This window comes from Neorhizobium populisoli, from assembly GCF_019430945.1.
In the GTDB taxonomy this organism is placed as follows: domain Bacteria; phylum Pseudomonadota; class Alphaproteobacteria; order Rhizobiales; family Rhizobiaceae; genus Neorhizobium; species Neorhizobium populisoli.
On record NZ_JAHYCB010000005.1, the window covers coordinates 571558 to 628272 of the forward strand.

Consider the following 56715-nt stretch of genomic DNA (forward strand, 5'->3'; position numbering starts at 1 on the left):
ACGTGTCCGGAAATGGCATGAAGCCGAAACACGCAAGCATGTAGCAACAACAAACCACACGCAGCGCGATATGCTTTCGGGCTTTAAAATTAGCAAATATCAAAAACGGAAAATCTGACGTTTAAGCCACTATAAACTATAAACAATTAGATTGCCCCTGACGGAAACAACGGCGGCCATGACGGCGCAACGCCTCCGTTATCCATTCACTTCCTTGGCCGAACCCTCCGCAAACTGACACGATGCCGCCAACGCAACCACTCCCGGTCGCGGGCTGCGCACCCTCAGCGCCGCCGGGTTCGCATCCGGCTATTTTGAAATCGTGAGGGGACGATGTCGTTTCTTAAGAATGCCAGCATTCGCACTAAAATTCTTTCGGTGATCATTCCGCTCTGCGTCGTCGGCCTCGGGGCAGCCGGCTTCCTGGCAGAGAGCTACAAGACGGCGGACACCGCCTATACCACCTTCATCACGACGGATACGGTCACAGCGGTTGAAATCGCCCGTGCCAACCGCAGCGTTTCGGCTTTGGGCTATAGCGCCTATCAGGTCATGGCTTATGACCAGGACGATCCGCAACTGAAGACGGCGACCGAGTCCTACAAACGCAGCGTGACGAGCCTCATGACCCGGTTCGCCACGATCAAGGCAGCCGTGCCGTCCAAGGGTTCTGAGATCGATGCGCTGATCAAGCGGATAACCGATGTCACCGCCCTGACCGACAAGGCAGTCCAGCTCGGACAGACGAACGAGACCAGCAAGGAAGCGAAGACCACCCTGGTCAAGGCAGACGTGCTGATCAGCTCCCTGACCACCGACATCGCTGCCTTCCTCGACAAGTACAACACTGATCTGGCCAATACCGGCAAAAAGCTGACGGCGCAGACGGATTCGACGATCTTCAAGTCGCTCGCGACACTCGCCGTGGTCTTTGCCGTTGGCATCATCGCCGCTCTGCTGATCGCCGCCAAGGGCATCACCACCCCGATCGCCCGCCTGCGTGAGCGCATGACTTCGCTTGCCGCTGGCCAGAGCCAAGCGCCGGTGGAAGGTCAGGACCGTCGCGACGAACTCGGCCAGATGGCCGCCGCCGTCGCGATCTTCCGCGACAACGCCATTGAGCGTGCCCGCCTCGAGCAGGAAGCCAACAGCAACCGCTCGCTTTCGGAGCGTGAACGTCAGGACCGCCAAGCGCAGAAGGCACGCGAGGCAGCCGATACGCAGTTCGCCGTCGAACAGCTCGCCACCGGCCTCGGCAAACTCGCCAATGGCGACGTTGCCTACCGCCTCAACAGCCCGTTCGTCGCGCATCTCGACTCGCTGCGCGCCAACTTCAACGACTCCGTTGCCAACCTGCAGGAAACGCTGAGCGCCGTCGGCGACAATGCCCGCGGCATCGATGCCGGCGCCAACGAAATCCGCACCGCTGCCGACAACCTCTCCAAGCGCACCGAGCAGCAGGCGGCTTCAGTCGAAGAGACCGCCGCCGCACTGGAACAGATCACTACGACGGTGAAGGACTCCAGCCGCCGTGCCGAAGAAGTCGGCAAACTGGTGGGCAAGGCGCGTGATGGCGCCGAAAAGTCTGGTCAGGTCGTCGACAAGGCCGTGACCGCAATGAACGAGATCGAACGCTCGTCCTCGGAGATCACCAACATTATCAGCGTGATCGACGATATCGCCTTCCAGACCAACCTGCTCGCCTTGAATGCCGGTGTCGAAGCGGCCCGTGCAGGCGAGGCCGGCAAGGGCTTTGCGGTCGTCGCGCAGGAGGTTCGCGAACTCGCACAGCGTTCCGCCAAGGCCGCCAAGGAGATCAAGGACCTGATCAACACCTCCGGCCAGCATGTGCGCACCGGCGTGAGCCTGGTCGGCGAAACCGGCGAAGCGCTGCAGGTGATCGTCGCGGAAGTTCAGGAGATCAACCGGCACGTAACGGCTATCGTCGAATCCTCGCGCGAACAGTCGACCGGTCTTCAGGAGATCAATACGGCCGTCAACACGATGGACCAGGGCACCCAGCAGAATGCAGCGATGGTGGAAGAATCCACCGCCGCCAGCCACGGCCTTGCCCGCGAGGCGGCAGCCCTCAACCAGCTGCTTTCCCGCTTCAACCTCGGCCAGGGCGGCAGCGTCCGCGCAGCCTCCTACACTCCTGCTCCCGCGGCACCCCGCACGCCGGCACATGCCCCGGCAAAGACGACGGCTGCACCGGTTCGATCCGCATCGCCTGTCACCCGGCCGGTCGCCTCGCCGGCCCGCGCGCTCGGCAACAAGCTCGCCAGCGCTTTCGGCGGCGGCTCTTCCGCCTCGGCAGCAGCCGCGGACCAGTCCTGGGAAGAGTTCTGAGCCTCGGGCTTGGATTGAAACAACAGGCGGGCGGCTTCAGCCGCCCGCTTTCGTTTTAAGTCTTCAGACAGTCGGCACGGTGCCGCCGTCGATCGTATATTCCGCCCCATGGATCGCGGCGGCACGATCCGACGCCAGGAAGGCGACGAGCTCCGCCACCTCTTCCGGCCACGCGGGACGACCGATCGGAATGCCGCCGAGTGCATCCATGATGCTCCGTTTCGCCGCTTCCGCATCAATATTGCCTGCCTCGGAAATACGCGACACCAGCCGGTCGGAAGCCTCCGTCATGATCCAGCCCGGCGCGACTGCCGTCACCCGGACACCCTTCGGGCCGAGCTCCTTCGACAACGCCTTGCTGTAGGTGGTGAGCGCCGCCTTGGCTGCCGCATAAGCAATCGTCGCATCGTGCAGCGGCAACCGGCGCTGGATCGACGAGACATGGATGACGACGCCCCGGCCTTGAGCGATCATCGGTGGCAATAGAAGCCGGTCGAGCCGCACTGCCGCCATCAGGTTGACATTCAGCTCTGCCTGCCAGTCGTGCTCCGTCAGCGCTGCAAATCCGCCGCCCGGCGACGACGAACCGCCGACCACATGCACGAGGACATCCACCCCGCCAAGCTTTTCCAGCACGGCGGACGCGAGGTCTTCGACACCTGCCGGCGTCGATAGATCGGCATTGACGAACACGTCAGGCTTGAGCCCGTCCGGCAGACCGGAGCGGGCACTCGTAGCGGTCATCGCCCCCGCTGCCGCAAACCGGCGCAGGATCGCGGCGCCGGCACCCTTGGTGCCGCCGGTGACGACGACGCGCTTTCCGGAAAACTCATCCGGGATGATCGGGAAATCTCGAGCCGCGATCATCAGCCGATCTCCAGATCGGTAATGCGGTCGTCGGTCAGTCCGAACTTGTAGTGCAAAATGGCCGGGCTGCCGGGAAAACTGCCGCTGACGAGCGCGGCGACTTGATAGGTCTCGCCGTTCCAGTCGAGATCCTTCATTTCGGCAGTCGCCCGGTATTTCCGTGTGGTCTTTTCCATCCACGCACGGATTTCCGCCGTTCCACGCATCTCTTCGCCTTCATCGCGAACGGTAGCTGCATCTGAAAATGGCAAAAGCATGCCTTCGATATCATGTCGATTGTTGGCAGCAAAATAGGCTGCCAAAGCCTCTGGCAATGGCTGTGTCATGTCTGTCCTCATTGATATGGAGGACGGGGCGCCACCGTCCGGAAGCAATCGCATTGCTTGAGCGGCAAGATGGCGTTACCCTCAAAAAATGACAAGTACGCACGAAAAAGTAGGGTACTTACCCGGAAGTAAGGCCGCCGAAAACATGACGCCCTCTTCCGCGGCCGAAGGCGTGGAAAACGTCCTGCGTATGCTGGAGGGCCGCTGGAAACTCGTCATCCTTTTCCACCTCTTCGGCGGCAAGGTGCTGCGATTCTCCGATCTGGAACGGGCAATCCCGGCAATCTCGCAGAAAATGCTGATCCAGCAATTGCGCCAGATGGAGACGGACGGCATCGTCAGGCGCATCGTCCATCATCAGGTTCCGCCCAAGGTGGAATACTGCCTCACCGACTGGGGACAATCGCTTTGCCCGGCGCTAGACGCCCTTCTCAAATGGGCGGCGATGAAGCCTGTAACGCCGGAAGATGTATCGTAAAAACGCTGCATACACTGGACGAATCCGCTGGCGGTGCGCGCCGGATATGGTAGTTCTCCGAGAGCATCCCGGAGGAAGATGAAGACATGTCCAAGCCGCTGACCATTGCCGACCTGAAGAACCTTGCCCGCCGCCGCGTGCCGCGCATGTTCTTCGATTATGCCGACAGCGGCGCATGGACCGAAGGCACCTACCGGGCAAACGAAGAAGATTACGCCAAGGTGAAGCTGCGCCAGCGCGTGCTGGTCGATATGACCAACCGGACGCTTGAAACCACGATGATCGGCGAAAAGGCTTCGATGCCGGTAGCGCTCGCTCCGACCGGCATGACCGGCATGCAGCATGCCAACGGCGAAATGCTGGCCGCAAAGGCTGCGGAGGAATTCGGCGTGCCCTTCACGCTGTCCACCATGAGCATCTGCTCGATCGAAGACGTCGCCTCGGTCACCACAAAGCCTTTCTGGTTCCAGCTCTACGTCATGAAGGACCGCGGCTTCGTGGAACGGCTGATCGGCCGCGCCAAGGCGGCGAAGTGCTCCGCACTCGTCGTCACCGCCGACCTGCAGATCCTCGGCCAGCGCCACAAGGATTTGCGCAACGGCCTCGCCGCCCCGCCAAAACCCTCGCTCAACACCGCCCTGCAGCTGATGACGCGCCCACGCTGGTGCATGGAAATGCTCGGCACCAAGCGTCGCGGTTTCGGCAATATCGTCGGCCATGCCAGCAACGTTTCCGACCTCTCCTCGCTCGGCGCCTGGACGGCGGAACAGTTCGACCCGCGGCTTTCCTGGGACGACATCCGCTGGATCAAGGACCTCTGGGGCGGCAAGATGATCATCAAAGGCATATTGGACGAAGAGGACGCCCGCGCCGCAGCCGATACCGGCGCCGACGCGATCATCGTCTCCAACCATGGCGGCCGCCAGCTCGACGGCGCCCCCTCCTCGATCAGCATGCTGCCGAAGATCGTTGAAGCGGTCGGCGACCGGATCGAAGTGCATGTGGACGGCGGCATCCGGTCCGGCCAGGATGTGCTGAAGGCCGTCGCACTCGGCGCCCGCGGCACCCATATCGGCCGCCCTTTCCTCTACGGTCTCGGCGCCATGGGCAAGGAAGGCGTCACCACCACGCTCGAGATCATCCGCAAGGAACTCGACATCACCATGGCGCTCTGCGGCAAACGTGATATCCAGCAGATCGACCGCAACGTGCTGGCAAGCGTCGGTTTCTGACAAAACAAAGGCCGCTGGAAAAACCGGCGGCCAATTTTTATACGACGATCGTTGCGCCAGAACTCAGCACCAGCCCTTGCCCCGGCCCGGTCGCTTCGCAAGGCCTTCCTTCACCAGGATATCGGCAAGCGACATGCCGTTGCGTGTCACCTGACGAAGCTTGTGACCGTCGATTTCGGCATCGTTGCCATGCCATGTAACGAGTTCGAACGGGCCGGAATCGAGAAAGGCGCGGACGCGAAGTTCCGCATCGCTTGCCTTGATCCGCTCATCCTCGCAACGGGGCTTCTTGATATCCGGCACTTCGATGCCGACAAGACGGATCTTCTGGCCGTGGAAAACGAAGCGATCGGCCGAGACGACGCAGTCATCCTGCTTGGCCGTGCCGCAGAGAAAGAATTTCGCCTCATAGGCACCAGCCAGCTTTTCATCGGTCCTGACCGGTTCGGCGGGTTTGGCAGCTTCGTCCTGCGCCGGCCTGCCGATCGGCGCAGGCGGGATGATGCCTGCCGTATGGCTGTTATCCGGCGGCGTGGCGGATCTGGGCGACACCTGCCGCGTCGGACCAGCGATAACCGGCTTCGGCGGCACCGGTTTGTCGGTGCCTGACGTCGTCTTGGCCGCGATCTGAACCGGTGGCTTATCGCTCTTCAGATCGGCAACAAAGCGTCGCATGGCAGCGGAATTCTCGTAGAGAGCCACCCCGCCGCCAACCACGACAAGCGCGGCCATCCATGGCCAGAGCGAGCCGCCAGACGCCGTCTGCCTGCTGCCTTTACGTTTTGAACCGGATTTTGCGCGCGCCTGTGCCATCAGAATCTCTCCTGCCGAATCGAGGAGAAGTATCGTGCGGAACGATTTCGGAATGGTTTCAGAAAGGCCGCGTCATTGGTAGAAACGGCATCGCAGCATTACGACTTAAGGTTGACACCCACACCTTCGACCCGGCAAACCAGGTGGTGCCCAGGTGTGAGCCGGCGGGATCATTGGCCTTTTTCAAGAGCATGTACGTTCAATAATACATACCTCTTCGGAGATCGGCATTAGGCAATCTGTCTTAGACCCGCCCCGTAGAAAGACCGTTCGCCCATTCAGGCCGGCCGTTCCGTGCGGCCAGCCGTGACATGGCCATGTTGTCGTAAGGCACGTTGCGGAACTCTGGTACCCAGCCTTTATCCGTTTTTTCCAGCACGGCGTAAGAGGCCATCGCATGGCCGTTCTCGACCTTGTGGAAGACCGGTAGATCGTCGTCATAAGCCGGGCAACCGACGCTACCGGGATTGACGATCAATCGTCCGTCCGAGAGTTGAATGGCGCGCGGAATATGACTGTGACCGCAAAGGATCAGCGGCTGCTCGATGCCTTCGGCGTCGGTCTCCACCTCGGCGAGCGGCCTCAGCACCACATGGCCTTCCGGCGTGACCTTCTCCAGCCAGTATGCATCGTCGCTCTTCGGCGTCGCGTGACAGATAAAAACCTCATCACGAAAGACGAGGCTGGTCGGCAGCTTGCGCAGCCAATCGAAATGTCGAGGTTGTAATTGCTGATGGGCGTGGATGTCCGAAGAGCCCAGCTCCGCCACCGGGGTTTCCAGCAGATAGCGGTCGTGATTGCCACGCACCGTGTATTTTGCATGCATATCGACCAGCAGCATCAGATCGGCAGTACGTGCCGCCTCCAGAAGCCCGCTGAACACATCGCCGAGGTTTACAATGTCTCGGATACCCAGCGTCGCGATGTCGGCCAGAACAGCTTCCAGCGCTGCGCAATTCCCATGGATGTCAGCAATCACCGCAAACCGCATCAGCTGCCCCGATAGGTCGAATAGCCGTAAGGAGAAAGCAGCAGCGGCACGTGATAATGCGCCGTCGTGTCCGAGATGCCGAAGCGGATCGGGATAACGTCGAGAAAAGCGGGTTCGGTAAGATTGATCCCGCGGGCGCGCAGATAGTCACCGGCGTGGAAGACCAGTTCGTATTCCCCGGCGAGAAAGCTCTCCGCGATGAGCATCGGTCCGCCGTCGACACGCCCGTCGGAATTGGTGACCACCTGCTTGATCCTCTCCCGCGCCTCGCCCTTCAGTCGATAGAGATCGATCTTCAGGCCCTCGGCCGGGGCGCCGCTCGCCGTGTCGAGCACATGGGTGGTGAGGCCGGTCATAAGCTGGGCTCCGAGATGACATAGGGATTTTCGAAGAAGAATTCCTCGTAGTTCTCCGCCGTATTGTCCCGGTCCACGACGAGAAAATCGCTGACCGCCCCAACCGCCATCAGCGGATGGTGCCAGACATTCGGGAGATAGTTGACGCCTTGTTGCGCCGTTGCCGAAAACACCTTCGGCTTGCCCGGCCGGCCACCTTCGTCATCTGAGACGGCGAGCAGGAAAGTCCTGCCCGACAGGGGCGAAAAGCTCTGGCTTGCGAAAGGGTGCCGCTCCATCATGTCGAGCGCGTAGGGAAACTGGCGTGGCTGGCCGCGAAAGATGTTGAAGATCAGCCGCACCGGCTCGCCGATCACCACCGGCTGGCCGACGGCATGAAACCGCTCCGTCGTCCCTCCGTTGATCAGCCGCATGGTCGAGGGATCGGCTTCGAGGACATCGCCATAAGGCGCGAAGGCCTCTTTCGTCAGCGGAAGGATTTCCAGGATTTCGGTCAATTCATTGGCCTTGATTTACGGCTCATTCGCCTTGGGCACGCCAGTTGCGGAGAGCCTGCAATTGATCGAGAAAATCCGGCAAGGATTTGCTCACGGTTTCCCAGACAATGCTCAGGTCGATATCGAAATAGCCATGTGCAATACGATTCCGCAGGCCCTGAATATTCTGCCAGGGAATGTCCGGATGTTCGATCAGAAATTCCGGATTGTCCCTTGCCAGCCTGACCACTGCCTCGCCCAGCATGAGAATACTCATGCCTACGGCCCGCTGCACGACCAGATTGCTCAGAAAGGTGTTTTTATCCATGCCCTTGATGAAGTCACAAGCATCGGATGCCGCCACCTCCATCTGGTGAAGATAAAGCTGGAGCCTGTCCGTCATAGAGGCTTGGCCGCTGCGAGTACGCGAGCGCGGATCATTTGCGGCAGGTCTCCCGGCGTGAGCAGATCGACCTTGATACCCTGGAACATCTGCTCGAGTTCAAATTGCAAGCCGCCCAGATCGAACAATGTCGTCCCCGGCAGCGCATCGACCAGAATGTCGATATCGCTCTCCGGCCCATCCTCGCCGCGCGCCACGGAGCCGAACACACGCGGGTTCGCCGCGTTGAAGCGCTTTGTCGCTTCGCGGATCGCGTCCCTGTTCTTCTCCAAGATTTCCGACGGTCTCATGACGGCATCACTCCTGATGCGGCCACTATAAGCGACGGATTTGGCGGAGGAAAGAACATGCTCACGCCTCCGGCAGAAGTGCGGTGAGGCGCAGGAGCGCAATCCGCTCCACCTGGGTCGCGGCAGTGGCAAATTCCTCCTCGGTACCGTTGTGAATACGCTTTTCGAAGGCGGCGAGAATATCGTCCTTGTTCAGCCCCTTGACCGCGATGATGAAGGGGAAACCGAATTTCTCCATATAGGCGTCGTTTAACTCGGTAAAACGCGCATGCTCCGTCGGGCTGAGGCGATCAAGGCCGGCGCCCGCCTGTTCTTGTCTGCTGTCCTCGGTCAGCCCGCCCGCGATTGCCAGCTTGCCGGCAAGATCCGGATGGGCGCGCAGGACGCCCAGCCGCTCTTCCTGGCTTGCCTTGCGGAAAACAGACACCATCGCATCGTGCAGGCCCTTGGCCCTGAGCGGCACGAAGATCAGGCCTGCATCATAGGCCCGCTCGGCAACAAATGGCGAATGTTCAAAAACGCCGCCGAACTTATCGATGAAGTCTCCGCGCGCCGTCATAGGTCACCTGCAGGCTTGTGATGTTCATGCCAGTGTTTTGCGATCTCGATGCGCTGCGGCACCCAGACCTTGTCATGCGACAGCACGTATTCGATGAAACGACGCAAGGCAGCCGCGCGGCCCGGACGCCCGACGAGGCGGCAATGCAGGCCGACCGACATCATCTTCGGACTGCCCTCCTGGCCTTCCCGATAAAGCGTGTCGAACGCATCCTTGAGATAGGTGAAGAACTGATCGCCGGAATTGAAACCCTGCGGGGTGGCAAACCGCATGTCGTTGGTTTCCAGCGTGTAGGGAATGATCAGGAAAGGCTTGCGGTCGATACCCGGCACCCAATAGGGCAGATCGTCGGCATAGCTGTCGGACGAATAGAGAAAACCGCCCTCCTCCATCACCAGCCGCAGCGTGTTGTCGGAAGGCTTGCCCTGGTACATGCCATAGGGTCGCTCGCCGACCAGTTCGGTATGCAGCCGCACCGCCTCACGGATATGCTCGCGTTCCTTCGCCTCGGAAAAATCCTTGTATTCCAGCCAGCGGAAACCATGGCTGGCGATCTCCCAGCCCGCCTCCTTCATCGCTTCTACCGCTTCCGGGTTGCGCGCCATGGCAAGTGTCACGCCATAGACCGTCGCCTGCACCTTGAGTTCGGTAAACATACGCCACAGGCGCCAGAAGCCGGCACGCGACCCGTATTCGTAGATCGATTCCATGTTGAGGTTGCGCTGGCCGGGCCAGGCTGCCGCCCCGACGATTTCCGACAGCAGGTTTTCCGACGCCGGATCGCAGTCGAGGATGGAGCTTTCGCCGCCTTCCTCGTAATTGATCACGAACTGCACGGCGACATGCGCGCCGCCGGGCCATTTCGGGTCGGGAGTGTTGCGGCCGTAGCCGACGAGGTCGCGCGGATAATCTGTTGCCTGCATGGACATTCACTCTGCATCTCGGATGCGCAAACGGTAGCGCACCCTTTCCGCGAATGTCGAGATGGAAACGTCGTTAGAGGCCAAGCGCCCTTAGGATCGCCACCGAGACGACGCCAAGTGCTACAGAAACAAGCATCGGCAGCCGCAATGCGGCGAAAGCAGTCACCGCACAGGCAATTGTTTCGGCAACACCGGTGGCGAAGGCTGTCGGCGCCACGACGGCCATCAGCACGGCCGGCGGAATCGATTCGATTGCCTTGCGGCGGCTGCCTTCGAGCGAGACATGCCGGATCAGGAAGAGCCCGCTGATACGGGTCAGGACCGTTGCGGCTGTCATCGCCAGAATGGCGAGAAGCGTTGCGAGATCGACGCTCACGAGGCAACCTCCTGTTTTTCGCGGCTGCCCGCTACCAGTGCGGTCAAAAGCCCGGCAATCGCACCGGCTGCGATATACCAGACACCCGGCACGAAATGCTGCGTTGCGACTGCGGCAGCGCCGCTGACGAGCAGGACCGCACCGGTTTCCGGACCTTTCCAGAAGCCCATGACGAGAACGATGAAGACGGCTGGGAAGGCAAAATCGAGCCCGAGCACGACCGGATCACCCAGAAATGCACCGGCGGCGGCACCTGCGATACCGGAAACCACCCAGGCAAGATAAAACGGCGCGACCAGCCCAGCGAACCAGGCGGGCGTCAGCGTCGCAACCCTTGCCCTGAACTCCGCCATCGCCCAGATTTCGTCGGCGAGGAAGAGCATGGATGCGAAACGCGATCGAGGCGAAAATCCATCCATCTTCGTGGCCAGCGACGCGCTCATCAGCACGTGACGGATGTTGACCAGCAGCGCGGCAAAACCGACACCGGCCCAGGAGGTCGGATGCGTCCAGATATCCATGGCGACGAATTGCGAGCCGCCGGCAAAAACCAGCGCGCTCATGAGGCCTGTCTCGGCAGGTGAAAGCCCCTTGGTGGCCGCAACCGCACCGAAGACGAGGCCGATCGGGATGACGGCGGCGATGAGTGGGGCGATGGATCGGATGCCACCGAGGAAGTCCTGGAGTCTTGTATTTTCAGTCACTTGGAAGGCCCATTTGTTGGAAGTTGGAGCAAGCCGCCCCCTCACCCGGCCTCCGCTACGCTCGGCCATTCTCTCCCGCTGGGGAGAAGAGAGAATAGCAACGGCACGGCAACTTCCCTTCTCCCTATTGGGGAGAAGGTGCCCGAAGGGCGGATGAGGCGGCCACGATTAAAGCCGCTCAATTCTTCCGTCTTGAACAAAAGTGATCATCCTGTAGCGTCACCGCGCCCGATACTGCCCCGGCGTGACGCCCGTCCTTGCCTTGAAATGCCGCGTGAGATGCGCCTGATCCGCGAAGCCGCATTCCAGCGCGATTTCCGCCGGCTGACCGCCTTCCTGCAGACGTCTCCTGGCTTGCCGGATGCGAACATCCGTCAGGAAGGAATGCGGGGTGATGTGAAACTCCCGTCGGAAAGCCCGGATCAGATGTGCCCGGCTGAGCCCGGCTACGGCCGCAAGCTCTTCCAATCCGACATCATCCACATAGTTCTCGACGAGATAATCCCGCGCCCGCCTAACGCCCGAGCGCTCTGCCGTATCGACCGGTATGATTATCGCACTGCCGTGCCGACTGAACATCGCGTCCAGCACCTGGAACATCGCCTGGCTGCTTTCCAGCGCTCCGCTACCTTGTTCCAGGGTGAGATGAGCCGCCTGGAAGGCATCGGCCAGAGTCTGGTCCTGCAGGAGCTGAGTGCCGAAAGACGGCGTGCCCCGCACCGGCTTTCCGGTCACGTCCTCGAGGATTTCGCACATCAAGGCGATATCCGGATAGATCATCCGGTAGCGATAGCCTCCCCCGCGCGGCGCGCCGTCATGGGTCTCGCCGGGATTGATGAGATAAAGTCCGCCCGGCCCGGCACTCTCACGGCTACCCTTGATGGTACAAACCTGCATGCCTTGTTCGATGGCACCGATGCTGAACGTATCGTGCGCATGCGGCGCAAACTCATGGGTGAGAAAGGTGGCACTGAGGCATTCCATGCCGTCGAAGCGCGGATCGCGCCAGAAACGGGTGACCTCGGACCGCGTCAGCGGCATCTGTACGGTTGCCTGTTCCTGGGAGACATTCTGCATGGGCGAAGCATATCAGCAATCGCCACCCGCTTCTTGAACAAAAGTGACCCGCGCCCGAAGCGTCTCCTCAGGCGATCTTGCGTGCTGCGACCCGTCCCATCGGGTGAAGCGAGTGAACATGAAATGGCGCGCCGGGCTCGTCTTCGACGAAGAGCGCCAGGTTGGCGACATCGATGGTCTTGCGCAGATAGGGATCGAAATAGTCCCGCAGCGCCAGTTCGAAACGCGGCATCTCAATCGGCGACAGCGGACCAGTCAGCGTCATGTGAAAGCGGAATTCGTCCATCACGTAAGGATGCCCCCAACGGTGAAGGTTGGCGAACTGCGGCGCCGAAAGATCGCCCGGATCGCAACGCTCGATCTCCGCTTCACTCAGCGGGGTCCGGAAGGCGTCAAATTCCTGCACGACCGAGGCCGCCAGAAACTGCATCCGCTCACAGGGGAAGACTGGCGCCAGGCCGAAGAAATTACCGAGCCGCACCACTTCCAGTTTCGGCATTTCGAAACGATCATGCGCGCCGGCGAACCGCATCAGATGCCGCAAAAGGGCCTGCTCGGTCACCCCAGGCGCAAGGCGGAAAGGCGCCTTGAGCGTCGCATGGAAACCGTAGCGGCGCGGAAGCGCGGTATTGAAGGCGACGTCGTGAAGGCCAAGGCTGCGGATCGCCGGCGGCTCCATCGCATCGCCGGAAAAAGCATTGCGGCCGAGCCACTGGGCCGCAGCGAGCGTCAGCGTATCATGAGCCGGTGGCGTGAAATAAATGGCATAGCGCATGCGTCACCTTCTCATCGTCCCTTCGCTGCTCGTGTTTTACGCATCGCTCAACAATCCCTGACGAGGGGGTTAAGTGATTTGCGTAACAGATTAACGACGAATCGGATGAAAGGTTCGCGTTTAACGCGAGGCGACTTCGAGATGATTTTCCAGCGTAAATGACGCTGGAATCCGCATTTCACGGCCAAAGGAAGCGTCCAGGGCCGCATCAGCCAACCTGTGCGCGACTCCGAAACTCACCTTGAAGCCGCCGGTCAGGGCGATCACTTGCCGGTGATCCGGATGTGGGCCAACCATCGGATCGCGATCGATGGCTTTCGGCCGAAGTCCGGCCCAGCGCTCGATGACCTGAGCCCTTTCGAGGGCCGGCACCACGGCCCGCGCTCTGGCGACGAGATCATCGAGCTGGGAATCGGTCGAGTATGGATCCGCGAAAGCGTCCTCGCTGGTACTGCCCACCGCGACATGCCCGCCCTCATGCGCCACGACGTAGAGCCCGTTCAGGAAGATCACCGGCAGTGCCGGATCGACATCCGCTTTCAACAGCGCGGCCTGCCCTTTAACCGGCTGCCCAATCGCTTTCGGCATGGGCCGGGAAAGCGCCTCGATCAACGGAAACGAACGATGCCCGGCCGCGACGATGCAGCGGCCGAAGACAGTGCTCTCACCGCCTGCAAAAACTACCCTGTTGGTCGCGATATCGACCCGTTCCGCATCCAGCCCTTCGGCAAGCCGGACGTGCCGTGCCGAACGCAGGAATGCCACAAGCGCCGCGATCAGCCCGCGCGGGGAAACGCGGGCGGCAAATGTGTCATGCACCAGCCCTGCCTCGCAGAAAGACGCAGCCGGCCAGCCGGCCGATGCGGGCTCTTCCAGCACATGCCAGTGAAACTGGCGGCCCTGCTGTTTCCAGCTCGCACCCGCATCCTGCGAATGGCGAAGCGCGATGGAGCGCAGATGCGGCTTCGGCAACGGAATCAACCTGCCGGAGCGGCGATAACCGCAGGCCATGCCCGTCGCCGCCTCGAGAGAGGCGATTTCGTCCTCGAGCGACAATAGCGCGTCGAACTGGAACTGCTTCTTTTCGTTCCACTTGTCCGGCATATGCGGCATCAGCGCGCCGAGCAGGCCACCGCTGGCGCCCTGCCCGAACATCTGCCTGTCCACGAGCAGTGTCTCGAGGCCGAGCTGCTCCGCTTTGACTGCAGCCCAGAGGCCCATGATTCCGCCGCCGAGGATGACAAGTTCGACAGATGCGGGAACGGCACCGGATTGACCCCTGGGGCCGGCAGGATTATCCGCATGTACCATGAACGATCACGATCCCGATATTTCTTCAAGCGCAGGGCGAACCAACAGCCCCGAACGCCAGACTCCTGTTACCCAGACATTGGACTGGAACGACGGCGATATGCCGTATTCCCGGGAATTTGGCGACCATTTTTATTGCCAGACGGATGGGCGGCTGGAATGCGGCCACACGTTTCTCACCGGCAACGGCCTTCCGGAACGCTGGTCGCAACCCGTTTCACCGGAGAGTGACTTCCTCATCGGCGAGCTCGGTTTCGGTACTGGCCTGAACTTCTGCGAGACTTGGCGCCAGTGGAAACTTTTCCGCCAGCCCGGCGCCCGCCTGCATTTCATGTCCTTCGAACTCTTCCCGATGCAGCGCGACGAGATCGACCGCGCCCTCGCCCGCTGGCCGGAAATCGACGCGGAACGCAAGGCGTTTGCCGCTATATGGCCGGACCAGCCTACCGGTCACGTCGTGCTCGAACTGGACGACCAGACAAAACTCACCGTCGTCTGCGACCCTGCGCTGGACGGTGTGACGGCTGCGAAAGCTGGTTTCGACGCATGGTTTCTCGATGGCTTTGCCCCTTCCCGCAATCCGGCCATGTGGTCGCCGGAACTGATGCAGGCGCTCTACGACAAGACATCCCCTGGCGGCACCTTCGGCACATACGCCGCCGCCGGCTTCGTTCGCCGCAACCTGCAGGCTGCCGGCTTTACGGTGGAGCGGAGACCGGGGTTTGCGGGCAAGAGGGAAATGCTGTGCGGCAAGAGGGGCTGACCGGCGATAAGCGCCGGCCCTCGGTCACTCCGTAGCCGAAGCCACCACGGCGCCGCCGATCCAGTTGCGGATCTTGTCCTCCAGCGCTTCCGGGCTGATCGGCTTGGAGAGGTAATCGTCCATGCCTGCCTGGAAGCAGAGTTCGCGGTCGCTTTCGAGCGCGTGTGCGGTGACACCGATGATCGGCGTATGCGTGCCGGTTTCCTGTTCGATCTCGCGGATTTTTCGTGTCGCCTGATGGCCGTTCATGATCGGCATCGAGACGTCCATCAGGATGACCGCCGGATCGTGCCTTTTCCATGCGTCGACGGCTTCGGCACCGTTGTTGACGATCTGGAACAGCCAGCCGGTCGATTGCAGGATCTGCGTGAAGACGATCTGGTTGACCTCGTTGTCCTCGGCCACCAGAACGTCAAGCGTCGGCGTGGCGCGCATCGGCGGGGTCGAGATGGCAGGCTCGACAATTACCGGCGTCGAAGACACGACAGCAAGTGCCGGAGCAGCGGCGGGCGCTGCTGCCATTGCCGGCGGCATCTGTACCGCGGGCGGAATGGCGGCGGCGCGCTGCAGCTGGGTCAGTGCGTGCTGGTTCTCGTTAGCACGGCGCCTTGTACGGATGGTCCGCACCACGTCGATGATCGTGCTGCGCAACAGGTTGGCGCGCGCCGGCTTCATCAGATGCGCCTGGATGTTGAGCGAGGCGAACATGCTGTCGTCGCCGGCCATGTCCATCGAAGTGAGGAAGACGACGCCGGTGCTGTCGAAGCGGTTGTCGGCCCGCAGAAGCTTGGCGAAATCGAGGCCGTTCATTTCCGGCATATGATAGTCGAGCACGATCGCATCCACGGCGACGCCGATCCGCGCGCATTCACGCATGATGGCAAGCCCCTCCTCGCCGCTTTCGGACGCGACGGTGTCGAAGCCCCACATCGAAAGCTGTTCGGAGAGAATGCGGCGGTTGACCGCGTTGTCGTCGACCACGAGGATGCGCGCGCCGCTCGTATTGACCGGCAGCTGGGTCTGGACGTTGCGGGCGCTGACGATGTCGAACGGCAGATGCACGGTGAACACCGAGCCGCGGCCAAGTTCGCTGGTCACCTCGATATGGCCGCCGAAAAGCTCGGTCAGACCGGCGGTGATCGCCAGGCCGAGGCCGGTGCCCTCGTGCCGCCGGGTCGAGGACGTATCGACCTGCGAGAACTTCTCGAAGACGGATCGCAGCTTCTCGTCGGGAATGCCGAGACCGGTATCCTCGATGCGGATGCTCAGCATCATCTGGCCTTCGGCGACCGGCTTGGAGGCGAGGTCGATGAAGACATGCCCCTTCTCGGTAAACTTCACCGCATTGCCGACGAGATTGGTGATGATCTGTCGGAAGCGACCGGCATCGCCCATTACCGTTTCGCGGATCGATGCATCGCCGCGCACGATGAGCTCGATATCCTTTTCCGCAGCAGACGACGAAAGCAGCGTCGCCACGTCCTCGATCGCTTCGACGGGATCGAACGGCGCCTTGCGCAGCTTCATCTGGCCGGCATCGATCTTCGAGAAATCGAGGATGTCGTTGATGATCGTCAACAGCGCGTTGCCCGACTTGACGATGATGTCGATGAAGGTCTTCTGGCGAGTGTCGAGATTGGACTTGGCAAGCAGTTCCGCCATGCCGAGAACGCCGTTCATCGGGGTGCGGATTTCGTGGCTCATATTGGCCAGGAATTCGGATTTCGCCCGGTCTGCCGCCTCGGCGCGCTGCAGGAGGCGCGTCAGCTCCTCCTCGCGGTCCTTCATGTCGGTCACGTCGGTGAAGACCGCGAGCCAATGGTCGCTGCCGGTCTGGTTCGCCTCGACCTGAATCCATTTGGTGCCATGCACGCGGAAGGATGCATGCACCGGCCGGCCGATCGCGACATTCTCTTCCCAGGTACGCAGCGTCACGCCGGCTTCTTCCGGCGTGCCGAGATCGCCGCGCTCGACGCAGAAACGGAAGATATCCCGCCACAACCCGCCCGGCATCACCATCTCGGCCGGCATGTCGAGCATTGCCGACAAGGCGTCGTTGGAGAAGATGATCTCGCCGTCATGCAGGATGAGCAGGCCTTGCGACATGGCGCTGGTGGCATCGCGCATCAGCGCGCCGTGCTGCTCCAGTGCGATCCGCGCTTCCTGGATTTCCTGCTCGCGCTTGCGCACAGCCGTGATGTCCATGTAGCTCAGAAGGATCTTGCCGCCGGAAAGCTGCGTTCCCGAAATGACGATGCTGCGGCCGTTGCGGCTTTTCACCTCGATCGGCGGACGCTCGACGCCGTCGGTCAGGGCGGCGATGCGATCCTGGTAGATCTGATCGAAGGTCTGGGTCGAACCGGCATAGATGCCATGGTCGAAATTGACCTTCAGGAAATCACGATAGGAGCGGCCCGGCAGTTCGAACTGCTCGCCGGCATCCCAGAAGCCATAGAATGCCGGGTTGGCGTATTCGAACAGAAATTCCGAATCGAGGATGGCGATGCCGACCGGAACCGAATGCAGGATGGTCTGCAGGTCCTTGCCGATCTTCTCGGCCTTGCTCTGGGCTTCCTTGATCAGCGAGACGTCCATGCGCGAGCCGACCATATGGCGCGCGCCGTCTTCGGTGGTAACGCGACGCAGGCGCGTGATGACAGGCACGACCGAACCGTCCGGGAAGGTTATTTCCTCGGACTTCTCGATCTCTTCGCCGGCCAGCACCCGCTCGTTCTCCAGACGGAACTTTTCCGCTGCATTGGGGAACATTTCGGTCTCGGTCTTGCCGAGATAGCGGTCGCGCGGGCCACCGAGCATCGCGCCATAAGCGGCATTGGCATAGCTCAGCTGGCGGTCGCTGTTGCGCACGAAGACCGGCACCGGCAGGTCTTCCAGCACGGCACGGAACAGGTTGGTCTCGGACACGTGGTTACGAAGGAGCATTTCCTGCTCCTTGAACTCCGTCACGTCGTGACGGATTGCGATCATCAGGCCGTTTTCCAGCCGCTTGTTGAGGCTGCGCAGCCAGCGCCCATCGGAAAGCTGGTCGATGCTTTCCGAATAGGGCAGTTCGAAGGGCTGCAGCCGCTCGGCAACCCAGGCCTCCCTGCCCGCTGGATTGGGGCCGAGGCTCTGCGGATAGAGCCGCTGGCGCCTGTCATAGGCAAAGCCCAGGATTTCGCGCAGCGTGATGCCCGGATGGATGTCGATCTCGATCGAGGCGAAATGGTCGATCAGCTGCGAATTGCAGTAAAGCAGCGCATTGTTCTTGTCGTATATGCCGATGCCCATTTCGAGCATGTCGAGCGCATCGTCGAGCAGAGCGTTGTTGAAGACGGAGATCGGTCCGACCGGCCGGCGCGGCGGACTATCCTGGTGAGCATTGTCCTGCTGCAGCAGCAGGCTTGTGGATGTATTGGGCTTAACGGCGACGAACGAGCCGTAGAGATAGGTATGGTCGTCTTCAGTGAGGAAACGCTCGATGCGGATTTCGTGGGTGACCACGCCGCTGCGGTCGAAACAGCGGGCAGTCTCATCGGTGCCGAAAACGATTGCCCGGCATTCCTTTTCCTTGCGGTCGGCATCCTCGTCGAGACCGCCCAAAGCGACGCTCGTCCGGCCGAGAAGCGCAGCCGGCGGCAACCCGAAAAGGCGCGCATAGGCGGCATTGACCGCCACATAGGCCAAGGCGCTGTCCTTAATGAAGGCGGGCTCCGGCAGATCCTCGATCCGCTCGCAGGCCGTTTTCAGCAATTCGCTTTTCGTTTCCACCGTCCCCCGCTCCGTCAGCCGTCAAGCGGCCGATTCGATTGGTTGGTCCTCCAAGCAAAGGATAGAATCACGAAGACGGTTAACAACGTCTTGTTGCCGAGGGGCGAGCATTTACAATCCTGGCGTAATTACATGTGTTCGGATGCGCTGATTTTCGGAAAGCTAAAACTTGTTCTACAGGGGCGAAACCGATAACCGATCATTTTCAAGCACTTCCGGAAAAGGCCTGGTTATTGCCGCCATTTCGACACAGTATCGGAGGTTCAGCGGAAAAATTTGATGAAATACAACTTTTCATCGAAACTAGCTGAACAGGCGTTCAGACTATCGCACGAAGACTTCCTTTAAACCGCCGCGTTTGAGGGCGACCATTTTCCTACCCTTCAAACTAAAGGGAAAGGAACAAGACAATGCTCGTGATGAAGAAAACCATTACCGCAAGCCTCGCCGCCCTCACCGTTGCAGGCGCCCTGGCCGCAGCCGCTCCGGCAGCCGAAGCCCGCGATCATCACCGCAACCTTTGGCCCGGCGTTGCCGCCGGCGTGGCTGGCGGCCTGATCGGCGGAGCGATCATCGCCGGGTCTCAGGCCCCGGTCTATGCCGAACCGCAGTATGAATATGCGCCGCCGCCGCCGCCGCCGGTCTATTACCGTGCCCAGTACGCGCCGCGCTGCCATTACGAATGGGTCGAGAACCAGTGGGGCGAACAGTACCGCGCCAAGGTCTGCGCCCGTTACTGATCTCGACATGAACTGATCCAGAAAGCCCGCGCAATTTAACGCGCGGGCTTTTTGATTCCATGGGCTTCCGAAGGCAGGTTCATTTCGCAGTTGCGAAACATTCTCTTGACTTTTGCCCGGAAAAATACCAAATGCCCTTCATGCTTTCACCTTCCGGCCGCCGCGTGAGCTGGCCCGCATCCTGAACAAGCTATTTCGGGAAACAATCGCGAAGAAGGAACAAGGCGCACAGATAGATCGCTCCGACAATCGGGGTTCAAGCGCTGGGAAGCAATTTCCAACTTACAAGTTCCCACTTCACGCGGGGTTCTTGACGCCAAAGAGCAGATCGGACGGCTATGGACAGCCTGCCCGGCGAAACGCTTTTGGCGCCCCGAAAGGTATTCGACTTGACGAATTTTGAATCGCTTGGCGTGTCCAAGCAGATTGTCGCGACGCTGACCCAGCTTGGCATCGAGACGCCGACGCCGATCCAGGCACAGGCGATCCCGCTGCTGCTCGAAGGCCGCGACCTGATCGGTCTCGCACAGACCGGCACCGGCAAGACCGCTGCATTCGGCCTGCCGCTGATCGAGCGGCTGCTGGCCGAAAACATCCGCCCCGACAACCGCACCACCCGTTCGCTGATCCTCGCTCCCACCCGCGAGCTGGTCAACCAGATCGCCGCGAGCCTCAAGACCTTCATCAAGGGTCGCCCGCTGAAGATCAACCTCGTCGTCGGCGGCGTCTCCATCAACAAGCAGCAGCTGCAGCTCGAAAAGGGCACCGACATCCTTGTCGCCACCCCGGGCCGCCTGCTCGATCTCGTCAGCCGTCGCGCCATCGGCCTGACGACGGTACGCTTCCTCGTGCTCGACGAAGCCGACCAGATGCTCGATCTCGGCTTCGTGCATGACTTGCGCAAGATTGCCAAGATGGTGCCGAAGCGCCGCCAGACCATGCTATTTTCGGCCACCATGCCGAAGACGATCGCCGAGCTTGCCGGCGAATATCTGGTCGATCCGGTTAAGGTCGAAGTCACGCCTCCGGGCAAGGCTGCCGACAAGGTTGAGCAGTATGTGCATTTCATTGGCGGCAAGAACGACAAGACCTCGCTTCTGAAGGAAACCCTGCGCGCCAACCCCGAGGGTCGCGCCATCGTCTTCCTGCGTACCAAGCATGGCGCCGAAAAGCTCGCCAAGCATCTCGAGCAGGTCGAGTTCAAGGTTGCCTCCATTCACGGCAACAAGAGCCAGGGCCAGCGCGAGCGGGCACTCAAGGCCTTCCGCGATAACGATATCAACGTACTGGTCGCGACCGACGTCGCTGCCCGCGGCATCGATATCCCGGCCGTCAGCCACGTCTACAACTACGATCTGCCGGAAGTGCCGGACGCCTATGTCCACCGCATCGGCCGTACCGCCCGCGCTGGCCGTGACGGCATCGCGATCGCCTTCTGCGGCCCGGATGAAACCGGCCTGCTGCGCGATATCGAAAAGCTGATGGGCATCGAGATCGCCACCGCTTCCGGCGAACGCCCGGAATCGATGAACCGCCCCTCGCGTGGCGGCAACAACAACCGCGGCGGCAACAAGGCCAATAGCGGTAACCGCGGCAACGGTCAGGGCCGTGGCCAGGGCGGACCGCGTGCGGAAGGCGAAGGCCGTCCGCAGCGTCGCGAACGCCCGGCCCGCAAGCCGTTCTTCGCAGCCGAAGGTTCTGAAGGCGCAGCCTCCGAAGCCCGTGGCGAGCGTCGCCCGACTGGACGTCCACAAGGCGACCGCCCGCAACGTGACAATCGCCGCAACGAAGACTTCCGTGGCCAGCGCCGCGGCAAAGATTCTCCGCGCAGCGAAGGCGGCAATGATCAAGCCGCCAATTCGGACTTCCGTCCGAAGAAGCAGTTCGGCGCTCCGAATGGCGCTAACAACGGCGAAAGCCGTCCGAACCGCAATGGTGGAAACCGTCACGCTCCGGCAGGCGCTCAGGCCAAGGCTGCGCATGGCGCTCACGAAGCCGGCGCGCCGCGCAAGCCGAACCCGAATGGCGGCGCTGGCCGTCCGGCCCAGAGCCAGGGTGAAGCCCGTCAGGGCGACAACCGCGGTCCGGTCCGCTTCGGCAACGACAACCGTACCGAAAACCGCGGCGGCGGCATGCAGGGCCGCAAGCGCAGCCGCGCATAAAGCCTTCCGACATCATTTACGCTTCTCAAGCCCCCGCGACGAACAGGTCGCGGGGGCTTTGTTTTTGCGCCAGCCGATCTACATCCTCAGTCAAATGGTCCGACCACGGGGATGCACTTGATCCGATACAGCCTGACGGAAGCCGACATCATCGCCGGCAACGATATGTGGCGGCGCCACCAGTTGAAGCCGCACAAGCTGATCATTTTCATGCTTGTCGCCTGGGCCATTGCCGGCATCTATTTCCATGCCCTGTTTGAACAGCCGGCATGGCTCGCCGCAATCTCGGGTCTTGCCGTCATCCTCGCCATCGTGCTGGCGCTGATGTGGATGACGAAACGCCTCTCCCGCGGCAAGACGCTTCAATACTTCCGGGAAGCAGCCAATTCCCGCCAGGAAATCTCGGCGGACTGGGATGAAACCCATATCTGGCTGAAGCAGGAAGACGGATACGTGAAAATGCCGTGGTCCGACATCAAGGCGTGGACGGAGGACGAAACCGTGCTGACGCTTCTGCGTAACAGCCCGATCTTCTACGCCATTCCCAAACGCGCCCTCGATGCGCAGGCTTTGAACAACCTGCGCATCTGCCTGACGAAAGCCGGCGTGCCGGCCGCGAGATACCATCCATTCTGATGGCGTTGACCGTCGTCCCTACTTCACAGCCGCATTGCCGCCATCGGCGTAAAGCGCCGAACCGGCGACAAAGCTTGCCATCGGGCTGGCGAGAAATAGTGCCGCCCGGGCGATTTCCTCCGGATCGGCGATGCGCTTCAGCGCATGCAGACCGGCCGCCCATTCCTTCTGCGCCGCATCGCCCGCCGCCGGCGTATCGGTGCCGCCCGGCAGGAGCGCATTCGCACGGATGCCTTGGGCGCCGTAATCGGCGGTGATGCCCTTCACCAGCCCCATCAGCCCTGCCTTCGACGCCGCATAGGCTCCCATGCCGGGAATGCCGACACTGGTTCCGACAAAGGTGGAGGTGAAAATGATCGACCCGCCGCCACGCTCCAGCATGACCGGAATCTGAGCGGCCGCACCGAGAAAGGCGCTGGTGAGATTGGTGTCGATGGTCCGCTGCCATTCGGAGAGCGCGACATCGGCCAGCGGCTTGTAGGGACCGACGGCACCCGCATTGTTGAAGGCCACATCCAGGCCTCCGAACCGGCTCACGGCCGCGTCGACCATCCGGCGATGTGTCTCCTCTTCCGAAACATCCCCTGCCACCGCGACTGCCTTGCCGCCCTTGGCCTCGATTTCCACGGCAAGCATTTGCAGCGCTTCCTCGCCGCGAGCATTGAGGACGACGGCGGCCCCTTCCTCCGCAAACAGCAGGGCGGTGGCGCGACCGATGCCGCTGGATGCACCAGTGATGATGGCGACTTTGTCTTTCAGCATGGGGTATCTCCTTTGAGAGTTGCCCATGCTGGTTAAGTCCCCGCCGCGCGGGCCGACACCCGTTTCGTGACCCGAAACTTGCCAACTCATCCAAGCTCGCGGAGCGCTTCAAGAACTTGGCCGCAACCTTTCAGACCATGCATGACCGGGGTGAAGCCGGTCGAGGCTATCCTGCAGCCAGGCGCGTTCCGGCGCCGTCAGCTTTTCCATCGCATTGTCGAAATCGACTTCGTCCTTCGGCCGCTGATATTTCGCCTTGAACAGCAGGATCGCTGCAGGCTTGAGATAGGGAATGCCGTCGGCGGTCTTCGCCACCATCTCGGCGCGCGGCGCTGTTATGCGCGGGTCGCGTTTATAGACCCAGATATCCGGCTCTCCCGGCTCGATCATCATATCGACGCGCCAGCAACGCGCAGCAATGTCCTCGCACCAGATCTGGAAAATGCCCTCCGGCGGCATCTCATCCGCCGGCAGATAAGTCACGATACCACTGCCGACCGTATGAAAGCGCATGCCTGTCAGGCGTTCACGAAAGATCGGCACATCGCGACGGAGAACCGTGAATTCGAGATCTTCGTGCTCGCGCAGCTGGCGTCCATGCCAGAGATCGAGCGCCCAGCCGCCAACGACGCACCACGGCTTGCCGATTCCCTCCAACCGTTCCGCCAGCTCCTGCGGGTGCCATGCGGACCACGCATCGTGATCCGGCGATGGGTAAGATTGCATTCCTGCCCCCGCCTCAGCCAGCCGTTTCCGCCTTGCCCTTCCGGTTGACCATATACACCCCCGCCACGACGATCACCGTACCGATGATCATCGGCCAGGTCAGCGGTTCGCCGAACAAGATCGCCGCCTCGATCGCCACGACCGGCGGCATCAGGTAGATCAGCGAAGCGGCACGCGACACCTGTCCGCGGCGGATGAGATAAAGCAGCAGCCCGACAGCGCCCATGGAAAGGCCGAACACCGACCAGCCCATCGCCAGCACCGCCTCATGTGTCCAGTCGAAGCGCAGGTTTTCAAGCATCAGCGCCAGCGGAATGGTGACGATCAGCGCGCCGACGAATTGCAGCGTCGCGATCGACAACAGGTCGCCTTCCTGCAGATGACGCTTCTGGTGGAGTGTGCCGTAGGTGACCGACGACATCGCGATCAGATTGATGATGACTGGGAAACCGAGACCGCCAAGCCCGCGCTCAAACACATCGAGAAGCTGCGGCGAAATCGCGATCAGGATGCCGGCAAAACCAAGGGCGAGTCCAACCTTCTGCAAAGGCTTCAACCGCTCTCCGAGGAACAGCGGCGCAACCATCGCCGTTAGTAGCGGCTGCAGGCCGGCGATGATGCCGGAAAGTCCCGCCGGCACGCCCTGCCCGATCGCATACCAGACGCCGGCCAGATAAAACCCATGCAGGAAGATGCCCGAGAGGATCGCATGGCCGAGCTGGGCGCGGCTTTTCGGCCATTTTGCCCTGACGATGAGACAGACTGTCAGGACGGCGCAGGCCGCCAGCGCATGACGCGCGACCAGAAAGGTCAGCGGATCGGCATGTTTCGCCGCATATTTCGCAACGATCCAGCCGGTGGACCAGAGAAAAACGAAAAGGGCCGGAGCCAGGCGATCAAGCATGATGGAATTTCCGGCCGCGAGGCTCTTTGGCAGACGCACCTCAATATTCGCTGCCCACCCGGCGGTCAAAGCAGAAAAACTGAACGTTGCATTGAACCCTGCTCGACGAGCCTTGAATAGGACTTGGGCAACTGATGTTTTTCGAGGCAACGGCCTTCATCACACCCTCCTAAAGTAGGGAGCTTGCCTGCGCACGAAATCGGCACATTTATCTCTGTGGGAGGCTGCAGAATTGCGATTTTCACACAATTGGAAATCTCTGAGCGGAACTGTGCATGGTTCTTGCATTGCAATCTGCGTTGTATTCAAATGAATCAAAAACCGGGGAACAAGCCTTTGGCATTTGATGAAATGTTAGCCGCGGAAAACCTTCCGCGAGAGCCTTATAAGACATACCATGAGTGGTACACCAGCCAGGATGCCGCCCACCTCATTCGCAAGACCCAGGATGCGGAAAACATCTTCCGGAAAACCGGCATCACCTTCGCCGTCTATGGCCATGCGGACAGTTCCGAAAAGCTCATCCCCTTCGATATCATCCCCCGCATCATCTCCGCCCGCGAATGGCGAAAACTCGCCCAGGGCATCGAACAGCGCGTTCTGGCGTTGAACGCCTTTCTCGACGACATCTACCACAAGCAGGAGATCATCAAGGCCGGCCGCATTCCGCGCGCTTTGATCGAGAAGAACGTCACATTCCTGCCGGAGATGATCGGCTTCAAGCCGCCGGGCGGCGTCTACACGCACATCGTCGGCACCGATATCGTCCGCACCGGCGAGGACCAGTTCTTCGTTCTCGAGGATAACGCCCGCACGCCGTCCGGTGTCAGCTACATGCTGGAAAACCGGGAAACCATGATGCAGATGTTCCCGGAACTCTTCACGCTGAACAAGGTGCAGCGCGTCGAGGATTATCCGCGCCTGCTGCGCCAGTCGCTCGCCACCTGCGCACCGCCCGGCTGCAAGGGCCGTCCGCGCGTTGCGGTGCTCACGCCCGGCATTTACAATTCCGCCTATTACGAACACTCGTTCCTGGCCGACCAGATGGGCGTCGAACTGGTCGAAGGCTCCGACCTGCGTGTCATCGACGGTCGCGTGAAGATGCGAACGACCAAGGGCTACGAGGCAATCGACGTCCTTTACCGCCGCGTCGACGACGACTTTCTTGACCCGATGACCTTCCGGGCCGATTCCGCCCTCGGCATTCCCGGCATCATGGATGTCTATCGCGCCGGCAACATCACCATCGCCAACGCTCCCGGCACCGGCATCTGCGACGACAAGGCGATCTATTCCTACATGCCTGAGATCGTCGAGTTCTATACCGGCCGCAAGGCCATTCTCGAAAACGTGCCGACCTGGCGCTGTTCGGAGCCCGATAGCCTCAAATACGTGCTGGAGCACATCGAGGAACTGGTCATCAAGGAGGTCCACGGTTCCGGCGGTTACGGCATGCTGGTCGGCCCGACGGCGACCAAGAAGGAACGCGCCGACTTCGCCGAGAAGCTCGCCTCCAAGCCGGACAACTACATCGCCCAGCCGACGCTGGCGCTGTCCACCGTGCCGATCTTCGTCAACAAGGGCATCGCGCCGCGGCATGTGGACCTGCGCCCTTACGTGCTGGTGTCCGACAAGGTGAAGATCATCCCCGGCGGCCTGACCCGCGTGGCGCTGAAGCAGGGCTCGCTGGTGGTCAATTCCAGCCAGGGCGGCGGCACCAAGGACACCTGGGTTCTGGAAGATTGAGGCGACAGTAATGCTTGGAAGAACTGCAAACGGCCTCTACTGGATGTTCCGTTATATCGAGCGGGCCGAAAATATCGCCCGCCTCGTCGATGCCGGCCTGCGCGTCTCGCTGACCCGCGCCGGCTCCTCCGACCAGGACTGGCATGGCGTGCTGGAAAGTGCGGGCGTGCGCGAGGCCTATTCGGAAGTGCATCCCGAACTGACCTCGGCCGACGCAATCGATTACCTTCTGCGCGATACGTCGAACCCGTCGAGTGTCTTGTCCTGCATCGACTCGGGCCGCAACAATGCCCGCATGGTGCGCACCGCCTTGACCCGCGAGACCTGGGAAGCGACCAACGAAGCCTGGATCGACCTGAAAGCCCGGCTGGCGCGCAAGCTGAAGCCCGCCGACATGCCGGAACTGATCGACGTCATCAAGCACCGCTGCGGCCTCATCCGCGGTGCCTTCCATGGTTCGATGCTGAGGAACGACCTATACAACTTCTCGCGCATCGGCACCTTCATCGAGCGGGCGGACAATACGAGCCGCATCCTCGACGTAAAATATTACGTGCTCCTGCCGGCCGTCAGCCAGGTCGGCTCGACGCTCGACAACATGCAATGGGAATCGATCCTGCGCTCCGTCTCGGCGCACCGGTCCTATGGATGGGTCTATGACGGCGACTACCAGTCGGCCAATATCGCCGATTTCCTGATCCTCAAGGTGCAGATGCCGCGCTCGCTCGCCTATTGTTACGAGAAGATCGTCAGCAATCTCGATTATCTCGCCGAAACCTATGGCGAACGACTGCAGGCGCATGAGACGGCCGCGGCGATCCGAACGATGCTTAAGCGCGGCTCGATCGCCGACGTCATGGATCACGGCCTGCACGAATTCCTGGAGGATTTCGTCAGCCGCAACAACCAGCTCAGCGCCGAGATCACCACCGGCTACCGCTTCTATCAGTAGGATTTGGCCCAAAGGACCTGCTCATGCGGCTCAATATTGCCCATACGACCGAATATACCTACGACGAACCGGTGCCTTATTCGCTGCAGCGGCTGCGGTTGAACCCGTTGACCGGCCCGGCGCAAAAGGTCCTGAACTGGGCCATCACCGTCGATGGCGCCAAGGTCGAGGCCGGTTACGCAGATCAGTACGGCAACCGCACCGAACTCGTCTCGGTGGAAGGCACCGACCACACGATCCGCATCATCGCGTCCGGCGAAGTGGAAACCCAGGACCGCGCCGGCGTCTTCGGCACCCATCAGGGCTTCTGCCCGCTCTGGCTTTTCCTGCGCGAAACGCCCCGCACCAAGCCCGGCAAGCTTGTGAAAGAACTGGCGAGGGGCGTGACGGGCGATAGCGAACTGGCCCAGATGCATGCGCTGATGGAGGCGATCCACGAAGCAGTCGCCTATACGCCCGGCTCGACCAACACGGAAACCACCGCCGAAGAAGCGCTCGAAGCAAAGACCGGCGTCTGCCAGGACCACGCCCATATCTTCATCTCGGCCGCCCGGCTGATCGGCATGCCGGCTCGCTACATCTCCGGTTACCTCCTGATGGAAGGCCAGACGGACCAGGTCGCCACCCATGCATGGGCGGAAGTCCATCTCCCGGGCCTTGGCTGGGTTGGCTTCGACGCCGCCAACAAGCTCTGCCCCAATGATAGCTACGTGCGGATCGCCTCCGGCCTCTGCTATCGCGACTGCGCCCCTGTCTCCGGCCTGCGCATCGGCCCGAGCGGCGGAAGTTTTGGTGAAAACCTCAAGGTATCGCTGACGGTATCGGCAGGGCAGACGCAGAGCCAGAACGGACAAAGCCAGAGCCAATCTTAAATCGCAAGCCCGGCTCCATCTTCGGATGTTTGAATTCCGCCTCTGAATCGAGGTGGAGCATGCTGTTCGGACAATCGGTCTTCCAGTCGGTGTTGACGCGACTGAAAGAAGAGCGAGTTGAAGACGAGGAAGAAGAGACCGGCGCGAGTTTCCGCATCAAGGGGCTCGGGCTGGGTTTTGTCGCGCCGACGGATGACAAGCCGAATGCGGCGACCGCCACCGAAGCCTATTTCGCCTTCCTGCCGGACCTTGCCGAAATCGTTCCGGCTGCACTGGTCGAGCCAGACGAACCGCCGCTTCCTCCGCCGATCCCTTTGCATCTCACTCGCCTGACGCTGGAAGAGATCGCCGCAGAACTGGCGATCGGCCCCAAGGACACGGAAGAGACGCTCGGCGAAAAGCGCCGCCACTTCGCCAAAGCGAACCACCCGGACGGCGTGGCGCCTGAATTCCGCGAGAATGCCAATATCCGCATGAAGACCGCCAATCTGCTGATCGACACGGCGATCAAGGACCTGTTCTGGCGGTAGTTTTCTGGCGCGATCCTGGACGCAAATCCGCTTCACACTGGTGCTGAAATTGCGTCCGGTTATTCCTGCGGCTCGTCCGCAGGCCTTTCGACCGGTGGCTTGCGCTTTTCGATGAACAGTTTGTAGGTGGCGTAGATCCCGACGCCGCCGACGATGACAGCCCACATGACCTCACCGGCATAAAGCTCGAAACAGACCCAGGCAAGGCAGACAATCGGAATGAGCAGACGGCGCCACAGGGCATCGTAGAACGGGTGGTTCGGGTCGATCATCGGCTCATTCTCACTGTTTCATTCTCGTGGTTTCATTCTCACGGCGTCATTCGCCTGCGGCCTGCATGTGATGTGGTCTCGACAGAATGATATCCTGGTCCACGATCGAAAATGCAAGATTAAGATGCCCTTCGAACACCAGGGAGGGTTCGTCCGCCACGACGGCCAGCATCGGCATGCCGCCGAGCCGCACAACTTGAGTCTGCGCCAGCCCCTCTTCGATACCCGCCTGCAGAAGGTCCTGATGACGCGTGCCCGGCCCGGTGATGAAGACCGGCATGTGCCCGTGCAAGCTCAGAAGCCGCGACAGGCCGCTGCCGAGCGCGACACCCGCCTGGCGGAAGGCGAGCTGCGCCATCCGGTTGCCCTGCCGGGCGCGCGTGGCGATCTTGTCGATTTCCGCCAGCGGCACGAACTTGGCCGGAATCGTATCCATCGGCACCTCGAACGCGGTGCGCAGGATCGCATAAAAGCCCGCATAGGCCTCGATACAGCCCTTCGCGCCGCACCGACAAAGACCGCCATTCGGCATATGCAGCATATGCCCGAAATTCGGCGCCGAGATTTCCGGCGGTCCGGCCGGGTTGGCGCGGGCAATGCCGAGGCCGATACTGTGCCCCAGCGACAGCGCGGCAAGCGTCGTCTCGCTGCGGCCCGGCTTTTTAGCTTCCCGCTCCAGAAGCGCGCCGGCCACCAGCAGTGTCTCGTTGTTGAGAATGACCTTGGGTGACCAGCCATCTCCCAATGCATGGGTGAAATCCACTGGCTGCGAACCGAAGACGGGAGACCAGACGAGTACCGGCTCGGTCGCATGCGCCAGCCCCTTGCTGCTGACGGAAACCAGCAGCACGCTGCCGGGATCGATCCGTGAACGGCCGACCACCCGCTCCAGCGCCGCCGAAATCGCCGTGATGAAAGCAGCCGTACCGCCCTCGCCGCGCGGCTCGGTGAAACGATCGAGCAGCGTCCCGGCATAGTCCACCAGCGAATATTGAATCGAGTCCGAGGAAATGATGACGGTGATCAGATAGCCGCAATTGCGCCGCTGGCTGAACAGCACGCGCGGACGCCCGCGCCCGGTCGTCGCCTGCTGCTCGCTCTTTTCGATGATCCGCGCACGCTCGAGATCGGCGGTGATGGCCGAGACGGTTGCGGAAGCAAGCCCCGTCGCGTCCGATATTTCAGTATGCGCAAGCCGGCCGTGGCGACGCAATGCAGACAGCACCAGCGCGCTGTTCTGCTGCCGGACCAGTTCCGTGCTCGATTTCGCCAACATTGATTAAGCCGCCTCTCCTCACCTACTGTCGATAAGGCACCGCTCTCTCCTCCACAAGTGCCGATTGACAGGCTTTCAAAACTCTGACATCTAATTTCTCGACTGTCGAGAAAAAGCTTTTTGCGTTCTCGGGCAGGCTATCTGGCGGAGGGGGAGCACGGAGGCTTTAGGCCCGTCCGCCGTCACTCGGGAGGACATTATGAAGTCATTCGTTAAGCTGATGGCCGGCGCGGCCATCCTCGTTTCTATGCATTCTGCAGCCATGGCTGCCAATCTCGTGGTCGGCGTTTCCTGGTCGAACTTCCAGGAAGAGCGTTGGAAGACCGACGAAGCCGCCATCAAGAAGGCACTCGATGCCGCCGGCGCCAAGTATATTTCTGCTGACGCCCAGTCGTCCGCCGCAAAGCAGCTCACCGACGTCGAGTCGCTGATCTCGCAGGGCGCCAATGCGCTGATCATTCTCGCCCAGGATTCCAGCGCCATCGGCCCGGCCGTCGAAAAGGCTGCCGCTGAAGGCATTCCGGTCGTCGGTTACGACCGCCTGATCGAAAATCCGGCTGCCTTCTACATCACCTTCGACAACAAGGAAGTCGGCCGCCTGCAGGCACAGGGCGTCTTCAAGGTAAAGCCGGAAGGCAATTACGTCTTCATCAAGGGCTCTTCGTCCGATCCGAACGCAGACTTCCTGTTCTCGGGCCAGATGGAAGTCCTCAAAGCTGCCATCGACGCCGGCAAGGTCAAGAATGTCGGCGAAGCCTATACGGACGGCTGGAAGCCTGAAAATGCCCAGAAGAACATGGAACAGATTCTGACCAAGAACAACAACAAGGTCGATGCTGTCGTGGCTTCCAATGACGGCACCGCCGGCGGCGCCATCGCTGCCCTCGATGCCCAGGGCCTCGCCGGTTCCGTTCCGGTCTCCGGCCAGGATGCCGACAAGGCAGCGCTGAACCGCGTCGCACTCGGCACCCAGACCGTTTCCGTCTGGAAGGATAGCCGCGAACTCGGCAAGAACGCCGCTGAAATCGCGCTGTTCCTCGCCGGCGGCAAGAAGCTGACCGAGGTCAAGGGCGTCCAGGTGTTCGAAGGCGGCCCGAAGAAGGCCAAGATGCAGTCGGTCTTCCTGAAGCCGCAGGCCATCACCAAGGACAACCTGAACCTCGTCATCGAGGCAGGCTGGATCAGCAAGGCTGAAGCCTGCCAGGGCGTCAAGGCCGGCGCGGTCGCTGCCTGCAAGTAACGCCTGACACGTCAGGTTAAAACATCCCGACGCCGCAGCATCTCTGCCGCGGCGTCGGTTTTCGGCGTAAGATGGTGATGCCGCATGCGCGGGTTCATGGAATGAACCGGTCGGACGGCAGGCATCATCGGAGGCGCGATCGGGACATACCGCCCGGCATCGCAAACCTCGATAAAAGGTGGGGAACGGCAGACTATGGCCGACACGGTACAGTCCACAAACAATTCAACGACATCGGCGGCAAAGGCAGAGGGCAATATCATCGCCCGTTTCTTCCGCGCCACCGAGATCGATACCCGCATGCTCGGCATGATCGGCGCGCTGCTGATCATCTGGGTCGGCTTTCACATCATGACGGGCGGCCTCTTCCTGACCCCGCGAAACCTCTGGAACCTCTCGGTCCAGACGGCGTCGGTGGCGGTCATGGCGACCGGCATGGTTCTGGTCATCGTCACCCGCAACATCGATCTTTCGGTCGGCTCGATCCTGGGCTTTACCGGCATGGTCATGGGTGTCATGCAGGCCCGCTTCCTGCCAGAGATCTTCGGCTTCAATCATCCGGCCATCTGGGTGATCGCCCTGATTTGCGGCCTCATCGTCGGTGGCCTGATCGGTGCATTGCATGGGTCGATCATCGCCTTTCTCGGTGTGCCTTCCTTCATCGTCACGCTCGGCGGCCTGTTGATCTGGCGCGGCGCCACCTGGTTCGTCACCAGCGGCCAGACGGTTGCACCGATGGACGCCAACTTTCGCCTGATGGGTGGCGGCACGGAAGGTTCGATCGGCGCCACCTGGAGCTGGGTGGTCGGCATCATCGCCTGTCTGGCCATCATTGCGGCGATCGTCAACGCACGGCGCCAGCGCAAGCGCTTCGCCTTCCCGCGTCGGCCCATCTGGGCGGAATATGTGCTGGTGGCGCTCGGCTGCGTCATCGTGCTCGGCGCAGTCTCGATCGCCAATGATTACTACTGGCCGATCAACATCGCCCGGCGTTATGCCGAAGCCAACAATATCGCCTGGCCCGAAGGCGGCCTGCTGATCTCGCAGGGCATCGCCATTCCGGTCCTGATGGCGATCGCGGTCGGTATCGTCATGACCTTCATCGCCACCCGCCTGCGCTTCGGCCGGTATGTCTTCGCGATCGGCGGCAACCCGGAAGCAGCCGAGCTCGCCGGCATCAAGACCCGCTGGGTGACCGTCAAGATCTTCGCACTGATGGGCATTCTCTGCGCCATCGCCGCGGCGATCTCCACAGCTCGCCTCAATGCCGCAACCAACGCGCAAGGCGAGCTCGACGAGCTCTACACGATCGCGGCCGCGGTCATCGGCGGCACATCGCTCGCCGGCGGCATGGGCTCGATCGCCGGCGCCATGCTCGGTGCGCTCGTCATGCAGTCCCTTCAGTCCGGCATGGTGCTGCTCGGCATCGATACGCCCTTCCAGCGTATCGTCGTCGGCATCGTGCTCGTCATGGCCGTCTGGCTGGATACCGTCTACCGCGCCAGGTCCAAATAACCGGCCCCAATAGCTGGCAAAGTTAATAGGAGTTTTCATCGTGACGGACCAAACCACTCCGCTCGTGGAACTGAAGAACATCTCCATCTCCTTCGGCGGCATCCATGCGGTCGAGAACGCGTCGGTCGATCTCTTTCCGGGTGAAGTCGTGGCCCTGCTCGGCCATAACGGCGCCGGCAAGTCGACGCTGATCAAGATCCTGTCCGGCGCCTACAAGCGCGACGGCGGCGACATCATGATCAATGGCGAGGCAGCCGACATCCGCAACCCGCGCGACGCCAAGAAATACGGCATCGAGACGATCTACCAGACGCTCGCCGTCGCCGATAACGTCGATGCCGCCGCCAATCTCTATCTCGGCCGCGAGCTGCAGACCAAGTGGGGCACGCTGGACGACGTCGCCATGGAGGCGAATACCCGTGAGGTGATGGGGCGCCTGAACCCCAACTTCAAGCGTTTCAAGGAGCCGGTAAAGGCACTCTCAGGCGGCCAACGGCAATCAGTGGCGATCGCCCGCGCCATCCTGTTCGACGCCCGCATCCTGATCATGGATGAACCGACGGCGGCGCTCGGTCCTCAGGAGACCGCACAGGTCGGCGACCTGATCAAACAGCTGAAGCGCGAGGGCATCGGCATCTTCCTGATCAGCCACGACATTCACGACGTCTTCGACCTCGCCGACCGTGTCTTCGTGATGAAGAACGGCAAGGTAGTCGGCCATGCCCGCACCGAGGATGTCACCAAGGACGAAGTGCTCGGCATGATCATCCTCGGCAAGGTTCCGCCCGGCGCTACGCCCGGTCCCGGCGCCATGAAGACGGCATGATAAGGTCTGCCTTGAAACTGTCGTAATCGCAGGGAAATTTGAGAACGCCCATCCTTCGGGATCCGCCGCCTTGCAGGGATGGGTACCAAGGCGGAACCGGAGCCTCTCCGGTTCCGCCTTACTCGTTTTCGGGGGTGGCTTCCGGCGCGGCAAGCTCGGAAAGCCTGACGAGGCGCAACGGCTCCCTTTTGGCAAAAGCGGAATCACCGGAAAGCGCCTGATGGGCGCGCCTGGCAAAATATTGTGCCCGTTCCTCATTGCCGCTTGCAGCATGACATTCCGCCAGTTCCTCATAGAGGAAAGGTGCGGGATCATTGACCTGGTCGGCAAGCGCTACCGCCATTTCGCCGATATCGATCGCCTCCTCGAACTGGCCGAGCGCCCGAAGCGTGCGGACGACCGCGTACCGCGCGATCTTCAGTGCCTGCGGCGAGCCTGCCTGTTTTCTCAGCCGCTCCTCGCGAATGAAGGAAGCAAGCGCCTGATCGAAACGGCCGGCCTCAAAATAGGTCCAGCCGAGATTGTGGTGCAGCATCGGGCGCCAGAAGGCGCTTGTGGAATTCAGGTCCATATAGGCGAGCGCCTTGCGCGTCCAATCGGCCGCCGCCGGCAGCGGAACGGCAATCGCCATCATATGGGCGGCATCGACGGCGAGATCGTGGTCACCCGCCTGTTGCGCCAGCGTCCAGGCCGCCTCGAAAAACGGTACGGCTTCGGCCGGCGAACCTGCCGAATTGAAAAGCCGCCCACGCTCCAGCGAGATCACCGCAAGAGCGACCGTCTCTTCCCCGGCAATCCCGGCCGCCTCGTCGAGCAGAACATGACCACCAGCAAAATCGCCCGAAAGCCCCAGTCCGCGCGCTTCCCGCGCCAGCCCCGTAACCCTCTCGATCACCATATCACCTCCGCATGCCTGCCACTTCCGAGTCGCAGCCCCGATATTGCGATTTTCTTAACGCCGGAGGAAAGGAAAACTATGACAAGAGCAGACCAGGTTTTGCAAAAATGCGATTGATGCCCGGAGCAGAGTACGTTAAGAACCAGCCATCGGACAGGAACCCCGAGTCACCTCGGGGTCCAAGGTTAGCACCCGTAGCTCAGCTGGATAGAGTGTTGGATTCCGATTCCAAAGGTCACAGGTTCGAATCCTGTCGGGTGCGCCATTTTCTTCGTAACAATACAATAAAATCAGACACTTAGGTTTTCAAGGTCGATTTTTACAACACATTTTGCGCACAAGGTCCGCTTGCGGCAACAACTATCGAGCGATAATTATGCCTCATGGCTATTATCCGTCGCGGCTCAACTTACCATCTGCGAAAGCGCGTACCTCTTCGATTTCGATTGATAGAAGTCCGCGAACACGTCGCCGTGTCGCTTCACACCGATTCCGAAAAGCTCGCTATTCGCAAAGCAGAGGAAATTTGGTCGCAGTTGGTAGAAGGTTGGGAAATGGCACTTCGCGGCGACACTGGCGGCGCTCAGGCGAGCCGAGTGCCTGGATGCTTTCACCTATAGCCTTGCGGCTCGCGGCCTGATTAATATCCATCTCGATAGACGAGAATCCGAACTCTCTAGTGCTGCCGCTCCAAGGTAGGCTCAAATGGTTTTCAAGTCGGCGTTTTTGGATCGCTAGGGGAAACTAAGTTTATGGCGGGCATTGATCTCCAACCGGCAGATAAGGCGGTATTTGGGCGGCTAAAATCAACCGGTCATATTACGCATTCATTGCGGCGGGTGATGACACAACAGTGGAACAGGTGTTGCGTCTGCGGCAAAGCCGTCACTCACAACCGTCCTGCGTTTGCTGGTTACGATACTAGCGGAATCCCCCTTTTGGTCGGCGCGGAGTGTGCAGATCGGTTATCCGAACTTGCTACTCCGGTTTACTGGACCGGAAAGTTAGATTTATCAGTTCCCGACCGTCAGTTCGTTTGGCGCTACATGGACTTCGGAAAATTCGTCACAATGCTTAAGCAGCGGGGGCTTTTTGTGCCTGCTGCAGATACATTCGAGGATAGATTTGAAGGCGCTATAGGTCTTGCGAATAGGCAAGTTGCCTGGGACCAATTTTACTTAGATTTTTTCAGGCAGGCGGTAACAACCCTTCCTCCGGGTGTACCTCCGCAAGTTAAATCTGAGGATGAAATAGAAGTCGAATGCAAGCGGCTACTGAACGACTTCAAGTCGGATTCTCGAAATATTCGGAAAACGCTTGTCAGTTGCTGGCATGCGAATGATGGGGAGTCAGAGGCATTGTGGCGGCTCTATTGTCCTCCATCCACACTTGGCATCGCCATCAAAACAACGGCTGAGCATCTTTGGAGTATTGGGGCTGCAAGACCGGATGTACTCGTAGGCCGTGTGCATTACGTAGATTTTGCCAAAGCGTTCGCGTCAAATGATATAGAACGCATCTTTTGCAAACGGGCCTCACTTCGCCACGAAAATGAGGTGCGCCTAGTGCTCTCAAATGATCGGAAACATCCAACTCCCGGCGCGCTTATCCCGTACGATCTTAATTTGCTAATTCAGCAGGTCGTAGTTTCGCCTTTTGCACCTAGTTGGTTTTCCGAGACAGTTTCCGACGTAATCGGCAAATATGGAATGGGCTTCAATGTTCGCAGTTCGGAACTCGCCGACGAGCCGTTTTATTAACGCAAGAATATGCACCACATTTTGTAACACATTTTGCCAACACCAAAAATATTTTATTCAGTAATATCATTTACTGAAACTTATACGCCCGTCAATTCGGCGGATGTCGGGTGCGCCATTTTCCAGCAACTCTGCATAGCCACATAAGCGTGGACTGAGAGACGCAGCGGCAGGAATTTCCGCTGGCTTTCTTCGCACAACTAGGACCTTAACCTGCTCGCGCTGGAGGCCGGCTTCGATCAGGATCATCTTCCTGAGATGCCGCCTGAAAAGTTGGTCATCTTGTCGGATGCGAAGGATCCTAGTCTACCATTTTCCGATCAGCCGATGGCAGACGTGCTCGAACCTTATTCCGTTCTGGCAGTGCCGTTTCACTGGCTCAAGCAATCAGGGCCATTTTTTCCCAGATGGATGATTTCCCCGGAAAGCCCAGCACGGATTATCAAACAGCCATTGAGGTTGCAGCTGGTGAGAATGTCGGCCCGATCGGCAATCGCCTCGGAGGATGGTTTCTACCTATTCAGCAAGATCCGGGACCTAGGTTCAGGCATGACCACTCATGCTCCGTCGTGTCCGGAAACGACGAGGTTCGTTGCTGCTTTCATGGGGCGGCGAATATTTCTCCCGCACGCGCCTGATGCATTCCGGCCTCAGCCGCGACGGAGCAGTGTATCTAATGATGCATCGAGAGGACATGCTCGCAGGTCATTTCAGCGAAGCAAAGGCTGTCCATCAATATACGTAGGAGAAGGCATGACCGCCTACCACGCCCGGTCGGCTCTCCAAAAAACCGGTAGCAGGCCAGTCATCACACCTGCTAACACAGCTTCAGTCGCAGGAGAACTTTGCCCGGCGCTCGTTAATCAATAATACTCGCCAAATATTTCCCGTAGGTGCTTTTACCAAGCTTATGACTCAATACAGCAAGCTGCTCCGCATCAATAAATCCCTGCCTGTATGCGATTTCTTCAGGGCAACCTATCTTGATGCCTTGCCGCTTCTGCAAGGCGCCGACAAACTCGCCTGCCTCCAAAAGACTTTCAGGCGTTCCCGTATCAAGCCACGCATAACCACGTCCCATAAGCTCGACGCTGAGCTTCCCCCGTTCGAGATAAGCCTTGTTGACGTCCGTAATTTCCAGTTCGCCACGCTGGGACGGCTTTAAGCTGGCGGCTATGTCGATAACGTCGTTGTCATAAAAATACAGCCCCGTAACCGCCCAGTTGGACCGCGCCTTCTCCGGCTTTTCCTCCAGCGAGACCACTTTCATCGCCTTATCGAATTCGACGACTCCATAACGCTCCGGGTCCGGAACATGATAGGCAAAAACGGTGGCTCCATTCGGCTCTACCACGGCACTTTTGAAAAGATCAGTGATCCCGTGACCATAGAAGATATTGTCGCCAAGTATCAGGCAGGAATTTTCCTTGCCAACAAAGTCCGCGCCAATAATGTATGCTTGCGCAAGACCGTCGGGGGACGGCTGAACGGCATAAGACAGTGAAATCCCCCAAGCGGATCCATCGCCCAGTAGATATTCGAAATTTGGCAAATCGTGTGGAGTCGAGATAATCAGGATGTCTCGTATGCCTGCCAGCATCAACGTAGACAACGGATAGTAGATCATCGGCTTATCATAAACAGGGATTAGCTGCTTCGACATGACATTGGTCATAGGATAGAGGCGCGTACCGCTGCCGCCAGCAAGAATGATACCCTTCATATGATCTTCTCTACTTTCCTACAGAACTTATTGTGTGACTAATGATGCGACAATCGCCTCTGTCGATGCTCTCCAGCACGGCAAAATCACCTCATGCGCGCTCGATAGCTTGGTGCAATTGAGGCGAGAATTCTTTGGGCGTTTTGCCGGCGTGGGATAATCCTTGGTGGTTATGCGATTAACACCCGCCGAGGGTCCATTATGATGTCCCGAATGGCGGAAAATCTCACTCGCGAAATCTGCCCAACTTGCCTCCCCCGCCGCCGTCATATGGAAAACTCCCCGCAGGTGGGGAGCATCAGAGGCACAAAGGTTTCCGGCCACCTGAAGGATTCCATCCGCAATATCCAGTGCAGACGTCGGATTTCCCACCTGATCCGCAACAACAGATACGTTATCGCGCGTCTCGGCCAGACGGAGCATCGTGCGTAAAAAGTTTTTCCCATACGGGCTATACACCCAGGCAGTGCGCAGAATGGCATAATTTTCAGTGGCGGAAGCGACTGCCAGCTCACCTGCCCACTTCGTTCGACCATAAGCACCGAGCGGAGCGACGGCATCGGTTTCGTGGTATGGTGTGCTCTTTTCGCCATCGAACACGTAGTCAGTAGAAATATGGACCAGCGGCACACCCAGACGCTTTGCGGTTGCAGCTATGACGCCTGGAGCCTCGGCATTGATGACCGAAGCAAGAGCTTCCTCGCTCTCGGCTTGATCGACTGCCGTGTAGGCGGCCGCGGAAATGACCACATCCGGTCGCGCAGCCTCAAGGGCCGCGGCAACGGTCAAAGGAGAGGCAAGATCCAACTCCGGCCGGCCAAGGGGGATGACTTCTATGTCTGAATTTGTCGACGCGCGCTCAATCAAAGAGCGCACCACCTGACCCTCCCGGCCGGTAACAACGTAGCGTTTTGTCATTTACGACTCCCGGCGGAGTTCAGGAGACCCAAACGGCTGCCGTTATAGTCTTTTCGAAGCGGCGACCACCACCACTCATTCTCAAGATACCATTTGATCGTCTTTTCAATTCCCGTTTCAAAGGTTTCCTGCGCCTTCCAACCAAGCTCGGTTTCCAGCTTGGTTGCGTCGATGGCATAACGCGCGTCGTGCCCGGGTCGGTCGGTGACGTAAGATATAAGGCGCTTGTGGGGACCTTGAGCCGAACGATGCTGGTCCATAAGGGCACAAATATGCGTCACGACATCGATATTGCGACGCTCGTTGCATCCACCGACATTGTAGGTCTCGCCGAGTTGGCCGCGCTCGACGATAATATCGAGTGCGCGGGCGTGGTCGTCGACGTATAGCCAGTCGCGAATGTTGGTACCATTACCATAAACAGGTATCGATTTACCTTCCAGCGCATTCATAATAATGAGCGGAATGAGCTTCTCTGGAAATTGGTAAGGTCCGTAATTGTTTGAGCAATTCGACACGACAACCGGCAAGCCGTAGGTGCGGTACCAAGCCTTAGCAAGATGGTCCGAGGCCGCCTTCGATGCCGAATAGGGTGAAGACGGATCGTAGGGTGTTTGCTCCGTAAACAGACCTTCATCCCCGAGAGACCCATACACTTCGTCCGTCGAAACGTGAAGAAAGCGGAAAGCCTCCTTATCCTGCTCGGAGAGCCCCTGAAAATAGAGACGCGCGGCCTCAAGCAGCCGGAACGTTCCCACGACATTGGTCTCGACAAAATCTGCCGCCCCGGAAATCGAACGATCGACGTGACTTTCCGCCGCTAGATGCATCACCCGATTCGGGCGGAAACTGTCAAACGCCTCGGCCATCGCCCGTCCGTCGGCGATATCTGCCTTGAGGAAACGGTGCGATGGATGGTTGTCGAGGGTTTTGAGCGCTGTAAGCGTGCCGGCGTAGGTGAGCTTATCGATGGTCAGAACCTCGTAGCCCTTGACATGCACCAGATACCGAACCAAGGCCGATCCGATAAACCCGGCGCCGCCGGTAACAATTACGCGCATGAAAATGTTCCTTGATTTGCGAGGCGGATATCAGCCACCGTAGACAAAATTGGTATCGATGGAAGCCAAGCTTGGCTGGATCTTGTCCTTTGCAGAAAGAACCGCAGCAGCAAAATCAACAGGCCAGTCGATTTCGAGCACGCCATCGTTCCAAAGCAAACCACGGTCATGCTCAGGGCTGTAGTAGTCCGTGACCTTGTAGGAGATCAGCGTATTCGGCTCAAGTGTGCAAAACCCATGCGCAAACCCAGGCGGTATCCACAACTGGCACCCATTGCGAGAACTGAGTTCCGCCTTTACATGGCGCCCATAGGTCGGCGACCCCCGACGGATATCGACAGCAACATCCACGATTGCACCACTGAGGCAGGACACGAGCTTGCCTTGCGCCTTTGGAGACAACTGGTAGTGCATACCGCGGACCGTGCCAACCTGCGCGGAAAGCGACTGATTTTCCTGTACGAACGTGATATCGCCTACGTGAGCCGAAAACAAATCCGCTCGGAACGTTTCCGAAAAATATCCGCGATCATCGCCAACCCTCTTCGGACTAACGTGAACCACTTCAGGAATCTCTAGTCTATCAAAATTCATTCTACGGACTTTCTACAGTAATCACCTCAGTCGCGCATTAAAAACGCAACAAAGTCTTAGTCACGGATTTCCAACCAAGACTACCTAAAGCGCATCGCGATCTTTCAGATTCGCTCCTTATGCTTTAGCTTCTTGATTTTCCGCATGTCATTTGCGCACGACCGCTCCACGCTTTTGCGCGACATGCTTTAAACTATGATGCGGTCCATCGCAACCACGCTGGCATGGCATGCCATTCTCGGATCCCCAGCGGTTGGAATGTCCCTCGTTTTGATCTCGGAGAGCGCTTCAGCACCCCTCCCGATGAACCGGTTGTCACTGGAGGCCAACGCATCCATCGATCTTTGGGTGTGACTATTGCCAAAAACCATAATTGTGCGTTTCACAGCGCCAATGCAGGCAGATGCCGTGCTAGCGCAACAGCGACATCCTCACGTGAGGGCCGGACGACTTTTCCCACAGCATCTTTCAGCTTCGTTGCCAGAACGGCCGGTCGGAAGGCTTGCAAATGCCCGGTTACCAGTTGCGGCCGATAGCTTCCATAGACTGCATCATCAATCATCGAGATCAATTCCCGCGCAGTCGAAAAGGTGACCACATTCTCGAATGTTGCCAGCAGCGCTGCCTGTGAACGGTTGAAGAAAACGACCGTTGGCGTGCCTGACAGTTCGCAGTCGAGGATCGTCGTGGAAACCGAACCAATCAGAAGATTACTGTTACAAAGGAGATCTTCAAACAGGCCATCTTCCCGTTTTGTCTCAACCCTGAAGTTTTGGACCTTCTCCGAATTCAGCTGCTCGACCATGCCCGTGAATATCTTGCTCTTCAGCTCGCCAGCGTGAGGCATCAGCACGAATTCGACGGAGCTGAATGATTTTATTGCGGCCGACAGCGCACCGTAGCAGGCCGAGCGTTCTTCGTCCGACAAGATACCCCAATGGTGATTGGTCACGCAAACCACACGTTCGCAACCCAGTTGTGGCGGTTGATGAACCCGATTGTCGAACGCTGGACTGCGAGGGTAGCCTATGGCGTGTTCTCCCTGCCAGGCAAGAACGGAGGATACAAGATTGCTGGCATCCGGTGAGGCTATAGCCGCTCCCGCACGAGAACCGATAACGGCGGCGTCCTCTTCATAGGTCAAGCCAATCTGAAACAATCCGTGCTGCAACTCAAAGACCGGAATCTTCAGCTCATGAGCCAGGGAGATGAAATTCAGGTAAGGCAGATGTTTCTTATGGGGCACAGCCCATGTCGTAATCACCGCGTCAAAGAGACCGAAGTGAGAAAGGCAAGCAGCAGCGTCGGTAAAGAACCTCAGGCCGTATTGTCGATTTAGGCTCTCAATCTTCCGATCACTCGGAAGTTTGGGAAGGAAGCAATACCAATTAAACTGCAAGCAATAGCGAAAAACCGCATCATACAACTCAAGATGATGATCGCCCTGCAAAACAATCAGGATGCTCGGCTTCCTGTCACTATTCGGCAAATCCGGTACTTTAGGCCGCGCGTACATTGAGCCTCACTTCCACTTTAGCATAAGCGACTTCCCAAAGCGCACGACCTTATGTTTCAGGCCCTTGGGTTTTGCGGCTTTCTTGGGTTCCTGCTTAGGTTCCTTTTTGGACGTCACCACCTCAGCCGGCGCTTTCACCTTGACCGGCGCCTCCGGTACGGCGCGTAACTCTGCGATTTCATGATTAAATTTCTGCGCCTGCTTGGCAGCAAGCCGTCGCATCTCCGGTTCGTCACGGCTATATCGCGTTGCAAGCTTTTCCGCCTGCTCCAATGACACCACCAGGCCTGATGCAAAGCCGGCCTGACGAGCCAGTTCCGCCATAAAGCCTTCGACACCACAGGGTTTCTGCGCCTTAACCGGCTTCATCTGTTGATGAAGTTCGCTGAGACGGTCGATATATCCGGTAGCAAGGGCTAGTCGTCCAGCGATTGCGGCGTTGCCTCTCCACGGCCAACGCGTCTGGCTCGAAGCGAAGCGCACATCCGCGGGGTAGTCGGCAAAGGTCCAGTTGCTGGCGCGTGGGCACAACGATTCCATACGGCGAATACGACCGTTGAAACTATTGGTTGGTGCAAATAGCAGACCAACACGCGGATTCGCACGGAAACGATGCGCGATATTCTTGACCGCTACCGGCGACAAGAGCAACGGGCCCCAATATTCTTCGATGGCCGCTTGCCTAAAATAGTAATCGTTGCGGTCGTCTGTCATGCAGGACAAATTATAGACTATGTCGTCCGAAGCCACGATTTCCGTAATCCGCTCTCGAAAGGCCGCAATCGGGAAGCCGGTCATTGTCCGTTCGCTCGACATTGCGGACCAGCCCAAAGCACGGGCACGAGCCAATAACGCCTCTTTCGTCGATACGAGATACACACGATTGGTTACGGGCGTCAGACGATCTGCAATATCGTCAAAGGACGCTTCATCCTCCACGGAAAGAAAAATAACCGGTCCCGGCACGTCAACCTTTGGCAAATCCGGCTGCCAATCGCCCGCTCCGACCGTCACCGTCGTACCAGTAATCGAATCAATGATCTGATCCGACGTACCCTGAGAAAGAATATAGTCCCAGATCAAATCAACGGGATAAGATGTTTCATCGTCTAACAGTCGAAAATTGGCGGCACCTGTTAAACCACCGCGGCGCTCCATCTCGAGCGCATTGAAGTTGAAAGCACGATATTTGATAAGTGGCGTACGTTTTGCGAGCAATCCCGGCAGATCGACTAACGTCGTATTACCCCGCCACTTCAGCTCATTCTCTATATATACGCTTTCCTTGAAGCCGCGGTCGACGAAATAATCGGTGAATCGAAATTCGTGGAAATGGATGGAGTCGTCGATCGATTTTATCTCAGGGAGCGTCGACCAGTATTCGCGAAACGTCGGGCTCGCATGCAGGCGCCGCCGCGTTACCAGGAAGTAGGATTGTAGGAACGCCTTGGTCTTATCCACATACTGGGTCTGGCCCCAGAAATCGATATCACGGCGCTCCATCTCGTCGAACATTTCGGCAAGATCGAAAACTGGTCCGAACACAGTGTAGTTAAACAGGACGACTTCGTCATAATCTGCGAGATTGTCATAGCCGACAACCTCGAGGCCATGGATATAGCCGCCGACGTCAAAGCCGAAATTATCCCGCACGTGGATTTCACTCACATACGGTTCGATGCGCTTTTTCTGACCATCTACCAGCGGGCCATTGGCAATGACAACAATGCGCTCGATATGCTCGGAAAATTTCGCAAGCAAATGGACAATATGATCACTTATCTTTCCATCGCGATCATAGAAAAGAAATATACCAAGTCGGCGCATTCATTTTCCTCTATATAGCCTGCTTGCATCCGGAGAGCGCCTTCCAATTTGCGCTCACGGCCATTTCAGCAAGCAGTTGCGTACAGCTTCAAGCCTGCATGGCTATTATTCCGCAATCTGCCGAACGAACTTGCCCTTACTTGCTTCTGCTTCAGCAAAAAACGAAAGGACCTGCTCACGGAGTTTATCGGTCGTGTACTCGTTTGCGAGTTTCTGCTGGGCATTTCGGACAAGATCAAAACGGTAAGACGGATCATTCGCCAAACGGTTCAGCCCGGCGACCCATTCATCGACATTGCTTGCGAGAATGCCGCACTCATCGGCACAGCATTCGTCGTAAACCGTACCCTTACTTGCGATTACTGCGGCGCCGATGGAGGTGTATTCCACCCACTTTGTGTTCGACTTCACGACATTAAAGGGTGTTTTGACCAGCGGGCATATGCCAATATCCCATTCGGACGTCGCAAACGAACTCATGAACTGTTCGTAATTGCTGATCTGTGGGCGCTTGGACACGCGATCGCCGAACTCGTCAAACGCAGCCAATTGCGGAATTGATCCGAACAGTTCGAAATGAACATCAGGGTTGCTTCGCAGGAAGGCTGTGACCGCCTCCATTATCATCTCGAGATTGTGAGTATGATCGGCCGATGCCATGTATCCAATTTTGCGTACAGGTTTTTCCGTTGCCGGCACGATGACATGACCGGAGGCGTAAATTTTGCCACTCTTCAACGGAGCCGAGGCCCCAAGCTGAAGTAGACGGTCGCGCAAATTTGGATTCGAGCAGTAGACGAGGTCTGTTTCATTCAGCAAATAGCGCACGGTTCCCACACGCATCGGATCATTGTGATAGGCATGTTTGGAGGCGCCAAGATCCAGCGGTATATTCAATAGGTCGTCATCGATATGGAACATCGTTGGAATATCACGCTCTCGCGCCCACTCTGTCATGAGGCTCGCATGAGGGCCGCTATAGCGGCAAAACACAATCATCGATGGCGCGACTGTTGCTAACTTCTCGACGATCCACGAGCGCACATCGTGCCTATCGAGATTCTTGCCGAAAGCATCCTTCAAATGCTGTTCCGTAAGAAATTCGGTGGCGATATGCCCAGCCTCCACCAGCGGCTTCAGCGGCTTGACGAAGGCCAACTGAAGTGTCGGCAGATGGCTGTTGGAAACGAACAAGATCCGACGTTCCGGCTTGGTTGGTGCCGGCGGGCGGCTCAGTCCGGGGGAAGCTCTGCGCGCCGCCGACCAAATCAGGTCGGCATAGCGGCGATAAACTTCGCGCGGCTCCACCAGCATCTTCTGATCCTTGATAAAACGTTCCTGCTGCTGGATGAAACGCTCAGGATGAGCTGATGCTTCTTCGGCAAATTGGAGCCAATCAGACAAGTCGCTCACTTGGGCGAGGCCGGAATAGTTATCTGTGTCAAGAGTACCGTTCTTATCTACCCAGACAGCGGTCGGGATACCTGCCAAGACCATGTCGATAATGATCGAAGACGGCGCCGAAATACCGTAGGAAAAGCCGGTCAGATTGACTTTATAAATCGGATCGTTGTTGATCACGACGTTATCCGCCAGCGCTATGCCATTTTTAAGTGTATATTGGCCGGCGGGATGAGGGCGAAGCGTAACGCCCTGCTGCTTGCTTGCCAACTCTTCGCAAAACTGGCCGAACAGTTCTCCAAAATCTACTTTAAACCCAGGACTGGAGCTAAGCCGAATTGAATGCAGGTTCTCACAGACAATACCGCGACCAACCGACGCCTGACGTGGTGCTCTCTGAAGCACGGACGTAGGCCCGGTAACAAATAGCTTGCTGCGTTGCGAAGGTATTACGGACGTCAGTCTTTCCGACTCGCACCAGCCGCAGATAACATCGGCCGCAAAGATATTTTCTCTGCCATGGGCAAGATCATGCTCTCGGCTCTGAAGGAACCCGACACACTCATAACCATGCTGTAGCGTCACCGTGACAAAGGACGCCGGCGCTGAACGAAGGATATCGTGTACGATTTTGTGAGGGGGGAGGCCTGATTCGCTGGGCGCGAAGATTATCCCCGAGCGACTTTGCAAATATTGTAACGCATGCGCCTCTTTCTCGACGACCAGCACCTCTGCACCGGTTGCCTCCGCGACTTCTTTGACCTCTGCCTGCCAACGTCCGTCACCGTCTCTCTTGATGAAAGCCTGGGTAAGCATGAAGCAGGTCTTCAGCCCAAGATCCCGAGAGGCAATAAACGCCAAAGGCCGAGCAACGCTGACGTCCTGAACAAGGTTTATTATCAAGACTACGGATGGAACAGTGATCATTGGAGTCCGAACGGTTCAACTACGTTGTCGATAGCAGCACGGTGCGCGGTTCTGGAGAGTTCGGAAACAAAGCAATCACTATCGGGAAATAGCTTTCCTACAACGGTATTCATAACCTTCATGACGTCCTGATAAGCTGCATATTTTCCGGACGCAGAGGTGCTTTTTCCGAGGAACGCGACATTAAGCGAAAGCTCTGGAATGGCTTCCTGAGTTATTTTGTAGAATGGAATATCGTTAATCGATCCATGCTCGGTACTCATCTGCCTAAAAGCATCCGAAAGGAGAGCTCTCGCCCTCTTGGACAAGAGGATGTTTAGCCCAGTGCACTCGTCGCTCCATTCGAAACGGACGTCATAATTCAGGCTCATCGCCGTAAACGGACTGGAGACGGAGAGGCCCTTCTGGCGCCGCACAAACTTATGGATCAACCCCGTACTTCCAATTCCGTGCAGGAACAGGATAGTAGAATCAACTTTCGACGGTTCCTGCGGCTTGGTCATTTTGACGGACGCCACCGTATTCAGGAACGCCGACAGGTTATTTGCTCCTGCAACCGGGTCCGCATGCAAATGAAGAAGATGCTCAAGCGCTTTTAGCGTCTCCAACCGCAAACGCGGTTGCTTGCGCTCCAGATCGTCGCCAAGCGTGCTCACATCGCGGTAGATGATTGTATCGAATACCTCATAAAGCGGATAGCCAACAGACAAAATTTGGCATCCGAACGAAAATGCGGTTATGCACCGGTTCAATGATTTGGCGACACTGAAGCTTTGCGCCGAAACTGGCAAGAAAACGACGTGGGATCGCGACAACAGCGCTTCTTCTTCCGCCTCGCTCCATTCATGCAATTCGAAAGGCACAGGTATAGCCGCCAACGACGCAAGCGCATCCGCTGTCATCGCCTGGCTATTTGTCATAATTTCCAGACGAACTGTGAACCCAAGATTCTGTAAAGAACTCAAATGTGGACCAAATGCAGCCAGATCTGCAAGCCCGACCGGGAATAATGCGTTATCTCCACGACCATACCAGGCCACTCTCAACGTTCTTGTAGCCCATAGATCGCTGTGCTTGGCGTTCAGCAGGCGTCTCAACTTCTCGATATCGAACGTATCGAAAGAGTCCCCCATGACGTGAACGGGCAACTGCGGGGCATAATCTCGCACGATATCGATGAATGTAGGGGTAGAGCACAAAACGAAATCGGCGTTCGGCAGGAACTCTTCCAACCAGCTGCGAAACCGCCGCGTTTGGCCGTTGTCGTGCTGACTGAAGTAGTCGTCAAACAGATCGACCCCTACGATCTTGCCGGCTCGGGCAGCCATACGTGCAATAAGTTGGGAGGTTGCCTCATAGCATTTACTGAACAGATAGACGTCGTGATCGAGATCCTTGAATGCATCGATTGGCAGTACCGAGACTTCATGCCCTGCAGCAAACAATGGCGCCCTTAGACGTTGGTAACGTATTCTTGCGCCCGCATTGCTTAGATATCGTTCTGTAGGAACAACGATACAGATCTTCATGCGACAAGTCTCCTTATCTGCACAGACGACGTCTCCAGTTGGCGAAGATCGGGGAACAGATCGGTTTCCATCGAGAAAATGTCTATCTGCTCTCCTTCTCGCGACTGTAGACCTGCGGTGAAAGTCGTGGTGAGAAGGTGGAACCGCCCCATGGAAATCATGTTCGACCAGAACTTGGTTGTCATATTCTGACCGGCTTCATCAAAACCGCCAAACTGGCGCCATTCCGCTGTACGAGCCATCAAAACACGGCCTGAACTAGAGGCCACCGGCCATCTTGCCGGCGGCAGCAACGGCAAGGTTTCCTCCAGGGCGGAGATTATCGAAGAAATTTGACCGTCTGCACCAATCTCGCCGAACCAACCTGCGAAGACCGGTGCCAGCTTGACCAAGTTCTTGTTGGACTGCCGCTCGCCAATCAGAAAACAACTTGCGGAAGCAACGTCCGCCGACACCATCAGCGAAGCCAGTTTCTGGATAGAACGCGGTTCATGCAGGAGAATCGGTGCGGCCATGATCAGCAGTAATTCGCTTTCGACCATGGCGGCCAAACGGTTAAGTACGGCGTTGTTGCTTTCGCCCTCCTCGGCCACAATGAACCGGCCCGCCCCCGGGAAGAGCCGTTGCAGATGATTTTCAATGAGAGGTGCATCAGCGAGATCGCCGGCGACCAGTACTTTGAGACCCTGTACGCCGAGTTGCAGAGCAATGGCTTCCAGGCATGCTATTGCCGCGATGGCATCAGCGGATGCGTTCAACAACGCTGTCGTTGTCGGAACGGCAGCGGCCTCAACAGCCGTTGATCCTGCCGATTCGATCGCATCAGTCGACATCGTTGGGTATACGAGGGAAACTTCATCAATCGGACCAAAACGGCAGAAGCGGATGGCTGAAACCGCAGTCCTGGGCTGCACATTCTCTGTCCCCAACGCTGAACTGTCCAGCAGTTCAAGCTCCGGAAAAAGCGCCCCCGCCTCCATGGAGTTTACAGCACCACAAGGCCGCTCTGGTGGCCGGAAAAGCCATTTTGGCATGTTGTCATGGATTGACGCCATGACAAAACCGGATTCGACAATTGCCGCACCAAACCCCCAGTTCGACATCAATGCTTCCACAGTGGGAATTGCATCAACAGAAAGCCGCAGGGCTTTACCGCCTTCACCGAGAACATGGGCGGCAACACCTGGCTCCACGCCAAGAGATGCCAGGATATAATTGCGCACGGTATCGTTCTCGGCGGACGGCAAATGAGAAGCGACCAGCTTAAGCCCAAGCACGCTCTTCAACCAATAAAGCAGATCGGGGGCGAAAATCCTTTCAGTCCCCGTAGCGGGGCGAAGATCGATCTTGAGTTCCGTAAGGCGAGCGCTGGGTTGGCGGTGGAGTGCTGATTGCAACAACATGCCACCAACCTCACACAGTACGCCAAGATAAGGCTTCTTCCCTGTTGTCGCCAACAATTCGCCGTAGTGAGGTCCACCTCGGCAAAGAGACGGAAATGGCAGAATAACAAGCTCGACGAGTTCGCCGCCCTGCTCGCAAACCGACATCAGCAGCGGTAAATAAGGATTGGCAAGCTTTACATCGACAAAGGTCGTCGTATCTGACGCAACCGGTTGCTCCATCAACTGCCGCACGCTATTTTCATGGGCGGGATCGCGTTGATAGCAACGCACAATCTGGAAGGTTGCCTCTCCGCCATTTTTGGGAAGCATGCGCAACCGCAGCGTTTCGCGGTCGACAAACCAAATGTCACCCAGGTCAAAACATGTGTTCGCATCGAATACGAGCATATCCGTGGATGACGCGGGCACCGGATCGCTATCTGCAGGCGGAGCGACCGAACTGTGCCAGCTGATCCGATCGAAGCGCTTCAGAACCCCCTCGAGCCTCTCCCTTATCGCTGGCGCCCCTCGCGGTCTGCCAAGAGAACGCCCACGAATTTCCAATACCTGTATTGCGTCTTCCGCGCTTTCAACGCTCTTCCATGCGGACGGCAGGTCAGTCGGATGAAACGGAAATGACGGCGGCACGTGCTGAGAACGCGACCGTCCCTCGACCTTCTTCTCTGCTTTCTGCTCAGGGGCGGCGGAGCGGGGCGCGTTTTGCGACTCCAGATCGACGGCTTTCTGGGCAACGGTTGTCGCCTTTTGCCGAACCTTCTCTCCACCCTTTTTCTTAGCCTTTTTAGGCTTGCTCTTCAGCGAGGGGAATATAAGCGATAACGCCTTCCGCAGGTATTTCTTCAGCTTCTTCAACATACCCCCTACCTATTCAGTCAGTAGATGCAGGAATCAAATACGACGATTCTCGCATCTTCAAACAACGCCCACGGTGCATGCCTGATCACAATTCCGCTGTAGCAACCGTACACCGGCCGAAGATCATCCCATCATTTTCCGCTTGGAAAGCTCCTCGTTAGCTTGATCGAGGCGATCCTCGGGAAGGGGCTGAGCGAGAACCCACGACGCAAACCGGGCCAGACCCTGCTCTAACTCGACAGTAGGCACAAGGCCCAAGTGGCTACGAAGCCTGTTCACGTCGGCCATGTTATGCCTGATGTCGCCCAACCTGAACTGCCCACTCACCCGAACGCGCTCCTCGGCATTAAATGCGCGGCACAAGGATTTGGCTATCTCGAGCACGGGCGTTGCCACGCCGGACCCCACATTGATGACGCAATTCGGGGAAACCTCGGCTTGAACAGCCTTGGCAAACGCAGCAGCAACGTCAGAGACATGGACGAAATCACGGCTTTCAAGCCCATCCTCAAAAATCGGCAGCTCAAGACCACGCCGGATGCGGGTGGAGAAAATGGACAGTATGCCTGTATAGGGGTTGTTGAGCGACTGCCCTTCCCCGTAAACGTTCTGAAGACGAAGGATCGCATATCCCACACCGGCGCTCTCGCAAACGATGCGAATGAGATCCTCCTGGGCCAGCTTCGTTGCCGCGTAGACAGAGGCCGGAGCGGTACGATCATTCTCGCGCGTGGGAACGGCCGTCAGGGCGGCACCCGTATCCGGGCACACAGGTTCCCACTGCCCGGATCGCATTGCTTCAGCGGTCCGAGAGGATGGTGTTATACGGGCTGCATTTTGCCCGCCTGAATACACATAAGCCCCTTCCCCATATACCGAGCGCGAGGAAGCAAGCACCACCCGACGGACAGAAGGAGCCGCGCCGTTGGCGAGGAGGTGGACCAACAAGGCAGTACCCTGCACGTTCTCACGGCAATACCGATCGATTTCGTACATGGATTGCCCGGTACCCGTTTCTGCCGCCAGATGAATAACGGAATCAACGCCGTCCAGCGCCGCACGAAGATCGACTTCATTGGTGACGGATCCCCTCACGAACTCGAGATTTGCCGTATTTGTCAGCCAATCGAGACCATCACCCGGGAGCATGCCATGGATTTGCGGCGCGAGGGTATCGAGCACGCGAACAACGCAACCTTGGCCGACGAGCATTGGCACCAGGTGCGACCCGATGAAGCCGGCGCCACCGGTTACCAATATAGTTTGCACTCTACTGCATCCTTCTACTGTATTCGTGACAGCAGTTTATCTCTGGAATTCAGTTAACAACCGTTCGTTTAGAACACGCCCTATGCATTGTCAAATTCCAAGGAGCACCGTGAAATGGCTGAAATCGGCACCTCGAAATTTGGTGTGACAGCGTTTTCATCGAAAGATTCAGGCGGCTTAAGAGGATTTGACTCGCGCGCCCTCGTTTCGTCCTCAAATAGCACGCAGCCATCCGCAATTCGTCGAAAGAAGACGCATATTTTCCGGCGTTCTTGTGACTTAGATGATGGCGACCTATTTACGCCGTCACGCCAGGAGTTCAGAGGAGACTTGAGTGAGCACCGAATTCGGCCCTTATGTACAGATGCGCAAACTCGCTCAGCAAATGGCCATCCAATATCAGAAGGATATTGACATCGCGCTCGTGCCGCTCCTCGCTCATTTCATGGATGAAGTCGAAGTGAACGTAGCGTCGGACCGTTTCGACCACTCGGGATTTATGGAAAAGATTCGGGAACCCCTGAAGCTTGATGCCGAGGTGACATTGGATGATCGTCGCAAGGAGTTTCTGAAAGCCGTTGCGGACGCGCTTCAGGAGCGCATCCAGCGTAAAGCAACGGCGCCGGGCTTGGCTCCAGAAGTCTCCGGACCGGCCTGATTGCGCCGCAAGGGACGGAGCCGGTGGCCGGGCCAGCCGGTGGCCTTCAGGAGAGCCCTACGTCCGTCCAGCTGTTCAAGCCGAAATGCCTATCCCTCACACGATGGCAAGCCCGTAAGCATTATCAATGATAAGCAGCTTCGCCGCCTGTATCCCGGCATATTGCCTGACGAAATCCCGCGAAACCCAAAGTGGGGACCGGCCGGCGGTGCCGCTCCAGCCGACGGCATTGCTGGCAGCGGCGGCGGCGAGCGTACGGCCGGCATGGGTGCGCGACAGGTTGAGCGAGCGCGCCAAGGCGGAAACGGAATTGATACCCGTCGTCAATCTTTCCTGTTCGGCCAGCGCGGCGATATCCACGCTGGCGACCAGGCGGTCCATCAGGCTGCCTCCATCATCCACCGAAGCGAAAACCGCATAAAGCGGTGCAGGCCTGCGGATCTCCTCACTGACAAGAAGCCCATGCGCCACATATGGATGCATCCTGGGCAGAAGTGTCTGGCTATCTTCCTGAAGCCTGACGACACGCGTGCCGCCGTCGAGCCCATCCAAGGCGCTCAAGTGCAAACCATACCAGGAAATGAGGGCTGACAAAGCTTCCGGAGCCGGTTCAGCAACGTTTTTGAGGGATGGAAAGGCCTGAACTGGTTTGAGGATGCCGTAATGGAGCACTTCGGTATAAAACGCGGTCGCTGTATTTCGGCTTGCCAGGCCGTGTTCGACCACGGCCTCGATGAAATATCGCCGCACAAGACCGAGATGTCCGCCGGCCATGCCTGCAAAATAGTGTGATACGGCAAGATGCGACATCAGCCACCGCTGCTGCGTCGAAAACAGCGAGCCAAGTCTCGGTGCCAATGCCTGCCCCGCCTGCAGGCCTGCCGCCATCTGATGCACAATCTGAAAGAACCCCGGGCGGGCGAGCAGATCGGCTATCTTCGTTTCGAGTGACTGCATCCGGTCCTGCGGCATGAAAGAATTCGCTTTGTCTTGCGCTTCCATCGAAGGGGTCCGGAAAACGCGGAATTGCCTTACTGCGTGTCTGGAACACCCGCAAGATTCTCAGCCTATCAGCATGCCAAAAAGACCGGTTTCCCTCGCCTCCGAAGACGCAACCAAGAACAGTCACTTCTTGGAAGTTGAATTTACCGCCTGCCCTGATATGACCGATGAAATCCGATAGGCGTTACCCCTCTGTCTTGCGCAGGAGTGAGTGCCCGTCGAGGGAAACATGACGGATGCTTGCACCGGGCGCAATACCGTGGCCGGTGTATCGACGCGTATTCTTTGTGCGACCGTCTTTTCCGCCTTATCGCTCCTCAACACATCCTGTCTGCCATCCATCGTCGTTGGACAACAGGTGCTTGAACGTAGTCTTCCGGCGGATCAAGGTTGCGGACACCACACGGCTTGATTCCAACAGGACCGACGGATTTGTCGAACCTCGAGTGAGGATGCCCGCGCGGAAGCTGGGGCCTGCACGAGAACGCTCGAAATGCCCCGCGTCGGCCAGCACTTATCGTCTTTCAGCCTGCAGGAAATTCATTCACATCATCCGCTGATGAGGCTTGTCTGCGCGGCGTGCTGGGTTCGGCCTGCGCATCATCCGCTTCCCGGCAACGTAGGATCGGTCTTCGGCGGCATCAGGCCGCAGCATAACCCTTCAGGCCGCCTTCGAGACGCACCGGGCTTTTTCGCGCCCTCCGCTTGGCACGTACGATGGCCGGCTGAACGATCGGCGCCCGCACGACGGGCTCCATGTCATCCGCCAGACATTCCTCGGAATAATGATTCTGGTAAGCGCGACTCATGCGCCAGAAGGCGGCAATCAGCCCAACCAAGGCAAGCGATGGAATGAAGACTGCAAGAAGAGCAAGCATTGAAATCCCTCCAACCCGTATGCCATCTAGCGCTCGGAATCGCTAACACTTGGTTGCGACGAAAAAGTGAGAAATCATCCACGATTCCACATAAACGCGTAGCCTTACTCAAGGCTGGAACTCCCTTTGCAGCCGGGACGTTGTCCGTCACCGACCGCTACTCCGGAGAACCGATTATGGCTGATGACAAGACCGCGCAGGAAGCCGTCGAACATATCGACAAGCAGAAAAAAGCCGGAAACCACCCCGCTGCAGGCCCCCATGCGAAATCGCACCTGACCGACAAGGACAAGACGCCCGGCACCGGCTCGCTGGCCGATCCGGATGCCAAGGAAGCCGATGCTGGCCCCGATTGATCCCGCCACCTGCACACTGACGAATGCCGGCGCGGCAACTCGCCCTTGCGACGCCATGGCGCTTGCCCGCTTCAGCAGCCGGGGATAACACCGCATCGTGGACGAACGAGAAGCGGGCAATGGCAGACGAAACCATTACACTTTACGAGGCGATCGGCGGCGATGCGACCATTCGGGCGCTGGTGAAACGCTTCTATGAACTGATGGATACGCTGCCGGAAGCCGCCCGCTGCCGCGCCATCCATCCGGCAAGCCTCGAAGGCAGCGAAGCGAAACTCTACGATTATCTGACCGGCTATCTCGGCGGCCCTCCCGTCTATGTCGAGAAATACGGCCATCCACGGCTTCGCTCGCGCCATTTCGGCGCAGAGATAGGTCCGTCGGAGCGCGACGAATGGATGCTCTGCTTCCGCCGCGCAATGGAAGAGACGATCGAGAACCCGAAGCTTTGCGACATCATCTGGCCGCCGATCGAACGGCTGGCCCATCATATGCAGAACAAGGAATAGGCCGTTGGAACGATTGGACAATCTGCGGCCGTTGATTCTGTTTGTGAGCGGCTTGATGGGCGCTGCCGGGGTGGCGCTTGCTGCTGCCGCAAGCCATGGCGGCGACACGCTATTCCTCGGCTCGGCCTCGACCATGTGCCTTGCGCATGCGCCGGTTCTGCTCGGGCTTTATCTCGGCCACAAACATATTCGCACTGCGACGGTAGCGGCAATGATACTCGGCCTCGGCACGATCGTTTTTGCCGGAGACCTCGTCTCACGCCACTATCTCGGCGACCGGCTCTTTCCGCTCGCCGCACCGTTTGGCGGCACGATGATGATGTTGGGATGGCTAGCCGTGGCGGCGGGCGCCTTTTTCAGAACGCAGAACCGCTGAATTTCGGCGTTGCCGAGACTGTCACCAGTCCTGATTGCAGTCGGTGATCTCGCAGGTATCTTCGTCCGCGGCATTCGCTGCGCATTCCTGAATTGCTCGCTTCAGGGCGGCCTGCCGCGTGCTGTAGCGTTCCGACCAGCCGGAAGCGCCATCCTCTGCTTCAGCAACGCACCCCCAGGCAAAAGCAGGTGCCGAATGCCCGACAGAAACAAGAAGCAGGACGGAAAGAAGCAGCGTGCGGCGCAATGGAATCTCCAACCAAAAGAGCAAGAGATATTCTTACGCGCAATTTGATAACAATTGCCTGAACGGCGAGAACTATTTTCGAAACGAAAGCACCCTGCCCATTTCGTCAATCGGCACGTCCGAAGACTGCGATCTCGATCCGGCCGGGAAGGTCACGACATTGGTCATATCTGCCTCGGCCCGAGCCGTTAGCAGCGCATAAAGCTCGGGCACCAGACCATCGCCATTCTGCGCGGCCAGCTTATGCAGGCCGATGAAAAGGCTGGCGTCACGACGTTCTTCGTTCATCATTGCGTTCCTTCATGGTCTGAAGCGCCCGCTCCAGACTGGACTTCGAGCCGTTGCGAAGCGGCACGAAGGCGACGCCGAACTTCTTGCAGCCGGTCTTCACCCTCAGACACGCATCATGGCTGATACAGTCGATGGGGCAGAAGACGCAGTCGACCGACGGCAGCACGGTATCGATGCGGGAAACCGCCTCGCGCAGGCCCCCATCATGATGGATCAGTTCAGCCCCGAAATTGCTGGCGATTTCGCGAAGATGCGCCACCTGGCAGTCGCGCCCGCCGACATAAAGGAAGCTGCGCACATCAGGCGCGCCATTGTCGCCGCGTACCGACCCCTGACCCTGGGTCTTGGACATGTCCGCAGCGCCGTTATTGCCGTTCTTCCGCTTCTGCTTTTTCGCCATGGTGCTCCCCACTTGGCAGAATCTCTGTGGGGCAAAACCCCTTCGATGGCGCGCACCATATTAAAGTTGATTTTCAGAGTAAAGATTAAACTCGACTCTTTTTATCAGGATATATCCGGCGACCTGAAACGCAGCTTTTCCCTTAAAAATTTACCGTTTGATAAATTTTTTTGCTGTGCTACCTTTTGCGCAATAGTTGTCCATGAATCCGATAAAAGAGGGAACATAAGATGGAACGACTGGGAAGCGGCTCACAAGCCGGCATTGCGGCTGCGCGTCTTTCGCAGGCGCAATACGACGCCAATTTTTCCGATCT

59 protein-coding genes and 1 tRNA gene (2 of these 60 cut by a window edge) are annotated in these 56715 nt (G+C 58.6%); 23 read left to right on the top strand and 37 right to left on the bottom strand.

Going from position 1 to position 56715, the window contains the following annotated elements; all coding sequences use genetic code 11:
- On the top strand, positions 1-44 hold the 3' portion of the coding sequence (guaD, locus tag KX729_RS16975) for a guanine deaminase (protein ID WP_219743637.1). It extends 1273 nt beyond the left edge of the window; only the last 44 of its 1317 coding nucleotides appear in the window; its start codon lies off the left edge, out of view; it ends in the stop codon at positions 42-44.
- A gap of 289 nt (positions 45-333) precedes the next feature.
- Positions 334-2349 carry a methyl-accepting chemotaxis protein gene (locus KX729_RS16980; RefSeq protein WP_219743638.1) on the top strand — a complete coding sequence of 672 codons (2016 nt, stop codon included), beginning with the start codon at positions 334-336 and terminating at the stop codon, positions 2347-2349.
- 63 nt (positions 2350-2412) lie between these two features.
- On the opposite strand, the gene KX729_RS16985 is transcribed toward KX729_RS16980, so the two are convergent.
- Together KX729_RS16985 and KX729_RS16990 are read right to left on the bottom strand one after the other, a co-directional pair.
- Positions 2413-3216 (bottom strand): SDR family oxidoreductase, encoded by an 804-nt coding sequence (locus tag KX729_RS16985; RefSeq protein WP_219743639.1) that lies wholly within the window; start codon positions 3214-3216, stop codon positions 2413-2415.
- Positions 3216-3542, bottom strand: a complete 327-nt coding sequence (locus KX729_RS16990; protein ID WP_219743640.1) for a nuclear transport factor 2 family protein — start codon at positions 3540-3542, stop codon at positions 3216-3218. Before KX729_RS16990 ends, KX729_RS16985 begins: the two co-directional genes overlap by 1 nt.
- 145 nt (positions 3543-3687) lie before the next feature.
- On the opposite strand from KX729_RS16990, the gene KX729_RS16995 reads away from it, so the two are divergent.
- Positions 3688-4020, top strand: coding sequence for a winged helix-turn-helix transcriptional regulator (locus tag KX729_RS16995; RefSeq protein WP_219743641.1), 333 nt, complete (start codon positions 3688-3690; stop codon positions 4018-4020).
- Positions 4021-4106: 86 nt separating this feature from the next.
- Complete coding sequence (locus KX729_RS17000) at positions 4107-5252, top strand: alpha-hydroxy acid oxidase (RefSeq protein WP_219743642.1); 1146 nt, start codon at positions 4107-4109, stop codon at positions 5250-5252.
- A 63-nt stretch (positions 5253-5315) separates the two neighbouring features.
- On the opposite strand, the gene KX729_RS17005 is transcribed toward KX729_RS17000, so the two are convergent.
- From KX729_RS17005 to KX729_RS17065, 13 genes are all read right to left on the bottom strand, one after another.
- Complete coding sequence (locus KX729_RS17005; protein WP_219743643.1) at positions 5316-6065, bottom strand: hypothetical protein; 750 nt, start codon at positions 6063-6065, stop codon at positions 5316-5318.
- Positions 6066-6309: 244 nt separating this feature from the next.
- Positions 6310-7056, bottom strand: a complete 747-nt coding sequence (locus KX729_RS17010) for a metallophosphoesterase family protein (RefSeq protein ID WP_219743644.1) — start codon at positions 7054-7056, stop codon at positions 6310-6312.
- A complete protein-coding gene (gene uraH, locus KX729_RS17015; protein ID WP_219743645.1) occupies positions 7056-7412 on the bottom strand; it encodes a hydroxyisourate hydrolase in 357 nt (118 codons plus the stop codon). The genes KX729_RS17010 and uraH overlap by 1 nt, the downstream gene beginning before the upstream one ends.
- Positions 7409-7909 (bottom strand): ureidoglycolate lyase, encoded by a 501-nt coding sequence (locus tag KX729_RS17020; protein ID WP_219743646.1) that lies wholly within the window; start codon positions 7907-7909, stop codon positions 7409-7411. The genes uraH and KX729_RS17020 overlap by 4 nt, the downstream gene beginning before the upstream one ends.
- Before the next feature lie 22 nt (positions 7910-7931).
- The gene (locus KX729_RS17025) at positions 7932-8291 is read right to left on the bottom strand and encodes a HepT-like ribonuclease domain-containing protein (RefSeq protein WP_219743647.1); all 360 of its coding nucleotides are present in this window, start codon (positions 8289-8291) and stop codon (positions 7932-7934) included.
- Positions 8288-8581: a nucleotidyltransferase family protein gene (locus KX729_RS17030; RefSeq protein WP_219743648.1), complete on the bottom strand. Its 294-nt coding sequence runs from the start codon at positions 8579-8581 to the stop codon at positions 8288-8290. The genes KX729_RS17025 and KX729_RS17030 overlap by 4 nt, the downstream gene beginning before the upstream one ends.
- A 61-nt stretch (positions 8582-8642) precedes the next feature.
- Complete coding sequence (gene uraD / locus KX729_RS17035; RefSeq protein WP_219743649.1) at positions 8643-9140, bottom strand: 2-oxo-4-hydroxy-4-carboxy-5-ureidoimidazoline decarboxylase; 498 nt, start codon at positions 9138-9140, stop codon at positions 8643-8645.
- Positions 9137-10063 (bottom strand): allantoinase PuuE, encoded by a 927-nt coding sequence (gene puuE / locus KX729_RS17040; RefSeq protein ID WP_219743650.1) that lies wholly within the window; start codon positions 10061-10063, stop codon positions 9137-9139. The genes uraD and puuE overlap by 4 nt, the downstream gene beginning before the upstream one ends.
- 73 nt (positions 10064-10136) lie before the next feature.
- A complete protein-coding gene (locus tag KX729_RS17045; RefSeq protein WP_219743651.1) occupies positions 10137-10439 on the bottom strand; it encodes a branched-chain amino acid transport AzlD family protein in 303 nt (100 codons plus the stop codon).
- A complete protein-coding gene (locus KX729_RS17050) occupies positions 10436-11143 on the bottom strand; it encodes an AzlC family ABC transporter permease (protein WP_312991105.1) in 708 nt (235 codons plus the stop codon). The genes KX729_RS17045 and KX729_RS17050 overlap by 4 nt, the downstream gene beginning before the upstream one ends.
- A gap of 219 nt (positions 11144-11362) precedes the next feature.
- A complete protein-coding gene (locus KX729_RS17055) occupies positions 11363-12220 on the bottom strand; it encodes an AraC family transcriptional regulator (protein ID WP_219743653.1) in 858 nt (285 codons plus the stop codon).
- A gap of 67 nt (positions 12221-12287) precedes the next feature.
- Positions 12288-12995 carry a DUF1045 domain-containing protein gene (locus tag KX729_RS17060; protein WP_219743654.1) on the bottom strand — a complete coding sequence of 236 codons (708 nt, stop codon included), beginning with the start codon at positions 12993-12995 and terminating at the stop codon, positions 12288-12290.
- 120 nt (positions 12996-13115) lie between these two features.
- Positions 13116-14306, bottom strand: coding sequence for an NAD(P)/FAD-dependent oxidoreductase (locus tag KX729_RS17065; protein ID WP_219743655.1), 1191 nt, complete (start codon positions 14304-14306; stop codon positions 13116-13118).
- On the opposite strand from KX729_RS17065, the gene mnmC2 reads away from it, so the two are divergent.
- A complete protein-coding gene (gene mnmC2 / locus KX729_RS17070; RefSeq protein WP_219743656.1) occupies positions 14305-15069 on the top strand; it encodes a tRNA (5-methylaminomethyl-2-thiouridine)(34)-methyltransferase MnmC2 in 765 nt (254 codons plus the stop codon). The genes KX729_RS17065 and mnmC2 overlap by 2 nt on opposite strands.
- A 24-nt stretch (positions 15070-15093) precedes the next feature.
- Here mnmC2 and KX729_RS17075 read toward each other — a convergent pair whose 3' ends face one another.
- Positions 15094-18840 (bottom strand): response regulator, encoded by a 3747-nt coding sequence (locus tag KX729_RS17075; RefSeq protein WP_219743657.1) that lies wholly within the window; start codon positions 18838-18840, stop codon positions 15094-15096.
- A gap of 410 nt (positions 18841-19250) precedes the next feature.
- Here KX729_RS17075 and KX729_RS17080 point away from each other — a divergent pair, with 410 nt between their 5' ends.
- The 3 genes from KX729_RS17080 to KX729_RS17090 all read left to right on the top strand — a co-directional run bounded on the left by KX729_RS17080 (position 19251) and on the right by KX729_RS17090 (position 22378).
- Positions 19251-19580, top strand: a complete 330-nt coding sequence (locus tag KX729_RS17080) for a hypothetical protein (RefSeq protein ID WP_219743658.1) — start codon at positions 19251-19253, stop codon at positions 19578-19580.
- A 389-nt stretch (positions 19581-19969) separates the two neighbouring features.
- Positions 19970-21742, top strand: coding sequence for a DEAD/DEAH box helicase (locus KX729_RS17085; protein ID WP_376775978.1), 1773 nt, complete (start codon positions 19970-19972; stop codon positions 21740-21742).
- A 117-nt stretch (positions 21743-21859) separates the two neighbouring features.
- The gene (locus KX729_RS17090; protein ID WP_219743660.1) at positions 21860-22378 is read left to right on the top strand and encodes a YcxB family protein; all 519 of its coding nucleotides are present in this window, start codon (positions 21860-21862) and stop codon (positions 22376-22378) included.
- An 18-nt stretch (positions 22379-22396) separates the two neighbouring features.
- On the opposite strand, the gene KX729_RS17095 is transcribed toward KX729_RS17090, so the two are convergent.
- The 3 genes from KX729_RS17095 to KX729_RS17105 all read right to left on the bottom strand — a co-directional run bounded on the left by KX729_RS17095 (position 22397) and on the right by KX729_RS17105 (position 24773).
- Entirely contained in the window at positions 22397-23140 is a 744-nt protein-coding gene (locus KX729_RS17095) for an SDR family oxidoreductase (protein ID WP_219743661.1), read from the bottom strand.
- A 108-nt stretch (positions 23141-23248) separates the two neighbouring features.
- Positions 23249-23866, bottom strand: coding sequence for a nucleotidyltransferase domain-containing protein (locus KX729_RS17100; protein WP_219743662.1), 618 nt, complete (start codon positions 23864-23866; stop codon positions 23249-23251).
- Between the two features lie 13 nt (positions 23867-23879).
- The gene (locus tag KX729_RS17105; RefSeq protein ID WP_219743750.1) at positions 23880-24773 is read right to left on the bottom strand and encodes a DMT family transporter; all 894 of its coding nucleotides are present in this window, start codon (positions 24771-24773) and stop codon (positions 23880-23882) included.
- A 333-nt stretch (positions 24774-25106) separates the two neighbouring features.
- Here KX729_RS17105 and KX729_RS17110 point away from each other — a divergent pair, with 333 nt between their 5' ends.
- The 4 genes from KX729_RS17110 to KX729_RS17125 are packed head-to-tail and all read left to right on the top strand — an operon-like array spanning position 25107 to position 28870.
- Positions 25107-26516 (top strand): circularly permuted type 2 ATP-grasp protein, encoded by a 1410-nt coding sequence (locus tag KX729_RS17110; protein WP_219743663.1) that lies wholly within the window; start codon positions 25107-25109, stop codon positions 26514-26516.
- Between the two features lie 10 nt (positions 26517-26526).
- Positions 26527-27468 carry an alpha-E domain-containing protein gene (locus tag KX729_RS17115; protein WP_219743664.1) on the top strand — a complete coding sequence of 314 codons (942 nt, stop codon included), beginning with the start codon at positions 26527-26529 and terminating at the stop codon, positions 27466-27468.
- 23 nt (positions 27469-27491) lie between these two features.
- Entirely contained in the window at positions 27492-28340 is an 849-nt protein-coding gene (locus KX729_RS17120; RefSeq protein ID WP_219743665.1) for a transglutaminase family protein, read from the top strand.
- Positions 28341-28399: 59 nt separating this feature from the next.
- A complete protein-coding gene (locus tag KX729_RS17125; RefSeq protein WP_219743666.1) occupies positions 28400-28870 on the top strand; it encodes a hypothetical protein in 471 nt (156 codons plus the stop codon).
- Positions 28871-28929: 59 nt separating this feature from the next.
- Here KX729_RS17125 and KX729_RS17130 read toward each other — a convergent pair whose 3' ends face one another.
- Positions 28930-29142: a DUF3329 domain-containing protein gene (locus tag KX729_RS17130; RefSeq protein WP_219743667.1), complete on the bottom strand. Its 213-nt coding sequence runs from the start codon at positions 29140-29142 to the stop codon at positions 28930-28932.
- A gap of 46 nt (positions 29143-29188) precedes the next feature.
- Positions 29189-30418 carry an ROK family transcriptional regulator gene (locus KX729_RS17135; RefSeq protein ID WP_219743668.1) on the bottom strand — a complete coding sequence of 410 codons (1230 nt, stop codon included), beginning with the start codon at positions 30416-30418 and terminating at the stop codon, positions 29189-29191.
- Between the two features lie 199 nt (positions 30419-30617).
- Between KX729_RS17135 and xylF the strand changes: the two genes are divergently transcribed.
- The 3 genes from xylF (at position 30618) to KX729_RS17150 (ending at position 33999) form a co-directional block, all read left to right on the top strand.
- On the top strand, positions 30618-31658 hold the full coding sequence (xylF, locus tag KX729_RS17140; RefSeq protein WP_219743669.1) for a D-xylose ABC transporter substrate-binding protein: 1041 nt from the start codon (positions 30618-30620) through the stop codon (positions 31656-31658).
- Positions 31659-31853: 195 nt separating this feature from the next.
- Positions 31854-33173, top strand: coding sequence for a sugar ABC transporter permease (locus KX729_RS17145; RefSeq protein ID WP_219743670.1), 1320 nt, complete (start codon positions 31854-31856; stop codon positions 33171-33173).
- Between the two features lie 40 nt (positions 33174-33213).
- Positions 33214-33999, top strand: a complete 786-nt coding sequence (locus tag KX729_RS17150) for an ATP-binding cassette domain-containing protein (RefSeq protein ID WP_219743671.1) — start codon at positions 33214-33216, stop codon at positions 33997-33999.
- Between the two features lie 118 nt (positions 34000-34117).
- On the opposite strand, the gene KX729_RS17155 is transcribed toward KX729_RS17150, so the two are convergent.
- Positions 34118-34897 carry a tetratricopeptide repeat protein gene (locus KX729_RS17155; protein WP_219743672.1) on the bottom strand — a complete coding sequence of 260 codons (780 nt, stop codon included), beginning with the start codon at positions 34895-34897 and terminating at the stop codon, positions 34118-34120.
- 188 nt (positions 34898-35085) lie between these two features.
- Between KX729_RS17155 and KX729_RS17160 the strand changes: the two genes are divergently transcribed.
- From KX729_RS17160 to KX729_RS17165, 3 genes are all read left to right on the top strand, one after another.
- Positions 35086-35162, top strand: a tRNA-Arg gene (locus KX729_RS17160).
- Between the two features lie 118 nt (positions 35163-35280).
- Positions 35281-35517: a DUF6538 domain-containing protein gene (locus KX729_RS34550; RefSeq protein WP_376775981.1), complete on the top strand. Its 237-nt coding sequence runs from the start codon at positions 35281-35283 to the stop codon at positions 35515-35517.
- Positions 35518-35649: 132 nt separating this feature from the next.
- Positions 35650-36657, top strand: coding sequence for a hypothetical protein (locus tag KX729_RS17165; protein ID WP_219743673.1), 1008 nt, complete (start codon positions 35650-35652; stop codon positions 36655-36657).
- 859 nt (positions 36658-37516) lie between these two features.
- On the opposite strand, the gene rfbA is transcribed toward KX729_RS17165, so the two are convergent.
- From rfbA to KX729_RS17215, 10 genes are all read right to left on the bottom strand, one after another.
- Positions 37517-38380, bottom strand: coding sequence for a glucose-1-phosphate thymidylyltransferase RfbA (rfbA, locus tag KX729_RS17170; protein ID WP_219743674.1), 864 nt, complete (start codon positions 38378-38380; stop codon positions 37517-37519).
- 27 nt (positions 38381-38407) lie between these two features.
- Positions 38408-39298, bottom strand: coding sequence for a dTDP-4-dehydrorhamnose reductase (rfbD, locus tag KX729_RS17175; RefSeq protein WP_219743675.1), 891 nt, complete (start codon positions 39296-39298; stop codon positions 38408-38410).
- Positions 39295-40359 (bottom strand): dTDP-glucose 4,6-dehydratase, encoded by a 1065-nt coding sequence (gene rfbB, locus KX729_RS17180; RefSeq protein ID WP_219743676.1) that lies wholly within the window; start codon positions 40357-40359, stop codon positions 39295-39297. The genes rfbD and rfbB overlap by 4 nt, the downstream gene beginning before the upstream one ends.
- Before the next feature lie 30 nt (positions 40360-40389).
- A complete protein-coding gene (gene rfbC / locus KX729_RS17185; protein WP_219743677.1) occupies positions 40390-40953 on the bottom strand; it encodes a dTDP-4-dehydrorhamnose 3,5-epimerase in 564 nt (187 codons plus the stop codon).
- A 382-nt stretch (positions 40954-41335) separates the two neighbouring features.
- A complete protein-coding gene (locus KX729_RS17190) occupies positions 41336-42469 on the bottom strand; it encodes a hypothetical protein (protein WP_219743678.1) in 1134 nt (377 codons plus the stop codon).
- Positions 42470-42475: 6 nt separating this feature from the next.
- Positions 42476-44296 (bottom strand): rhamnan synthesis F family protein, encoded by a 1821-nt coding sequence (locus tag KX729_RS17195; protein ID WP_219743679.1) that lies wholly within the window; start codon positions 44294-44296, stop codon positions 42476-42478.
- Positions 44297-44401: 105 nt separating this feature from the next.
- Positions 44402-46513 (bottom strand): glycosyltransferase family protein, encoded by a 2112-nt coding sequence (locus KX729_RS17200; protein WP_219743680.1) that lies wholly within the window; start codon positions 46511-46513, stop codon positions 44402-44404.
- Between the two features lie 107 nt (positions 46514-46620).
- Positions 46621-48153, bottom strand: coding sequence for a hypothetical protein (locus KX729_RS17205; protein WP_219743681.1), 1533 nt, complete (start codon positions 48151-48153; stop codon positions 46621-46623).
- A complete protein-coding gene (locus KX729_RS17210) occupies positions 48150-50414 on the bottom strand; it encodes a hypothetical protein (RefSeq protein WP_219743682.1) in 2265 nt (754 codons plus the stop codon). The genes KX729_RS17205 and KX729_RS17210 overlap by 4 nt, the downstream gene beginning before the upstream one ends.
- Positions 50415-50537: 123 nt before the next feature.
- Positions 50538-51683 (bottom strand): NAD-dependent epimerase/dehydratase family protein, encoded by a 1146-nt coding sequence (locus KX729_RS17215; protein WP_219743683.1) that lies wholly within the window; start codon positions 51681-51683, stop codon positions 50538-50540.
- 334 nt (positions 51684-52017) lie between these two features.
- Between KX729_RS17215 and KX729_RS17220 the strand changes: the two genes are divergently transcribed.
- Positions 52018-52341 (top strand): hypothetical protein, encoded by a 324-nt coding sequence (locus tag KX729_RS17220; protein WP_219743684.1) that lies wholly within the window; start codon positions 52018-52020, stop codon positions 52339-52341.
- Positions 52342-52437: 96 nt separating this feature from the next.
- Here KX729_RS17220 and KX729_RS17225 read toward each other — a convergent pair whose 3' ends face one another.
- Positions 52438-53298 carry a hypothetical protein gene (locus KX729_RS17225; protein ID WP_219743685.1) on the bottom strand — a complete coding sequence of 287 codons (861 nt, stop codon included), beginning with the start codon at positions 53296-53298 and terminating at the stop codon, positions 52438-52440.
- 686 nt (positions 53299-53984) lie between these two features.
- The gene (locus KX729_RS17230) at positions 53985-54221 is read right to left on the bottom strand and encodes a hypothetical protein (protein WP_219743686.1); all 237 of its coding nucleotides are present in this window, start codon (positions 54219-54221) and stop codon (positions 53985-53987) included.
- A gap of 176 nt (positions 54222-54397) precedes the next feature.
- Between KX729_RS17230 and KX729_RS17235 the strand changes: the two genes are divergently transcribed.
- The 3 genes from KX729_RS17235 (at position 54398) to KX729_RS17245 (ending at position 55462) form a co-directional block, all read left to right on the top strand.
- Entirely contained in the window at positions 54398-54577 is a 180-nt protein-coding gene (locus KX729_RS17235) for a hypothetical protein (protein WP_219743687.1), read from the top strand.
- A gap of 119 nt (positions 54578-54696) precedes the next feature.
- Positions 54697-55086: a group II truncated hemoglobin gene (locus KX729_RS17240; RefSeq protein WP_219743688.1), complete on the top strand. Its 390-nt coding sequence runs from the start codon at positions 54697-54699 to the stop codon at positions 55084-55086.
- Positions 55087-55141: 55 nt separating this feature from the next.
- Positions 55142-55462: a DUF423 domain-containing protein gene (locus tag KX729_RS17245; protein ID WP_219743689.1), complete on the top strand. Its 321-nt coding sequence runs from the start codon at positions 55142-55144 to the stop codon at positions 55460-55462.
- A 21-nt stretch (positions 55463-55483) separates the two neighbouring features.
- Here the strand turns inward: KX729_RS17245 and KX729_RS17250 are convergent, their stop codons facing one another.
- The 3 genes from KX729_RS17250 to KX729_RS17260 all read right to left on the bottom strand — a co-directional run bounded on the left by KX729_RS17250 (position 55484) and on the right by KX729_RS17260 (position 56351).
- The gene (locus KX729_RS17250; protein ID WP_219743690.1) at positions 55484-55708 is read right to left on the bottom strand and encodes a hypothetical protein; all 225 of its coding nucleotides are present in this window, start codon (positions 55706-55708) and stop codon (positions 55484-55486) included.
- A gap of 72 nt (positions 55709-55780) precedes the next feature.
- Positions 55781-55996 (bottom strand): hypothetical protein, encoded by a 216-nt coding sequence (locus tag KX729_RS17255; protein WP_219743753.1) that lies wholly within the window; start codon positions 55994-55996, stop codon positions 55781-55783.
- Complete coding sequence (locus tag KX729_RS17260; RefSeq protein WP_376775992.1) at positions 55977-56351, bottom strand: DUF2325 domain-containing protein; 375 nt, start codon at positions 56349-56351, stop codon at positions 55977-55979. The genes KX729_RS17255 and KX729_RS17260 overlap by 20 nt, the downstream gene beginning before the upstream one ends.
- Before the next feature lie 278 nt (positions 56352-56629).
- Between KX729_RS17260 and KX729_RS17265 the strand changes: the two genes are divergently transcribed.
- On the top strand, positions 56630-56715 hold the 5' portion of the coding sequence (locus KX729_RS17265; RefSeq protein ID WP_219743692.1) for an NAD(P)-dependent oxidoreductase. 1288 nt of this gene lie beyond the right edge of the window; the window shows 86 of its 1374 coding nt (coding positions 1-86); the start codon lies at positions 56630-56632; the stop codon falls past the right edge of the window.

Bases quoted from the DNA above. Each gene is read 5' to 3' on its own strand.
- KX729_RS16980 (WP_219743638.1), top strand. From the start codon at position 334: ATGTCGTTTCTTAAGAATGCCAGCATTCGCACTAAAATTCTTTCGGTG.
- KX729_RS16985 (WP_219743639.1), bottom strand. From the start codon at position 3,216: ATGATCGCGGCTCGAGATTTCCCGATCATCCCGGATGAGTTTTCCGGA.
- KX729_RS16990 (WP_219743640.1), bottom strand. From the start codon at position 3,542: ATGACACAGCCATTGCCAGAGGCTTTGGCAGCCTATTTTGCTGCCAAC.
- KX729_RS16995 (WP_219743641.1), top strand. From the start codon at position 3,688: ATGACGCCCTCTTCCGCGGCCGAAGGCGTGGAAAACGTCCTGCGTATG.
- KX729_RS17000 (WP_219743642.1), top strand. From the start codon at position 4,107: ATGTCCAAGCCGCTGACCATTGCCGACCTGAAGAACCTTGCCCGCCGC.
- KX729_RS17005 (WP_219743643.1), bottom strand. From the start codon at position 6,065: ATGGCACAGGCGCGCGCAAAATCCGGTTCAAAACGTAAAGGCAGCAGG.
- KX729_RS17010 (WP_219743644.1), bottom strand. From the start codon at position 7,056: ATGCGGTTTGCGGTGATTGCTGACATCCATGGGAATTGCGCAGCGCTG.
- uraH (WP_219743645.1), bottom strand. From the start codon at position 7,412: ATGACCGGCCTCACCACCCATGTGCTCGACACGGCGAGCGGCGCCCCG.
- KX729_RS17025 (WP_219743647.1), bottom strand. From the start codon at position 8,291: ATGACGGACAGGCTCCAGCTTTATCTTCACCAGATGGAGGTGGCGGCA.
- KX729_RS17030 (WP_219743648.1), bottom strand. From the start codon at position 8,581: ATGAGACCGTCGGAAATCTTGGAGAAGAACAGGGACGCGATCCGCGAA.
- uraD (WP_219743649.1), bottom strand. From the start codon at position 9,140: ATGACGGCGCGCGGAGACTTCATCGATAAGTTCGGCGGCGTTTTTGAA.
- puuE (WP_219743650.1), bottom strand. From the start codon at position 10,063: ATGCAGGCAACAGATTATCCGCGCGACCTCGTCGGCTACGGCCGCAAC.
- KX729_RS17055 (WP_219743653.1), bottom strand. From the start codon at position 12,220: ATGCAGAATGTCTCCCAGGAACAGGCAACCGTACAGATGCCGCTGACG.
- KX729_RS17060 (WP_219743654.1), bottom strand. From the start codon at position 12,995: ATGCGCTATGCCATTTATTTCACGCCACCGGCTCATGATACGCTGACG.
- mnmC2 (WP_219743656.1), top strand. From the start codon at position 14,305: ATGAACGATCACGATCCCGATATTTCTTCAAGCGCAGGGCGAACCAAC.
- KX729_RS17065 (WP_219743655.1), bottom strand. From the start codon at position 14,306: ATGGTACATGCGGATAATCCTGCCGGCCCCAGGGGTCAATCCGGTGCC.
- KX729_RS17080 (WP_219743658.1), top strand. From the start codon at position 19,251: ATGCTCGTGATGAAGAAAACCATTACCGCAAGCCTCGCCGCCCTCACC.
- KX729_RS17095 (WP_219743661.1), bottom strand. From the start codon at position 23,140: ATGCTGAAAGACAAAGTCGCCATCATCACTGGTGCATCCAGCGGCATC.
- KX729_RS17100 (WP_219743662.1), bottom strand. From the start codon at position 23,866: ATGCAATCTTACCCATCGCCGGATCACGATGCGTGGTCCGCATGGCAC.
- KX729_RS17115 (WP_219743664.1), top strand. From the start codon at position 26,527: ATGCTTGGAAGAACTGCAAACGGCCTCTACTGGATGTTCCGTTATATC.
- KX729_RS17120 (WP_219743665.1), top strand. From the start codon at position 27,492: ATGCGGCTCAATATTGCCCATACGACCGAATATACCTACGACGAACCG.
- KX729_RS17125 (WP_219743666.1), top strand. From the start codon at position 28,400: ATGCTGTTCGGACAATCGGTCTTCCAGTCGGTGTTGACGCGACTGAAA.
- KX729_RS17130 (WP_219743667.1), bottom strand. From the start codon at position 29,142: ATGATCGACCCGAACCACCCGTTCTACGATGCCCTGTGGCGCCGTCTG.
- KX729_RS17135 (WP_219743668.1), bottom strand. From the start codon at position 30,418: ATGTTGGCGAAATCGAGCACGGAACTGGTCCGGCAGCAGAACAGCGCG.
- xylF (WP_219743669.1), top strand. From the start codon at position 30,618: ATGAAGTCATTCGTTAAGCTGATGGCCGGCGCGGCCATCCTCGTTTCT.
- KX729_RS17145 (WP_219743670.1), top strand. From the start codon at position 31,854: ATGGCCGACACGGTACAGTCCACAAACAATTCAACGACATCGGCGGCA.
- KX729_RS17155 (WP_219743672.1), bottom strand. From the start codon at position 34,897: ATGGTGATCGAGAGGGTTACGGGGCTGGCGCGGGAAGCGCGCGGACTG.
- KX729_RS34550 (WP_376775981.1), top strand. From the start codon at position 35,281: ATGGCTATTATCCGTCGCGGCTCAACTTACCATCTGCGAAAGCGCGTA.
- KX729_RS17165 (WP_219743673.1), top strand. From the start codon at position 35,650: ATGGCGGGCATTGATCTCCAACCGGCAGATAAGGCGGTATTTGGGCGG.
- rfbA (WP_219743674.1), bottom strand. From the start codon at position 38,380: ATGAAGGGTATCATTCTTGCTGGCGGCAGCGGTACGCGCCTCTATCCT.
- rfbD (WP_219743675.1), bottom strand. From the start codon at position 39,298: ATGACAAAACGCTACGTTGTTACCGGCCGGGAGGGTCAGGTGGTGCGC.
- rfbB (WP_219743676.1), bottom strand. From the start codon at position 40,359: ATGCGCGTAATTGTTACCGGCGGCGCCGGGTTTATCGGATCGGCCTTG.
- rfbC (WP_219743677.1), bottom strand. From the start codon at position 40,953: ATGAATTTTGATAGACTAGAGATTCCTGAAGTGGTTCACGTTAGTCCG.
- KX729_RS17190 (WP_219743678.1), bottom strand. From the start codon at position 42,469: ATGTACGCGCGGCCTAAAGTACCGGATTTGCCGAATAGTGACAGGAAG.
- KX729_RS17195 (WP_219743679.1), bottom strand. From the start codon at position 44,296: ATGCGCCGACTTGGTATATTTCTTTTCTATGATCGCGATGGAAAGATA.
- KX729_RS17200 (WP_219743680.1), bottom strand. From the start codon at position 46,513: ATGCTTACCCAGGCTTTCATCAAGAGAGACGGTGACGGACGTTGGCAG.
- KX729_RS17205 (WP_219743681.1), bottom strand. From the start codon at position 48,153: ATGAAGATCTGTATCGTTGTTCCTACAGAACGATATCTAAGCAATGCG.
- KX729_RS17210 (WP_219743682.1), bottom strand. From the start codon at position 50,414: ATGTTGAAGAAGCTGAAGAAATACCTGCGGAAGGCGTTATCGCTTATA.
- KX729_RS17225 (WP_219743685.1), bottom strand. From the start codon at position 53,298: ATGCAGTCACTCGAAACGAAGATAGCCGATCTGCTCGCCCGCCCGGGG.
- KX729_RS17230 (WP_219743686.1), bottom strand. From the start codon at position 54,221: ATGCTTGCTCTTCTTGCAGTCTTCATTCCATCGCTTGCCTTGGTTGGG.
- KX729_RS17235 (WP_219743687.1), top strand. From the start codon at position 54,398: ATGGCTGATGACAAGACCGCGCAGGAAGCCGTCGAACATATCGACAAG.
- KX729_RS17240 (WP_219743688.1), top strand. From the start codon at position 54,697: ATGGCAGACGAAACCATTACACTTTACGAGGCGATCGGCGGCGATGCG.
- KX729_RS17245 (WP_219743689.1), top strand. From the start codon at position 55,142: ATGGGCGCTGCCGGGGTGGCGCTTGCTGCTGCCGCAAGCCATGGCGGC.
- KX729_RS17255 (WP_219743753.1), bottom strand. From the start codon at position 55,996: ATGAACGAAGAACGTCGTGACGCCAGCCTTTTCATCGGCCTGCATAAG.
- KX729_RS17260 (WP_376775992.1), bottom strand. From the start codon at position 56,351: ATGTCCAAGACCCAGGGTCAGGGGTCGGTACGCGGCGACAATGGCGCG.